The 57,671-nt window shown below is 48.7% G+C and carries 50 protein-coding genes; 26 read left to right on the top strand and 24 right to left on the bottom strand.

Annotation, left to right across the window (positions count from 1 at the left end):
• Positions 1 to 463, top strand: a 463-nt coding sequence (locus tag ACE3K2_RS19230) for a hypothetical protein (RefSeq protein ID WP_421893713.1), incomplete at its 5' end; no start/stop codon positions are given.
• A gap of 335 nt (positions 464 to 798) precedes the next feature.
• On the opposite strand, the gene ACE3K2_RS19235 is transcribed toward ACE3K2_RS19230, so the two are convergent.
• The 4 genes from ACE3K2_RS19235 to ACE3K2_RS19250 are packed head-to-tail and all read right to left on the bottom strand — an operon-like array spanning position 799 to position 5,243.
• Entirely contained in the window at positions 799 to 1,470 is a 672-nt protein-coding gene (locus tag ACE3K2_RS19235) for a class I SAM-dependent methyltransferase (protein WP_421893716.1), read from the bottom strand.
• Positions 1,467 to 2,957 (bottom strand): glycosyltransferase, encoded by a 1,491-nt coding sequence (locus tag ACE3K2_RS19240; RefSeq protein ID WP_421893719.1) that lies wholly within the window; start codon positions 2,955 to 2,957, stop codon positions 1,467 to 1,469. The genes ACE3K2_RS19235 and ACE3K2_RS19240 overlap by 4 nt, the downstream gene beginning before the upstream one ends.
• A gap of 1 nt (position 2,958) precedes the next feature.
• Positions 2,959 to 3,954 carry a glycosyltransferase gene (locus tag ACE3K2_RS19245; RefSeq protein WP_421893722.1) on the bottom strand — a complete coding sequence of 332 codons (996 nt, stop codon included), beginning with the start codon at positions 3,952 to 3,954 and terminating at the stop codon, positions 2,959 to 2,961.
• Positions 3,951 to 5,243 (bottom strand): tetratricopeptide repeat protein, encoded by a 1,293-nt coding sequence (locus ACE3K2_RS19250; RefSeq protein WP_421893725.1) that lies wholly within the window; start codon positions 5,241 to 5,243, stop codon positions 3,951 to 3,953. The genes ACE3K2_RS19245 and ACE3K2_RS19250 overlap by 4 nt, the downstream gene beginning before the upstream one ends.
• Positions 5,244 to 5,710: 467 nt before the next feature.
• On the opposite strand from ACE3K2_RS19250, the gene ACE3K2_RS19255 reads away from it, so the two are divergent.
• The 4 genes from ACE3K2_RS19255 to cydC are packed head-to-tail and all read left to right on the top strand — an operon-like array spanning position 5,711 to position 11,983.
• Complete coding sequence (locus ACE3K2_RS19255) at positions 5,711 to 7,126, top strand: cytochrome ubiquinol oxidase subunit I (RefSeq protein WP_421893728.1); 1,416 nt, start codon at positions 5,711 to 5,713, stop codon at positions 7,124 to 7,126.
• Positions 7,071 to 8,126 carry a cytochrome d ubiquinol oxidase subunit II gene (cydB, locus tag ACE3K2_RS19260; protein WP_421893731.1) on the top strand — a complete coding sequence of 352 codons (1,056 nt, stop codon included), beginning with the start codon at positions 7,071 to 7,073 and terminating at the stop codon, positions 8,124 to 8,126. Before ACE3K2_RS19255 ends, cydB begins: the two co-directional genes overlap by 56 nt.
• A gap of 1 nt (position 8,127) precedes the next feature.
• A complete protein-coding gene (cydD, locus tag ACE3K2_RS19265; RefSeq protein ID WP_421893735.1) occupies positions 8,128 to 10,044 on the top strand; it encodes a thiol reductant ABC exporter subunit CydD in 1,917 nt (638 codons plus the stop codon).
• A 1-nt stretch (position 10,045) separates the two neighbouring features.
• A complete protein-coding gene (gene cydC, locus ACE3K2_RS19270; RefSeq protein ID WP_421893738.1) occupies positions 10,046 to 11,983 on the top strand; it encodes a thiol reductant ABC exporter subunit CydC in 1,938 nt (645 codons plus the stop codon).
• Positions 11,984 to 12,093: 110 nt separating this feature from the next.
• Here cydC and ACE3K2_RS19275 read toward each other — a convergent pair whose 3' ends face one another.
• The 3 genes from ACE3K2_RS19275 to ACE3K2_RS19285 all read right to left on the bottom strand — a co-directional run bounded on the left by ACE3K2_RS19275 (position 12,094) and on the right by ACE3K2_RS19285 (position 14,378).
• On the bottom strand, positions 12,094 to 13,053 hold the full coding sequence (locus tag ACE3K2_RS19275; protein WP_253442900.1) for an MraY family glycosyltransferase: 960 nt from the start codon (positions 13,051 to 13,053) through the stop codon (positions 12,094 to 12,096).
• A gap of 118 nt (positions 13,054 to 13,171) precedes the next feature.
• Positions 13,172 to 13,987, bottom strand: a complete 816-nt coding sequence (locus tag ACE3K2_RS19280; RefSeq protein ID WP_421893741.1) for a hypothetical protein — start codon at positions 13,985 to 13,987, stop codon at positions 13,172 to 13,174.
• A 73-nt stretch (positions 13,988 to 14,060) separates the two neighbouring features.
• Complete coding sequence (locus ACE3K2_RS19285) at positions 14,061 to 14,378, bottom strand: metalloregulator ArsR/SmtB family transcription factor (RefSeq protein WP_338707260.1); 318 nt, start codon at positions 14,376 to 14,378, stop codon at positions 14,061 to 14,063.
• 163 nt (positions 14,379 to 14,541) lie between these two features.
• Here ACE3K2_RS19285 and ACE3K2_RS19290 point away from each other — a divergent pair, with 163 nt between their 5' ends.
• On the top strand, positions 14,542 to 14,931 hold the full coding sequence (locus ACE3K2_RS19290; protein WP_421893744.1) for a nuclear transport factor 2 family protein: 390 nt from the start codon (positions 14,542 to 14,544) through the stop codon (positions 14,929 to 14,931).
• A 478-nt stretch (positions 14,932 to 15,409) separates the two neighbouring features.
• On the opposite strand, the gene gntK is transcribed toward ACE3K2_RS19290, so the two are convergent.
• From gntK to ACE3K2_RS19310, 4 genes are all read right to left on the bottom strand, one after another.
• The gene (gene gntK / locus ACE3K2_RS19295) at positions 15,410 to 16,960 is read right to left on the bottom strand and encodes a gluconokinase (protein WP_421893747.1); all 1,551 of its coding nucleotides are present in this window, start codon (positions 16,958 to 16,960) and stop codon (positions 15,410 to 15,412) included.
• A gap of 145 nt (positions 16,961 to 17,105) precedes the next feature.
• Complete coding sequence (locus ACE3K2_RS19300) at positions 17,106 to 17,933, bottom strand: carbohydrate ABC transporter permease (protein ID WP_421893750.1); 828 nt, start codon at positions 17,931 to 17,933, stop codon at positions 17,106 to 17,108.
• Between the two features lie 20 nt (positions 17,934 to 17,953).
• A complete protein-coding gene (locus tag ACE3K2_RS19305; protein ID WP_091013252.1) occupies positions 17,954 to 18,820 on the bottom strand; it encodes a carbohydrate ABC transporter permease in 867 nt (288 codons plus the stop codon).
• Positions 18,821 to 18,948: 128 nt separating this feature from the next.
• On the bottom strand, positions 18,949 to 20,223 hold the full coding sequence (locus tag ACE3K2_RS19310) for an ABC transporter substrate-binding protein (RefSeq protein WP_421893753.1): 1,275 nt from the start codon (positions 20,221 to 20,223) through the stop codon (positions 18,949 to 18,951).
• A gap of 323 nt (positions 20,224 to 20,546) precedes the next feature.
• On the opposite strand from ACE3K2_RS19310, the gene ACE3K2_RS19315 reads away from it, so the two are divergent.
• The 5 genes from ACE3K2_RS19315 (at position 20,547) to ACE3K2_RS19335 (ending at position 26,789) form a co-directional block, all read left to right on the top strand.
• Complete coding sequence (locus ACE3K2_RS19315; RefSeq protein ID WP_124116670.1) at positions 20,547 to 21,314, top strand: GTP cyclohydrolase II; 768 nt, start codon at positions 20,547 to 20,549, stop codon at positions 21,312 to 21,314.
• A 198-nt stretch (positions 21,315 to 21,512) separates the two neighbouring features.
• Positions 21,513 to 22,082, top strand: a complete 570-nt coding sequence (locus tag ACE3K2_RS19320) for a glycerol-3-phosphate responsive antiterminator (protein ID WP_421893756.1) — start codon at positions 21,513 to 21,515, stop codon at positions 22,080 to 22,082.
• A 27-nt stretch (positions 22,083 to 22,109) separates the two neighbouring features.
• A complete protein-coding gene (glpK, locus tag ACE3K2_RS19325; protein WP_421893759.1) occupies positions 22,110 to 23,597 on the top strand; it encodes a glycerol kinase GlpK in 1,488 nt (495 codons plus the stop codon).
• A 460-nt stretch (positions 23,598 to 24,057) separates the two neighbouring features.
• Entirely contained in the window at positions 24,058 to 25,716 is a 1,659-nt protein-coding gene (locus tag ACE3K2_RS19330) for a glycerol-3-phosphate dehydrogenase/oxidase (protein ID WP_421893762.1), read from the top strand.
• A gap of 68 nt (positions 25,717 to 25,784) precedes the next feature.
• Positions 25,785 to 26,789, top strand: a complete 1,005-nt coding sequence (locus ACE3K2_RS19335; protein WP_421893764.1) for a Gfo/Idh/MocA family protein — start codon at positions 25,785 to 25,787, stop codon at positions 26,787 to 26,789.
• Between the two features lie 122 nt (positions 26,790 to 26,911).
• Here ACE3K2_RS19335 and ACE3K2_RS19340 read toward each other — a convergent pair whose 3' ends face one another.
• A complete protein-coding gene (locus ACE3K2_RS19340; protein ID WP_026081419.1) occupies positions 26,912 to 27,211 on the bottom strand; it encodes a winged helix-turn-helix transcriptional regulator in 300 nt (99 codons plus the stop codon).
• A 424-nt stretch (positions 27,212 to 27,635) separates the two neighbouring features.
• On the opposite strand from ACE3K2_RS19340, the gene ACE3K2_RS19345 reads away from it, so the two are divergent.
• Positions 27,636 to 28,016: a DoxX family protein gene (locus ACE3K2_RS19345; RefSeq protein WP_421893767.1), complete on the top strand. Its 381-nt coding sequence runs from the start codon at positions 27,636 to 27,638 to the stop codon at positions 28,014 to 28,016.
• Between the two features lie 60 nt (positions 28,017 to 28,076).
• On the opposite strand, the gene ACE3K2_RS19350 is transcribed toward ACE3K2_RS19345, so the two are convergent.
• From ACE3K2_RS19350 to ACE3K2_RS19370, 5 genes are all read right to left on the bottom strand, one after another.
• Positions 28,077 to 28,916 carry a DNA alkylation repair protein gene (locus tag ACE3K2_RS19350; protein WP_421893770.1) on the bottom strand — a complete coding sequence of 280 codons (840 nt, stop codon included), beginning with the start codon at positions 28,914 to 28,916 and terminating at the stop codon, positions 28,077 to 28,079.
• A gap of 78 nt (positions 28,917 to 28,994) precedes the next feature.
• Entirely contained in the window at positions 28,995 to 29,690 is a 696-nt protein-coding gene (locus ACE3K2_RS19355) for a Crp/Fnr family transcriptional regulator (protein WP_421893773.1), read from the bottom strand.
• 140 nt (positions 29,691 to 29,830) lie between these two features.
• A complete protein-coding gene (locus ACE3K2_RS19360) occupies positions 29,831 to 30,349 on the bottom strand; it encodes an AbrB/MazE/SpoVT family DNA-binding domain-containing protein (RefSeq protein WP_076209663.1) in 519 nt (172 codons plus the stop codon).
• Between the two features lie 105 nt (positions 30,350 to 30,454).
• Positions 30,455 to 31,135, bottom strand: a complete 681-nt coding sequence (locus tag ACE3K2_RS19365) for an LrgB family protein (RefSeq protein ID WP_421893777.1) — start codon at positions 31,133 to 31,135, stop codon at positions 30,455 to 30,457.
• The gene (locus ACE3K2_RS19370; RefSeq protein WP_017691758.1) at positions 31,132 to 31,503 is read right to left on the bottom strand and encodes a CidA/LrgA family protein; all 372 of its coding nucleotides are present in this window, start codon (positions 31,501 to 31,503) and stop codon (positions 31,132 to 31,134) included. Before ACE3K2_RS19370 ends, ACE3K2_RS19365 begins: the two co-directional genes overlap by 4 nt.
• 157 nt (positions 31,504 to 31,660) lie before the next feature.
• On the opposite strand from ACE3K2_RS19370, the gene cidR reads away from it, so the two are divergent.
• From cidR to ACE3K2_RS19395, 5 genes are all read left to right on the top strand, one after another.
• Positions 31,661 to 32,545 (top strand): cidABC operon transcriptional activator CidR, encoded by an 885-nt coding sequence (gene cidR / locus ACE3K2_RS19375; protein WP_074092657.1) that lies wholly within the window; start codon positions 31,661 to 31,663, stop codon positions 32,543 to 32,545.
• A gap of 111 nt (positions 32,546 to 32,656) precedes the next feature.
• Complete coding sequence (locus ACE3K2_RS19380) at positions 32,657 to 33,514, top strand: carbon-nitrogen hydrolase family protein (RefSeq protein WP_421893783.1); 858 nt, start codon at positions 32,657 to 32,659, stop codon at positions 33,512 to 33,514.
• Positions 33,515 to 33,595: 81 nt separating this feature from the next.
• Entirely contained in the window at positions 33,596 to 34,270 is a 675-nt protein-coding gene (locus ACE3K2_RS19385; protein WP_421893785.1) for a GNAT family N-acetyltransferase, read from the top strand.
• A 128-nt stretch (positions 34,271 to 34,398) separates the two neighbouring features.
• Positions 34,399 to 35,070, top strand: a complete 672-nt coding sequence (locus ACE3K2_RS19390; RefSeq protein WP_421893788.1) for a GNAT family N-acetyltransferase — start codon at positions 34,399 to 34,401, stop codon at positions 35,068 to 35,070.
• Between the two features lie 151 nt (positions 35,071 to 35,221).
• Positions 35,222 to 35,731 carry a hypothetical protein gene (locus ACE3K2_RS19395; protein WP_421893791.1) on the top strand — a complete coding sequence of 170 codons (510 nt, stop codon included), beginning with the start codon at positions 35,222 to 35,224 and terminating at the stop codon, positions 35,729 to 35,731.
• Positions 35,732 to 35,825: 94 nt separating this feature from the next.
• Here ACE3K2_RS19395 and ACE3K2_RS19400 read toward each other — a convergent pair whose 3' ends face one another.
• Positions 35,826 to 37,808 carry an LTA synthase family protein gene (locus tag ACE3K2_RS19400; protein ID WP_421893795.1) on the bottom strand — a complete coding sequence of 661 codons (1,983 nt, stop codon included), beginning with the start codon at positions 37,806 to 37,808 and terminating at the stop codon, positions 35,826 to 35,828.
• Between the two features lie 169 nt (positions 37,809 to 37,977).
• Positions 37,978 to 38,475 (bottom strand): antibiotic biosynthesis monooxygenase family protein, encoded by a 498-nt coding sequence (locus ACE3K2_RS19405; RefSeq protein ID WP_421893798.1) that lies wholly within the window; start codon positions 38,473 to 38,475, stop codon positions 37,978 to 37,980.
• A 137-nt stretch (positions 38,476 to 38,612) separates the two neighbouring features.
• On the opposite strand from ACE3K2_RS19405, the gene ACE3K2_RS19410 reads away from it, so the two are divergent.
• Both ACE3K2_RS19410 and ACE3K2_RS19415 read left to right on the top strand, forming a co-directional pair.
• Positions 38,613 to 40,925, top strand: a complete 2,313-nt coding sequence (locus tag ACE3K2_RS19410) for a helicase C-terminal domain-containing protein (protein WP_421893801.1) — start codon at positions 38,613 to 38,615, stop codon at positions 40,923 to 40,925.
• A gap of 199 nt (positions 40,926 to 41,124) precedes the next feature.
• Positions 41,125 to 42,606 (top strand): alpha-amylase, encoded by a 1,482-nt coding sequence (locus ACE3K2_RS19415; protein ID WP_421893804.1) that lies wholly within the window; start codon positions 41,125 to 41,127, stop codon positions 42,604 to 42,606.
• A gap of 374 nt (positions 42,607 to 42,980) precedes the next feature.
• Here the strand turns inward: ACE3K2_RS19415 and ACE3K2_RS19420 are convergent, their stop codons facing one another.
• Positions 42,981 to 43,271 carry a hypothetical protein gene (locus tag ACE3K2_RS19420; protein WP_421893807.1) on the bottom strand — a complete coding sequence of 97 codons (291 nt, stop codon included), beginning with the start codon at positions 43,269 to 43,271 and terminating at the stop codon, positions 42,981 to 42,983.
• 61 nt (positions 43,272 to 43,332) lie between these two features.
• Positions 43,333 to 44,076, bottom strand: coding sequence for an MBL fold metallo-hydrolase (locus tag ACE3K2_RS19425; RefSeq protein WP_421893810.1), 744 nt, complete (start codon positions 44,074 to 44,076; stop codon positions 43,333 to 43,335).
• Between the two features lie 203 nt (positions 44,077 to 44,279).
• Here ACE3K2_RS19425 and uxaC point away from each other — a divergent pair, with 203 nt between their 5' ends.
• The 4 genes from uxaC to ACE3K2_RS19445 all read left to right on the top strand — a co-directional run bounded on the left by uxaC (position 44,280) and on the right by ACE3K2_RS19445 (position 50,264).
• On the top strand, positions 44,280 to 45,722 hold the full coding sequence (gene uxaC / locus ACE3K2_RS19430; RefSeq protein WP_421893813.1) for a glucuronate isomerase: 1,443 nt from the start codon (positions 44,280 to 44,282) through the stop codon (positions 45,720 to 45,722).
• A 401-nt stretch (positions 45,723 to 46,123) separates the two neighbouring features.
• A complete protein-coding gene (locus tag ACE3K2_RS19435; protein ID WP_421893816.1) occupies positions 46,124 to 46,666 on the top strand; it encodes a MarR family winged helix-turn-helix transcriptional regulator in 543 nt (180 codons plus the stop codon).
• A complete protein-coding gene (locus ACE3K2_RS19440) occupies positions 46,663 to 48,390 on the top strand; it encodes an ABC transporter ATP-binding protein (RefSeq protein ID WP_421893819.1) in 1,728 nt (575 codons plus the stop codon). Before ACE3K2_RS19435 ends, ACE3K2_RS19440 begins: the two co-directional genes overlap by 4 nt.
• Entirely contained in the window at positions 48,387 to 50,264 is a 1,878-nt protein-coding gene (locus tag ACE3K2_RS19445; RefSeq protein ID WP_421893822.1) for an ABC transporter ATP-binding protein, read from the top strand. Before ACE3K2_RS19440 ends, ACE3K2_RS19445 begins: the two co-directional genes overlap by 4 nt.
• A 98-nt stretch (positions 50,265 to 50,362) precedes the next feature.
• Here ACE3K2_RS19445 and ACE3K2_RS19450 read toward each other — a convergent pair whose 3' ends face one another.
• On the bottom strand, positions 50,363 to 50,953 hold the full coding sequence (locus ACE3K2_RS19450) for a hypothetical protein (protein WP_421893825.1): 591 nt from the start codon (positions 50,951 to 50,953) through the stop codon (positions 50,363 to 50,365).
• A 317-nt stretch (positions 50,954 to 51,270) separates the two neighbouring features.
• Here ACE3K2_RS19450 and ACE3K2_RS19455 point away from each other — a divergent pair, with 317 nt between their 5' ends.
• Positions 51,271 to 52,167 carry a diacylglycerol/lipid kinase family protein gene (locus ACE3K2_RS19455; RefSeq protein ID WP_421893828.1) on the top strand — a complete coding sequence of 299 codons (897 nt, stop codon included), beginning with the start codon at positions 51,271 to 51,273 and terminating at the stop codon, positions 52,165 to 52,167.
• A 39-nt stretch (positions 52,168 to 52,206) separates the two neighbouring features.
• Here the strand turns inward: ACE3K2_RS19455 and ACE3K2_RS19460 are convergent, their stop codons facing one another.
• Positions 52,207 to 52,797 carry a GNAT family N-acetyltransferase gene (locus ACE3K2_RS19460; RefSeq protein ID WP_421893831.1) on the bottom strand — a complete coding sequence of 197 codons (591 nt, stop codon included), beginning with the start codon at positions 52,795 to 52,797 and terminating at the stop codon, positions 52,207 to 52,209.
• A gap of 165 nt (positions 52,798 to 52,962) precedes the next feature.
• On the opposite strand from ACE3K2_RS19460, the gene ACE3K2_RS19465 reads away from it, so the two are divergent.
• Complete coding sequence (locus ACE3K2_RS19465; protein WP_421893834.1) at positions 52,963 to 54,432, top strand: PLP-dependent aminotransferase family protein; 1,470 nt, start codon at positions 52,963 to 52,965, stop codon at positions 54,430 to 54,432.
• On the opposite strand, the gene ACE3K2_RS19470 is transcribed toward ACE3K2_RS19465, so the two are convergent.
• On the bottom strand, positions 54,429 to 55,055 hold the full coding sequence (locus ACE3K2_RS19470) for a TetR/AcrR family transcriptional regulator (RefSeq protein WP_421893837.1): 627 nt from the start codon (positions 55,053 to 55,055) through the stop codon (positions 54,429 to 54,431). The two genes, ACE3K2_RS19465 and ACE3K2_RS19470, sit on opposite strands and share 4 nt — an antisense overlap.
• A gap of 177 nt (positions 55,056 to 55,232) precedes the next feature.
• On the opposite strand from ACE3K2_RS19470, the gene ACE3K2_RS19475 reads away from it, so the two are divergent.
• A complete protein-coding gene (locus tag ACE3K2_RS19475) occupies positions 55,233 to 57,479 on the top strand; it encodes an MMPL family transporter (RefSeq protein ID WP_421893840.1) in 2,247 nt (748 codons plus the stop codon).
• Positions 57,480 to 57,671: the final 192 nt, after the last annotated feature.

Genomic DNA, 57,671 nt, shown 5'->3' on the forward strand with positions numbered 1-57,671 from the left:
GCTCGCAGCTGCGCAAGCGCTCGCCGGCGTAGGCGCATGGGCCGCATGGCTGCGCCTGCTGCAAGCCCTGCCGCCCCGAGGCGCGCTGGCGCTGCTCGCAGCGCTTCCGCCTGCGGCACGCGGCGGGCTGCTGCGCGCACCCGCAAGCGTCCGCGAAGGGCTGCTTGCGCTATGCGGCACGCCTGACGGCGCGCAGCAGCCCCACGCGGACGAAGTGCCCGCCCCGGAGCGCATCGCTCACGCGCTCCTCGCGGGCACGCTCGCGCTGCTCGCCGGGCGGCAGAACCTGGCACGTGAATGGGCCGAATCGGCCCAACTCACGGCGCGGCAAGCTGCCGCCACAGGTCGCCCGGCGACGACAATTCCGCCGGGCCTGCGTACACTGCAGCGCCTGACTGCACCCGGCGCAGCCTCTGGGGATGAATACACCAACCAGTGCAACATGTTACTGGTACACCTATAATTTATTTATCTTTTATCTTTTATCTTTTATCTTTTATCTTTTATCTTTTATCTTTTATCTTTTATCTCTTATTTCATATCTGTTATCGCTAACCTCTAAGCATCTAACTTCTAATTTCTAATTTCTAATCCACAACCTCTAGTCTCTAAATCCCAGTCCCTACCCCTCAATCCTTTTAATCCCGATCAGTTCCTCCATAGCCCATCCAATTAAAATTGCAAAAGCAACGGAGCTACCGGTCCTCGGAGTATCCCTCCGAATCGTGCATGGTTCCGTTGCCAGTAGCCTGATCCCTCATTCCTTCGTTCCTGACTCTGTACTCAACCCATTCATTCTCAACTCTTGCATATCACCGCTCGAAAACAGCGGATCGGCGTGCCGTACATGTCAGACCAGATGGCGTCGTCCGGCTCTTCCACATTCAGCTTATCTTTAATGGTTAATCCGGTGACCGCCATGATTGTCTCCAGCAGATCAGGGCGCATCTCGGGTACATCGAAGGTAGCAATCAACTGTCCGTTTGGCTTCAGCACCCGGGCGAATTCGCGAAACGCCCGCAACATTGTGCCTGTATCCAGATGCTCCAGTACGGAGATACAGAACACCCGATCAAACTTACCCGACTCGTACGGAAGCTGGGCCAGATTGGCTTTTGCACGGTGCAATCGGACAAGAGTTGATTCTGGCAGATCCTGAGCGGCCTGCTCGCCAAAATCAGAAGCAATATCCAGTCTTATCGCCTCCTCAGACAAAATGCGTTCATCCCAGTCGCAGGCGTGAACCACGCGGCAGTGTTCGGCAAGCCAGAATTTGAATGGATGAGAGATGCCGCAGGCTGCATCAAGGACAACATCATCTGGACGTGCGAACTGCCGGGCCCATTCATATTCGTAGGGACGGCTCCACCATGCCGGATGCAGGGGGAAGATCAATGTGTCCGTTTTAGGGTCACTTTGCCTAATGTATCTTGATTCCATGAATCCCGTTGCCTTGGGCGTATCCCTCATCCCCGAATTCCCTCCTTTAATCCTGTCTCTGCCAAAAAAGATTCCAACACTGTGCTCCACCGGCTCCGCCACCTGGCAAGATCATAGGACAGTGCGGTCTCGCGCGCATAGATTCCCAGTCGTTCCCGCTCGGCCCGATCCTGTACGAGACGTACCAGTGCGGCAGTTAGTTCCTGCTCGCCAGGAGGTACCAATATCCCGTTAAACCCATCCTGAATCAGATCATTTAACCCGCCAACATTGGAGGCGATCACTGGAAGTCCACAGCTCATCGCTTCCAGACAGGCATAGGAGGTACCTTCCGAGAACACGGTTGGAATAACGGCGATATCTGCCTGATGGTAGGCCTCCCGAACGTCCCGAAAATCATACGTGCGCTGGTTAATTCGCTCCGCATGTGGATGAGTACGATGCCAGTATCGAAAGGCTCTCCCGACCGTACTGCCTTCCACCAGTTCCCCGGCAAATTCAATCTCCAGATCCGGAAAAGCCCCCAGTAGCTTATCTGCCGCCAGCATCATGGGAATAATGCCCCGTTCCATGCTGATTCGGCGCGGATAGATAATGCGAATTGGACGAGGAGAGGTCACGCGGGCATCCGCCGTTTCCTTTTCAACATGACCCTGAATCAGACTATTAACCTGATACTCAGCATCTGCTACTACAACATCCGTAGTCCAATCCGTTGTATTCCGGTGATTACGAGTAACCGTGTACGATTCGCCTTCTACCGTTTCCTTCCCCTCTCGTTCTTCATCTCCGTCCCCACCTCTATCTCCATTAGCCTTCCCACTGTTCGCTCCATCACCACTCGTTCCAGCCTTACCTTTTACAACTTTCACGCCTGATATAACCGCTCCAGCATTCTCCTCATGACTCGCCAGATCCGTCTTCCATGCGGCAAGCCATTCGTCTTCCTGTTCCTGCTCGAAGGTTCGTGTTGGCGGGGCAGGTGTGAAATAGGTCGTATCCACTGCATTGGGAATCAGGACGACCTGCCTTGGATCGGGATAGGTGCATGCAGCCCGGCAAAAGGTCTGGAAATGGGAATCCACAGATACAATGCGTACGAGTCCATCCAGAGCCAGTTGAATATGTTCCGCCACTTGTTGTTTGGTCTCCAAAGGCAGTCCGGGACGATCCCAGTTAATGCCGTGACAGATGCCAAGACTGCCCGGTTTGTAGGTGATGGGTTGCCACAGACAGCTGGCATAGATCACGGGGCCGCGCGCCGCGGATGCCATCCGGTCAAAGGCTTCCGGTACATTATCCATATCGTACGAATAACCAAATACGTCAATCTGCTCCGTCCGAGTCTGGAATGCTTCAAAATAGGAAAGTTGATGAACCTCGGGAATATGTCCGAGTCCACGGATGACACTGCACAGATCCAGAATATATCGTTCCAGCCCACCACCAAATACCCGGCCGAATTCCCGGTTATACCCGTCGGTGAAGCTATGCGTCAGGATACTCACCACGCCCATCTCACGGACCCTCCTTCCAGGGAATCAGCCGAGGTTCCGGATCTAGAATCGACTCGTAGTGTGCAAGATTGCCCCACTCACCGCCAGGATCAATGCGCTTGTAACGCAAATATTTACGCACCCGGTCCTCCAGACTGCCTGCCCAGCCGAGATGCTGAACCTTCAGTTCGGTGCTCACCCCAGGCAATACGGTGCAGGACAAGGGAAGACGGGGAACATGATGATTCTGTTGCGGATAAAAATAAGGATATCCAGGCATATACCGTACAAGTGAAGCGGTGTGCCGCTTGTGCAGACACCAGAGATCATCTTCCCGGTAATGGGTCCGGCCGCCCCACATATCGTAGAAACGGAATGCAAACCAGTCTGCATACTCCTGATTAATCAGAGTACGTATGGCTTTCTTGGCCTCTGCGCTATACAGCTCATCCGCATCAACCGAGAGCAACCAGTCGGGACATGTTCCCACCGCCGCTTGCCATAAAGTGTTACGAAGTCGCCATTCCTCGGCGAACAGCGGTTTCTCCAATACCTCCAGACGGACCACCTTCGGGTAGGTTTTGCATAGATCCGGGGTTCCGTCTGTGCTGGCATCGTCCACAATGACGATCTCATCCACGAACTCACTCAGATCATGCAATACTTCTTCAAGGTATCGGCCGCGTTCATTGCGAACCTGGAGCATGGCGGTCAGCTTGTTGCCTTTGTTTTTGCGAACCCGACGAATGGAGAAGGGCTCTTTGAATACACTCGGTTCCTCCTGTGATACAGCAGCATCCTGTTCACTCGGACCTTGCAAATCACCCCAGTGATGCACTTGGCTTCGCGTGTTCTGCGTTGGTTGTGCATGATTGGGCGTGTGATCGCCATCTCCCGATGTGTCCGTATGTGTCAGATCCACTGTTACCGTTGGCGTGTAAGTGATTTCGGTTCGGATATCCCTGTGCACCATTGGCCCATTCAACTGTTGTCTTCGCTTCTTCGGGTCCAGCATCATGGCACCTCCCCAAGCAATTGCTGTACAGCTTGATCCAACAACTCCAGCTCAACAATCCGGCCAAGCGCATCTTCATCCTCCAGTGCCGTTTCGAGAAAATGTCTGACTGCCCCGTGTCTGTCCCCTCGCAGAGCCATCGCACTTCCGGATAATTGCTGATAATCCCGGCGACTGGCATCATCCTGAATATCGACTGCATGCACCAGTGCCAGTGCCTCTTCCACACGTCCTGTCTCCTGATAAATGCGGAATTGCCAATGTCTCGCGGTTTCTCCGCCAAGTTCGTCCAGGATGCGCAGTGCGGTTCCATAATCATCGTTCATACGCAGTAATTCCGCTCGTACAAGTTGATCTTCTCCTGCCTCAAGCCAGCGACATAGCTGTTCGTAATGATGTCGTTCCTGTTCATCGGATGCACTAATCCCGTACACCAGCAAGGCGTCCTCCAACTGCCCGGCCCGGGCATGGATGGCAGACAGGAATCGATAGTGGGAGATCACACAATCACTGCGACCATTCATGACTGCATGGGTGAAGGCCTCTTGCAACGATTGGATGGCCCGTGGATCTTCAAGCAAGTATTCATAGGCTGCCAGCAAAAAGGATATGGTCTCATGTGCACCTGTTTTGGCTCGAAGCTGGCGGTAGAAGTCGGCACGCACACTGCATTGAAGCAGGGTGACGGTATCCGGCGTCCCTGACAGGATCTGCCGCAGCGCATGCAGGAAGAACAGCTCGTAGTCACGGAGAGGGACTTCGAGATCATCCTTTTGTATCGTACCGGCGGGTGAAGGGTCTTCGCCTCCTAACCAGATGGCGCGTACGCCTTGGAATAACAGCTTCATATAACGTGTTTCGGAGGATGTACCGACCAGATCAGCGATACCGACCAGTTTGGAAATACTGCTCTCCCATAGCGGTGATTCTGCTTCGTTTCCAGCAGGCTCTGGGAGCAATACGATACATAGCTCAGGCTCCATTGAGGCCGCTGTCATCAGCCAATAGGGATGGGTAACGACCGCAACGGTGCGTGGCTCCAGTAACAGCTGCTCGGCTTCAGGTAGGGAGATCACGTTGATCACCGCAGGTACATCCTCTGTTGGCGTCAGGCTGCTGACATAATAGACCTCTCCCTCGATCGACAGCAATGCAGCAATATCGGGATAGGGAAAGGATGACCAGCCCCCTTTGCGAGGGAAGAGAACATATCGGACAGGGGACCGCGTTGTACTGGCCTTATCGGGGCTGACTTCGGAGTCTTCACCTGGTAACGGCGCAGTTTTTTCCATGAATCGTTCACCTCACCTTGACTGTAATATGGAGCGCCATTCTCTCTGCATGTGCTGGATGCTTTCACTTCATATATAAAGCCCTCACGGTACTTCGCATGATACGCCTGAGACTAACATATGGGCATTCCGTCCCAAACATGAGTATCTTCCATCAATACATGAAGTGAACAAGCCATTATAGAGCTTCACTACACTCCAATCCTCCATTTTCGGCTTCATTTCACTTTCCCGGTGCTGAAAAAAGATGTTTGAATCCGCACTACAATAGGCTGATTTTTATCTTTTGTGTGACCAGGATCACTTTTTTTTGCTCTAAACACGGAGATTGTGATAATTCTCACATGTATAAAATAGGGAATCTGGCACAATACGTTCATCAACGTATTTGGCGGACAGACAGCGAAGGTGCAGCTTCAATGCCAAATACGCATACTGCGAAGTGAACAGAAAGAAGGGGTAACGGTATGGATCCGATTATGTTATCGCGTATCCAATATGCGCTTACAACGATTTTCCATTTCTTTTTTGTCCCGCTATCCATCGGTCTTGTACTGTTGGTTGCGATCATGGAGACGTTGTACGTTGTTAAGGGGAAGGAAATCTACAAAACGATGGCCAAGTTCTGGGGCAAGCTGTTCCTGATTAACTTTGCCGTCGGGGTGGTCACAGGTATTCTGCAAGAATTCCAGTTCGGTATGAACTGGTCCGAGTACTCTCGGTTTGTGGGGGACGTGTTCGGTGCGCCACTGGCTGTTGAAGCGTTACTCGCGTTTTTTATGGAATCTACATTTATTGGGTTGTGGATATTCGGATGGGATCGTTTGTCCAAAAAAGTGCATCTGGCCTGCATCTGGCTGGTGTTCGTTGGCACATTCCTGTCCGCGCTGTGGATTCTGGCAGCCAATTCATTCATGCAGCATCCTGTCGGGTTTGAGATCAACAACGGCCGAGCCGAGATGAATGATTTCCTGGCACTGATCACGAATGGTCAGCTTCTCGTCGAGTTCCCGCATACGATTTTTGGGGCATTGATGACAGGGGCTTTTGTCGTCACCGGAATCAGTGCCTACAAATTGATGAAAAAGCAGGATGTGGAGATCTTCCGCAAATCGTTTAATATTGCGATTATCATTGGACTCGTTTCTTCATTTGGTGTAGCTTTCTCCGGGCATTTCCAGGCGCAATATCTGGTGGAGACACAGCCGATGAAGATGGCAGCCAGTGAAGGTACATGGACGACGACAGAAGATCCGGCACCATGGACGGTGGTTGCTTTTATCGATCCGGATAAACAGGAGAATACAGGGGAGATCAAAGTCCCCGGATTGCTCAGCTACTTGTCCTACAGTAAATTCTCCGGCAGTGTCAAAGGCATGAAGGAGCTTCAGGCCGAGTATGAACAGACATATGGACCGGGGGACTACATTCCGCCAGTACGGACCACGTTCTGGAGTTTCCGCATCATGATTGCAGCGGGTGGTCTGATGATTGCCCTGGCGTTATACGGAACGTTCCTGGCCATGCGCAAGAAGCTGGAGGTCGCTGGGAAGTGGTTTATGCGTATGATGGTATTTGCCATATCTTTGCCGTTTATCGCTAATACGTCAGGTTGGATCATGACTGAGGTTGGAAGGCAGCCATGGACAGTATTTGGCTACATGACCACCGAAGCAGGGGTCTCGCCGAACGTATCCGCAGGAATGATTTTGTTCTCAACCATCGCTTTTACCGCCGCGTATACGGTTCTCGGAATCGTGATGGTATACCTGTTCGTACGTGAGATCAAGGCAGGGCCATATGCGGTCGAGAAGCCAGAAGATCACGATGAATCGGCCGATCCGTTCGGCGTGGATGGAGGTTATTCCGTTGTCACTAAGTGAGTTGTGGTTTTTGCTGATTGCCGTATTGTTTGTGGGATTCTTCTTTTTGGAAGGTTTTGATTTTGGTGTGGGGATGTCCACAGGTATTATTGCCAAAACAGACCGTGAACGCCGGACCCTGATCAACTCGATCGGTCCGTTCTGGGATGGTAATGAAGTATGGCTGATTACGGCAGGGGGTGCGATGTTTGCTGCCTTCCCGCATTGGTATGCAACGTTGTTCAGTGGTTTTTACCTGCCACTCGTCGTGGTGTTACTCGCCTTGATTGGACGCGGGGTTGCTTTCGAATTCCGCAGTAAAATGAAACAGCAGCGCTGGCGCAAAACATGGGACATCATCATTGTTATCTCCAGTGCGCTCTTGCCGTTCCTGTTCGGAGTGGTCTTTGCCACGCTGATGAAGGGTCTGCCCATTGATGGGGAGATGCAGTTACGCGCAGGATTCTTGGATATCGTCAATCCGTATACCGTGATTGGTGGCTTGAGCGTAACATTGCTGTGCCTGGTTCATGGCTTGCTGTTTGCCTCACTACGGACAGTGGGGGAACTGAGAGATCGTGCCTTGAAAACAGCGCAAAAATTGATGCTGCCGCTGGCTGCGCTGCTTGCCGTGTATGCAATAATGACGTATTTCATGACCGATGTGTTCGCCGTGCGTGGCTGGGCACTGTGGATCATGGTTGTACTTGGCGCCGTTTCGCTTGCGCTTGCGGCCTACTTCGTTCGTCAGAAGCGTGAAGGTTGGGCTTTTGGTATGACGGGGGCTGTGATTGCAATAGCCTTTGCCTCGGTATTTATCGGTCTGTTCCCAAGGGTCATGGTAAGTTCGTTTGGTTCTGCATTTGACCTGACCGTATACAATGCGGCATCTGGTGCTTATTCATTGAAAGTAATGACGATTGTGGCTTGCACACTGCTGCCGTTTGTTCTTGGTTATCAGATCTGGAGTTATTATATCTTCCGCAAACGTCTGAACGAGCAGCACCACCTGGAGTACTGATATGGGACGGGGGCTAATGAAGCTGCCGGGCATCCGGCCTGTACTCGCGCTGGCATCAGCGCTGGTACTGCTACAGGCGATGACAATCATGATGCAAGCCAAATGGCTGGCACAGGCCATCACGGCATTGTTTGAAGGTTCATCCGTAACAGAGCAGTACCCGGTACTGCTGCTGTTCCTGGCTGCTTTTGCCGCCCGTTACGCCCTATCCTTCTGGTTACAACTGGTGACATCGCGATATGCGGAGAAGACAGGGACCGATCTGCGCAGACAGATGGTGGAGCAGTGGTTCAGGCTTGGACCGCGTTATGCCAAGACGGAGGGAACAGGCCATCTGGTCACACTGGCACGAGAGGGAACAGCCCAATACAAGACGTATCTGGAACTATTCATTCCTCGCATGCTGGGCATAGGGTTCACACCCATCCTCATTTTGCTGTATGTGTTCAAGCTGGATCTGATGTCCGGGGTTATTCTGATGCTGACACTCCCGATCCTGATCGTGTTCATGATTCTGATTGGTCTTGCAGCTCAGCGCAAAATTGACGGACAATTCCGATCCTACAAAGCGCTCGCTAATCATTTTGTGGATACCTTGCGTGGGCTGGAGACGCTAAAGACATTGGGACAAAGCAAAACACACGAAGGGTCCATTCTACGGGTGAGTCAGCGGTATCGGAAAGCGACGATGTCTACCCTGCGCATGGCCTTTCTTTCTTCGTTTGCACTCGATTTCTTCACCATGCTGTCCGTTGCTTCCGTGGCGGTTGGTCTGGGATTACGTCTGACGGAGGGACATATGCTGCTCGGCCCTGCGCTGACGGTACTGATTCTGGCACCCGAATATTTCCTGCCTGTACGTATGCTCGGCGCTGATTATCATGCCACTCTGGATGGGAAGGAAGCCGGGGCGGCCATTAATCAGGTGAATGAACGGGGGAAAGCCGCTGAAGAGAAACAGAAAGAAACCTATGCAAATGTTGTTGCGCATACAGTTACGGCAGAGGACGAAGATGGATCTGTATCATCATTATCTTCGGGTAAAAGGAAAGTTGGCAATTCGACCATACGCGTCGTGTTGAACGATAGATCGGCTGAGGGACATCTTGCTCTTGATCCTGATGCTACTACTCCTGATCTTGTTTCTTCTTCTTCTTCTTCCTCGGTTTTCTCTTGGAATGAGAATAGCAGGTTGGCACTAACGGATGTACAGGTACGGCATGATGATGAAGGTCCTTATTCGTTAAAGGATATTACCTTCCAGATCACAGGTCTTGGAAAAATCGGTATTATCGGCGCCAGCGGAGCAGGCAAGTCCACGTTGATTGATGTATTGGCTGGATATCAGCTGCCTACTTCAGGCCAGGTATTAGCCAATGGTCAGCCTGTGACACCGGATATGCTTGAATCCTGGCGAAGACAGACGGCAGCTATTCCGCAGCATCCGTATATCTTTAGCGGAAGTTTGGCCGATAACGTTCGATTCTACATGCCGGAGGCTTCGGATGCAGAAGTAGCCAAGGCAGTTAGCGCTGCCGGATTAACCAAACTTCTGAACTCATTATCCGGTGGCTTGCATGAGCTCATTGGGGCTGGCGGCCGACAGCTCAGTGGTGGGCAGGAGCAACGGGTGGCACTGGCAAGAGCTTTGCTGAGTAAACGGAACATTCTGCTGCTTGATGAACCGACAGCGCATCTGGATGTGGAAACAGAGTATGAACTGAAACAGACGATGCTGCCGCTGTTTGAAGGCAAACTTGTATTTTTGGCTACCCATCGTCTGCACTGGATGCCACATATGGATCGGATTATTGTTATGGATGGCGGCACGGTGGCAGAGACAGGAACACATCAGGAACTGCTCGCAAGGCAAGGTGTATATTATCAGATGATTCAGGCCCAGATGGAGGCGATATAAAATGAAGTCCGGATATGAACATGTGGAGACCGTCCGTAATGGAAAAGAAAAAAATAGCTGGATTGCTCCGTATGTGGCACAGTACCGCTGGAGATTCATTGCAGTCATTGCGCTAGGCACTTGTGCTGCACTGTGTGCGGTACTGCTGCTGTTTACCTCCGGATTTCTGATCTCGAAGTCTGCACTGCGTCCTGAAAACATTCTGATGGTGTATGTACCTATTGTAGGGGTACGTGCATTTGGGATATTCCGCGCTGTGTTTCGATATATCGAACGACTGGCAGGACATGATGCCGTACTGCGTGTGTTGGCCGATCAACGGGTGAAGTTATATCGCATTCTGGAGCCACAGGCCCTGTTCCTACGCTCTCGTATGCAGACCGGAGATGTGCTTGGAGCACTCGCCGATGATGTGGAGCGGCTGCAGGATATCTATCTGCGTACCGTTTTCCCCGCTGTTACAGCGCTTGTGATGTACGGTGGGGCTGTGATTGCTTTTGGCAGTGTGGATCTGGGATTTGCGCTGTGGATGGGCTTGTATATGTTATTTCTTGTTGCCGCGCTACCTGCGATCTCCCTGAAAGTGACGTGGAAATGGCGTGTGCGGTTGAAAAAGGAAAACAGCAGGTTGTATACCCGTCTGACTGATGGTGTGCTTGGACTGGGAGATTGGCTTGCAAGTGGACGAGCAGCGGAATTTGTTCAGCGGCAGGAAGAGGCGGAAGAACAGGTCGATGCGGTTCGCCGCAAGTTACGGCGCTGGACTCGCTGGCGTGATCTGATGGCCCAGTGTGTCATTGGCCTGATGGTTGTATCGGTTACATTATGGGCCGGAAATGCCGCTTCTGTTGGGCAATTGCCTGCCGTGATGATCGCTGCTTTTGTGCTGGTGTTATTTCCGCTTACGGAATCACTTCTGCCAGTAGGGGATGCTGTGGAGCATCTTCCACAGTACCGGGAATCACTGGACCGCTTGAAACAGCTGGAAGGGAAAGGGTATCTTCCGGGGCAGAATGGAGTGGATGATGTTGGCGAAACGGGTGACTCGATCTCTGTAGTAAAAAACGGCAACATGGCGGCTAGACAGATATCAGACTCTTTGCCGGTTGTGAATGATATCCCGGACAGACGAATTCGTCTTCGCATCCCGCCCAAACTCAGAGCAGACATCGAGATCAATCGCGTAAGTTACCGTTATACAGCGGATGATACTTATGCCGTACAGGATGTATCCCTTCATCTGCCACAAGGCAAACGATTAGCGATACTTGGACGAAGCGGCGGCGGCAAATCGACCTTGTTGAAGCTGGTTCAGGGAGCATTACTTCCGTCTGCGGGGAAAGTACTGATCAATGATTTGCCTGTGCAGACCCTGGGTGAAAGTGTGCCTGATGTCATCGCGGTGCTGAATCAGAGCCCACATCTGTTCGACACCACGGTAGCCAATAATTTGCGGATTGGTCGTCCACATGCAACGGATGAGGAGATTCGTCAGGTGGCCGCCCAAGTCGGTTTATCCGGTCTGATCGAATCCTTGCCGCAGGGATATGATACGCCGATGCTGGAGACGGGTATGCGTTTCTCTGGTGGGGAAAGACAACGAATTGCACTGGCGCGGGTCCTGCTCCGGGAGACACCTGTTGTGATATTTGATGAACCGACTGTGGGACTTGATCCCATGACGGAACGTGAACTGATGCGCACCATTCTGGACAGCTTGCAAGGCAAAACGATGATCTGGGTCACCCATCACCTGATTGGTGCGGAACAGATGGACGAACTTGTTTTTATGGAAAATGGAAAGATTGCCATGCAGGGTTCTCACGAACAACTGCTGGCCGGGGAAGAGCGGTACCGCCGTCTCATTGAACTTGATCGGCCGGGATGGACAGGGCGGCAGCAACACGAACAACCGTTGCCACCGGCAGCTTCGAGATAAGTGTGAGCCTGTGAGCGCCGAATTAGATAGAACATAACAAAGAGACGAGCCAAGAAATCTTGGACTCGTCTCTTTTTCGATTCGGATATGACCGCTTTCGTTGCGGATACTTACATCTCTACCAACATCAATATGATGGAGGAAAGGCACAGACAAGTGCTGACCAGATAGAGCACAGCAACCACCTGTTTGTGATTCAATCCGGCACGCAGCAGTCGATAATGAGCTTGACTCGCGTCGGCCTGGTAGATTGCTTTACCTTGAATAAAGCGTTTGATCACGACAAAGATATTATCGAAGATCGGTACACCGAGCGCCAGAATCGGAATGAAGATGGACAACATGGTTGCTTGTTTGAATGCACCATCCAGAGCAATAACCGCCAGAATGAAGCCGAGGAACGTAGCACCCGCATCACCCATGAACACTTTGGCAGGAGCTTTGTTGTACTTCAGATAACCAATCGTCACCCCGACCAAAATAATCGACATGAGTGCGGAATCCGTTTGACCTTTGGTAATGGCCACGATGAACAGGGTGATTGCCGAGATGGCCGATAATCCGCCAGCCAGTCCGTCCATGCCGTCCGAGAAGTTGATGACGGTGGTCACCCCGAAGATCCAGAGGATCGTGAGAATGAATTGCAGCCAGATTGGAAGCATGACATATTCCGCATTAAAGGGATTCACGAATCCGGTGAACGCAATGCCAGAAGCAAATACGAGCACTGCTGCAGAGACCTGTACGAGCATCTTGGGCAGGGCAGGAAAATCTTTGCCTTTTGTTTTGTACCAGTCGTCGACGGTACCAATCGTTAGGAGAAGCATGCCACCAGCGACCAGTGCCGCCGTTTCCCATGTGATTTCTTTGGTCAGAGCAATGTATGTCAGGAAAAATCCAGTAAATATCGCGTAACTCGCCGTGAGCGGGATTGGTTGCCTGTGCAGCTTACGCTCCACATCCTCCCGGGGCTTGTCCACAAAATCGAGCCGGTGAGCCAGTCGACCAAGCGGAGGAATAAGCAGAACAACGACAGCAAAAGACACTATAAAAGCCAGTATGTATACCATAAACTCGCTTGTTTCACTCCCATCTACCCATTTCCCCTTATTATACGAGTTAAACAGGAAATCTGTCGATGTCATTATTGTAACCAGACGCACGCAAAGGTGAGCAAAAGTTCAGATTTTATTGCATGTGAGGAAGATAGGAGCCGAAATAATGTTTTACGGCTTCTGCATGATATCCATCATCACCTTGCCAGGTTGCTGCAAAGATGAAATCGCCAGAACCGCCTTTGCCTTTCCTCGGTTTATCCCCAGGAACCAGTATACCGGCTGCTGCCCAGATTTCCAGCAGGGCATCCCGTTCCTGTTTGCTGGAAGGCAAGATATCCTTCCACTTTTTCTCAAGTGAACGAGCACTATCTTTGGGGTCTTCCGTCTGCGCTGCTTCAAGCAGGTTGACCAGAATAGCTTGGTCTTCCGGGGTTACTTCATAGTTTGCATCGTTGTCCTGAAGCAGTAATTCCAGATCCATCAGGCAGTAGAGCAACCAGCCATGACGAACCCCGCCCCACTTGATTCGTTCAAAGTTCAGGACGTTTAAGTCGACATTGGTATATTCTTTGTCTGATTGTAAGCGCAGGAAATTGCAATCCCCGCAGGCACTGGTGTTGGCATGAAGTGCGGGACGTTCTCCGTAAGTATGCAAAGGCATGTTCGATGTTAAAGCAAAGCTGGATAATGCGCTGCGCAGATGGACTTTTTTGGTGGACAGACTATGTAAAAAGGCCGTAATTACCCGCTCTTTGAGCGAGCCATCCTGATGCATGTCGTATAGACGTTGAACCATCTCGTCATGCGTGATCGTGAGTGGGTCAAACATCACGCCTTTGCTTTTGGCATACTCAAATTCATCCCCGGAGAAGGGTGCGGAAGTTGTTTTCCAACCGCCACCTCCCCAGAACGTGCTCAGCAGTATCTTTGCTGCTTTCTTGTCCATATGTTGTGCCTCCTTTATGGGAATTACAATCCTGATGAAAGTGGTTCTTCTATCGATCCCAGACCTGCTTACTTTAATTTACGTATTCCTCGGTTGTATTCAGAATCATCTCGACGAGGCCTGGAAAACGTGTGTTCAGTTCTTCCTTTCGCAGGGAATAAAAGTGCTGTTTACCTTCAATACGCGGCTGGATCACTCCAGCTTCACGTAAAATTTTGATGTGATGGGACAACGTGGATTTGGAAATATGGTCTACTTCGAAGGCGGAACAGTTTTTCTCGCCAGAGCTGGCCAGACAGTGTGCAATTTTCATGCGGATCGGATCACCGAGTGCGTTGCAGACTGTGGTTAGCTTCAGTTCCGAAGCCATAGGTATCGTTGGAGTTCTCATATCTATGACGTTAGCATATTCAGGTTTTTCTTTCAATGTTTGAAAAAAGTCGAACTATACCTTGCGGGCAGTATAAGAAGTGTGATACATTTCTTTTCAATTAGTTCGAAAATATTCGAACTATAAATTTGGAAATCGGTTTTTTATTCTAGGAGGAATATAAATGAGTACTACAAATACCACTACACTGTTGAACAACTATTTCCGTTTATTTGATGCTTCACGTACAGACGAGCGCGCCATGCAGGATTTATTGTCCCTGTTTACACCGGACGCAGAGATTGTGCTTAATGGCACCAGCCGAACAGGGTTCGATGGTTTCATGAAGGCGTTCTATGAGTACAATAAGGACGTAAAACATATGTGGGACGGGTGGGTGCAACAGCCTGACGGCAGCTACCAAACCAACTGGGCGGTATGCGGACAAGCGACAGACGGAACGGTATATGCCAAAGCAGGCATTGATATCGCACGTGTGAATGAGGCAGGGCAGATTGTATATCTGGAAAACGTACAAGCCGACCAGAATGCATTCAGCAAGTATAATCAGTAATTGAAATCCAGGATTTCAGTTTGATGAATGAGAAACCAGAAATCTGAATCACGAAAAAGATAGCCGAACTTTAGCTCCACAGTTTTCCATGCTGTGGGCTTTTTTTTGTAGCCATTTTTAGTAATTAAAAAGGCACTGAGGACAAGGATTTCACCACTCTAATTGCACAGTTTCTAGGGAATCTTTACATAGAAACCGTACAATAAAGATATGTACATAAAAAATGCACATAAAAACTGTACATGAAAAAGACCATCCTGCATGTTCTACACATGGCGAGACGGTCCTCATGAACGTGCATAAAACGTAATCGTTAGAGTCGAATGTTAATCTGAGCCGGATATAGCTAAGGAGAAAGTGATTCGCTGCGTGGTAGCGAGGGATGCTCAAACGCTCCAAATCCCCAACCCCCAAAACCCCAAAAACTCAAAGCTCAAAGGTTAAACCGCCTCATTCTCCGGTCATCTTGACGCCTTCCCTATCCTTGCATCGTCTTATTTTGAAAAGCAGCAATATCCGCATACTCATCTTCGAATTTGCGGGAGATGCGGATGAAGATCGGCAGCAATTCACGGTAGACGCGAACACTGTCCGGATCTGGTTGGTGCCGATGCGTCGATCCGATCATGCCGGAGACGGCACTTAGTGAATCGATGCGGCCCAGGGCGTACAAGCCCAGTACGGCTGCGCCGAGGCAGGAGCTTTCGATACTTTCGGGGATGATGACATCCTGATCGAAAATATCGGCCATCATCTGTCGCCACAACTCGGAGCGGGCGAAGCCGCCTGTCGCCTGGATTTTTTTCGGACGACCGATCTTTTCTTCAATCGCTAACATAACCGTATACAGGTTGAACAATACACCTTCGAGCGCGGCGCGAATCATATGTTCTTTCTTATGATGCAGGGTCAGGCCGAAGAAAGAGCCGCGTGCGTTCGGATTCCAGAGCGGAGCCCGCTCACCTGTCATATACGGATGGAACAAGAGACCTTCCGAACCGGGAGGTACATTTTCCGCAACACGCGTGAGCACTTCATACGGATCAATGCCAAGTCGTTTCGCGGTCTCGACCTCGGAAGCTGCAAACTCGTCCCGAATCCAGCGGAAAATAACACCGCCATTGTTCACGGGTCCACCAATGACCCATGCATCCTCCGTGAGTGCATAACAGAAGAAACGTCCTTTCGGATCGGTCACCGGTTTATCCACGACCGTACGAATCGCTCCGCTCGTGCCAATAGTCACGGCCACGACCCCTGGATCAATGGCGTTAACGCCCAGATTGGAGAGCACGCCATCACTGGCCCCGATGACAAACGGTGTGGTGAACGCAATGCCCATCTCCTTGGCGTACTCCGGGTGCAATCCATGTTTGAGCACATGTGTGGTCGGTACCAATCGAGACAGGTGCTCCGGCGTAATGCCCGCCACATGCAGCGCTTCTGCATCCCAGTCGAGTTTTTCCAGATTCATGAGTCCGGTGGCGGAGGCCATGGAGTGGTCGATGACGTATTCAGAAAATAATTTATAGAAAACATACTCTTTCATCGATATGAATTTGTGCGTCTGCTGGAACAGTTCCGGTTGATCCCGAGTGAGCCACATGATTTTGGTGAGTGGGGACATCGGATGAATCGGTGTACCTGTTCTCAGATAGATTTCGTGACCATTCATCTCCGATTTGAGTACTTCGGTCCATTCAGCACTGCGATTATCTGCCCATGTCATGGCCCGCATCAGCGGTGTACCGTGTTGATCGACAGGCAGAATGCTGTGCATGGCCGAACTGAAGGATACAAACAGGATATCTTCTGGCTTCACTCCAGCTTTGGAGGTAGCCTGTTTAACCGATGTAATGACTGCTTTGAAAATATCATCCGCATCCTGCTCCGCAATCGCAGGTGTGGGGGTGTGCAGCGGATAATCGGCACTGCCTTGAGCCACAATGGTTCCGTTCTGTTCGAACAAGACGGCCTTGGTGGAGGTCGTGCCGATATCTACGCCAATCATATAGGGTGAAGAAGCCATTTTGTCATCCCTCTTTCTTGAATATATAAGGTGGCGCTATTCGTCCAACTTATATGGCATCTGTTATTTCATCTATAGATAAGAATATCAGACTTGAGGGATGGATCAAAATGGATCAGACCATGCTCATCGTTTTTACACATCTTCAATCCTTCACGGCTCCAGCGGCAATATCCGAAATAAACTGGCGGCTGATGAACAGGAACATCACGATGAGCGGAATGACGGCAAGCAACGTACCTGCGATGACCATCGCATAGTCTGTGTTATACAGTCCGTTTAATTGAGACAATGCAATCTGCAACGTATATTTTCGTTCATCCGTCAGGACAATCAGAGGCCACAGATAATCATTCCATACGCCGATAAAGGTGAACGCGCCGAGGAAAGCAAAGGCAGGTCGCAGAATCGGAAGCGCCACGTTCCAATACAGTCGGAAGAAATTACAACCGTCAATCCGGCCTGCATCCAGCAGATCATTCGGGATGGACTCTGTCGCGTACTGACGAATCCAGAAGATGCCGAAGGCGTTAACCATGCCCGGAATAATGAGGGCTTTGAAGGAACCGACCCAGCCGAACGTAGCCATGAGCACGAAAGAAGGCACCAGCGACAGTTGAGAAGGTACCATCATTGTCGCAAGCAGCAGGATGAAGAGCCACTTTTTGCCAGGGAATTCAAACTTCGCAAACGCAAACCCCGCCAGTGAGTCAAAAAACAGTACAAGAATGGTCACGAGGCCCGACACAAACAATGTATTCAGAAAGGCGCCCCAGAAATCAATCTGCTGCAATACCCGCGTAATATTATTCCACAGTTCACCCCCGAACCAGAGCTGAGGCGGGAACTTGTAGATATCGGACGTTGTCCGGGTAGACATTACAATCAGCCAATAGAACGGGAACATAGATATGAGCATGCCCGCGATAAGACCGGTATACAACACCAGCGATTTGAGGTGTTTGGACGCCATAAGCGCTCCCCCTTGTCACATCAGGATGATTTGCCTTGAACAAGCTTCCAGTTCACAATCGAGAACAGGGCGATAATGAGGAACATGCCCCAACCAACGGCGGCACCATATCCGAAGTAATTGTTAATGAAGGATTCACGGTAGAGGTAGAGTACAATCGTCATGCCTGCTGCACCAGCGCCGCCATCATTACCTACCAATACTTGCGGCTCAGTGAACAGCTGCATACCCCCGATCGTTGATGTAATGACCGTAAACAGGATGACAGGGCGCAACATCGGAATTGTAATTCTGAAAAAGGATTGTATCGCTGATGCGCCGTCAATCTTGGCCGCTTCGTATAATGTCTGTGGAATACTCTGAAGTCCAGCCAGATAAATGACGGCGTTATATCCGGTCCAGCGCCAGACGACCATGGAGGAGATCGCAACTTTGATGCCCCATGGTGCATTCAGCCACTCGACAACCGGTAGCCCGACCGATTGTAACAGATAATTGAGAAAACCATAATTGTTAGCAAATAAAGCACCAAAGATAATGGCTACCGCTACGATGGACGTGACGTTTGGCAGGAAATAACCGACTCGAAATAAGGTACGGAACTTCACAAATGGTGCATGTAATAGAAAGGCAATAATCAGGGCGAAGAAGAGCATCGGAATTGTCGAATAGATCCAGATCATGAACGTGTTACCCACGGCTTGCCAGAACTCGGCATCGGTCAGCATGTATTTGAAGTTGTTGAACCCGTTGTACGTCATGACACCGATGCCATCCCATTTATGAAAAGCCAGATAGAGTGAGAACCCGATGGGGAACAGCCCAAATACCGCAAACAGAATATAAAACGGCGATATCGCAACATAGAGTGCGCGATGCTCCCACATTCTCGCCCACAGTGATTTCTGCCGATCCAGATCAGGTCTTGCATGTTCGGGATCGGGCGTAAGACGAGGTTCAGTTACAGCCATATGAATTCCTCCTTTGCGGATAACGAAACCACACGTTCTTCAGGTTAACGCTGTAATTCCCGCTCGACGCGGTGTACCGTATCCGTCCAGACCTGCTGTGGATCGGCATTTTGCTTTGCGACATCATTCAGCCGCCGGGTGATAATATTGTGTACGGATGGGTATCGTTCGCCAAAGAAAGCATCCGGTACATCCTGTGCCGATTCGGCAAATACAGGCCCTGTCGCCTGTCCACCGAAGAAAGGTTCTTTTTCTTTCATAGCAGGATCATCAAACACACCCGGTGCAGAGGGGAAAAGGTTCAATGTCTGATATTGCTCCAGTTGATTTTCGGGACTTTGCAGCCAGCGAATCAGTTCAAAGGCTTCCTGAGGATGTTCACTCGACTTCAGGATGGACAGGAATGATCCCCCGTTATTGCCATCTCCCCCTGGTGCCCGAGCGACCCGCCATTTTCCGGATGTATCCGGAGCGGCTTCCTGAAGAACTTGTTTCATCCAGACAGCACCGACGAAAGAGGCAATTTCGCCATTATTCATCGCGGCGTTCCAGCCTGGAGTCCAGCCATCTGCATTGGCAAGCAGTCCCTTCTCTTTAAAAGCAACGGCCGTATCCCAGCTCTTACGCACAGTAGCGGAATCCATGCCGATAAAGGACCCGTCCGGCCGGAAATAACGCTCCGCGGACTGCGAGATCACTTGATTGTAAACGGTTGCAATATTGTCGGTTAGAAAAACCTTGCCTCCGAATTTCTCCTTGAGCTGTTCTCCGGCAGCAGCATATGCATCCCAGCTGTTGATCTGACGTGTAACGTCTTCGGGATCAGATGGCAATCCGGCTTCCTTGAACAGATCTTCTCGGTAAAAGAGAGCTGTTGGCCCCGTATCCATCGGGAAACCAATCATCTGTCCGCTTGGCGTAACACCTTGCTTCCATTTCCACGGCAGATATTGGTCTTCAATATCTCCTGCGCCAAGATCATACAGATTATAGAAACGGTCCTCACTGGGGAATAGCTCCATGATCCAGTCGTTCAATGCTACAATGTCTGGTTCACCTGAGCGTGCAGCGAGTGTTGTTTTGAGTTTTGCCTTGAAATCACCGCCGATTTTCTGAGCTGTCAGTTCAATATTGGGGAACTTTTCTTTAGCCCTGGCAATCAACTTATCATCGATGGAACGATTCCAGTACCATAATGTAAGCGCTACCTTTTTGTTGTTCGCTGAATCGTCCTGTCCGGGCCAGATGGAGCATCCGCTTATGAGCAGGACGCAGACCATCAGTATGGCTGTCCAGCATGTTCTTTTCCGGCGGATCATGTGTATTACCCCCTCATCGTTAAGTTCGAGGCATGAAGTGCTTTGGACTACAACATTAGTGTATGAGCAGTTTATAAACTCATACCCATTATTCCTGAGATGAAACACATATTTGTGACGATTGCGTAACATAAATTGGGTAGTTACTTTAAAAATAAAAGTTACTTGACACAATATAATTTTTATTCTAAACTAACTTACATAAAGTAACTAATGATAATGAGAATAATATAGATACGTACTATATAACATCCAAGTGATCCAAATTCACTCTCGATGCGAATCAATCAACATACAAGTTGGCCTAAACAGGAGGAACGACAATGATCAATTCACATATTATTCAACTGCTTGCCCCCAAAATTCAGACTTTTCCGAGTGGAAAAGAGTTCATATACCTGGTGGGACCAATCAAGCTCCCGGTTAACCTCGATGGGGAGACCAAGACATTCCAGTGGTACAGCTGGATGAAATCGGACAAAGCGATGGAGAGCGGCGAGTTAATTGAATCCCTTGCTGCGGCTGAACTGGCAGAGCGTCAACAATCCAGTGTTCTGGTGTATGGTGACTTTGCCGAAGCACAAGAAGCGCTAATCCGGATGCATAGCATCTGTCATACAGGCGACATCTTTGGCAGCAAACGCTGTGATTGCGGCTTCCAATTGGAGCAATCCATGAAAATGATCGCCGCTCACGGAGCGGGTGCACTGTTCTATCTTGCGAACCATGAGGGACGTGGCATCGGTCTGTTCAGCAAAGCCATGGCGTACATTTTGCAAGAAGAAGGTCTGGATACGGTAGATGCGAACTTGCAGCTCGGATTCACGGACGATGCTCGCAATTATGACGATGCAATTGCTGTGTTACGTGCGCTTCGTTCCGCACCCGTTACATTGATCACCAACAATCCACGGAAGCTGGCTGCCTTGCAGGAAGCGGGATTGAATGTGGGCGGACGTGTCCCACTGTGGGGGGATCGCTCTGCATTCAACGAGAAATATCTGCAAACGAAAGTGAACCGTTCCGGTCACTTGGCAGAAAGTGATGGATGGGCTGGGGCAGAGACGCTGCTTCCGCATGCGCAGGCTTAACCCTTATTAATAGACGTATTCGATTAGCTGATTAGTCGTTGTTGTACTTTCCGTTATGTTATGGAGAAGTGCAGCAGCGGCTTTTTTTGTATGGATGATAGGTTAGCGATCAGGTTTTCCTGATTCACGGAATGGCTTGCCGTTCTCACAGTACGGAATATACAATATAGTCATCTGATGAATGCGGGAGGAACGAAGGTGCCATTTGAGGGACAACGTATGTTGCCGGCTGCTAAGAGCATGAAGCAGTTCGAAGCGATGATTGAAGGCCCTTATACCTATGGGGTGATGCTGGAAACCCATATTGCACAGCTTCAGAGTGTAATGGACGAGGCGCGGAGGCATGACAAAAAAATACTTTTGCATGCAGATTTGGTTCAGGGATTGAAAAATGATGAGTATGCGGCAGAGTACCTGTGTCAGCACATTCGCCCGGCAGGACTAATCTCTACGCGAGCGAGTGTCATTCAGAAGGCAAAGCAGAAAGGCATTACAGCAATTCAACGTATTTTCCTGCTGGACACCCATGCTCTGGAGAAAAGTTATCTGTTGCTGGCCAAAACGCAACCTGATTATATTGAAGTACTACCTGGCGTCATTCCGCATATTATTGCGGAAGTATCTGTGCGTACCGGTATCCCTATTATTGCAGGAGGATTGATTCGATCACCGGAAGAGGTTGAACTTGCGCTTGGCGTCGGGGCTACGGCAGTGACCACATCCAATGCAGATTTGATCCGACACTTTGAGAAATCGCTTACACCTTAAAAGAACCCACAACAGGAGGTTATCTGTATGGAAAAATATATATTGGCTCTGGATCAGGGAACGACAAGTTCCCGAGCTATTCTGTTTAACCGGGGCGGAGAGATCGTGCACATTGCACAGCAGGAATTCCCACAATATTTCCCCAAGCCGGGCTGGGTAGAGCAGAATGCCAACGAAATCTGGAGTTCCATTCTTGCCGTGATGGCTTCATGTCTGGCCGAGAGCGGAATTAAACCAGTCCAGATTGCTGGAATTGGAATTACGAATCAGCGGGAGACGGTTGTGGTATGGGACAAAGAAACAGGCAGACCCATCTACAATGCAGTAGTGTGGCAGTCCAGACAGACTGCAGACATCTGTGAAGAATTGAAGACAAAGGGACTTGGGGACCTTTTCCGCGGTAAAACTGGATTACTGATCGATCCTTACTTCTCGGGAACGAAGGTGAAATGGATTCTGGATCATGTCCCTGGTGCCCGGGAGCGGGCAGAGAAGGGTGAAGTGTTGTTTGGCACGATTGATAGCTGGCTGATCTGGAAACTTAGCGGGGGGACACATGTCACGGATATATCCAATGCCTCACGTACCCTGATCTATAACATCTATGATCTGCAATGGGATGACGAATTGTTGGATATCCTCGACATCCCTAAGGCGATGCTGCCAGAGGTACGAGGTTCATCCGAGGTGTATGCACACACGACAGACTATCATTTCTTCGGGCATCGGATTCCGATTGCGGGAGCGGCAGGAGATCAACAGGCAGCGATGTTTGGTCAGGGCTGTTACACCAAAGGTAGCATGAAAAATACATATGGTACCGGTTGTTTCATGCTTATGAATACCGGAGAGAACCCGGTACAATCCAATCACGGACTGATTACGACCATTGCCTGGGGGATGAATGGCAAGGTTGAGTATGCGCTCGAAGGCAGCATTTTTGTTGCAGGTTCAGCGGTCCAATGGTTGCGTGACGGATTAAGAATGCTTCGCTCTTCCAAAGATAGTGAGGATTACGCCTCACGTGTACCTTCAACAGACGGCGTTTATATGGTCCCTGCATTTGTGGGACTGGGCAGTCCGTATTGGGATAGTGAGGTTAAGGGTGCGGTGTTTGGCTTGACCCGAGGCACGACAAAGGAACACTTTATCCGTGCTACACTTGAGGCGTTGGCGTATCAGACCAAAGATGTACTGGAGGCAATGGAATCCGACTCGGGTATTCCCGTGCATGCTCTGCGTGTGGATGGAGGAGCGGCGGCTAATGATTTTCTCATGCAGTTCCAGAGTGATATTCTGGGCATTCCTGTCGAACGCCCAACGGTGAATGAAACAACTGCATTGGGGGCTGCTTATCTGGCAGGATTGGCAGTTGGATATTGGACGAGTGCGGATGAATTGACCGATCATGAAAATACAGAGCGTGTCTTCCATCCTGTGATGGGTGAGCAACAACGGACAGAACTGTATGCAGGCTGGAAGCGTGCAGTGAATGCAGCGATGGCTTTTAAATAAGCATTTTTCATAAATCCCCTGAGCGTCTTCCAATCAGCAAAAAATAGATCGAAATGTAAAAAAATAAAATGAATATTCCTTGGTGTGGGTATTTGTACTTTTTAACTAAACATATGTTATAAATGATATTTACTGGTGGAAAATGATGCATGATTTACAGGGTTATTCTTCCTGGAGAAGCCCAAACATATAACCACTATAAGGAAAAAAACAAGATTAGTGGATTCATTTGAAATTCCATCCTTTGGCAGAACAACTTTTTGAATTTTTTTTGAATAATGTGTCATTTCAGGACTTCACGCCGTCAAAAATCTGTGATAGGATAAAGGCACAAGTTAAAAAATGATGTCTGGAGATCGGGAGGGACCACGTGCCGCTCAGCAATTGCTGAGCGAATGACGTGGTCCTTTTTTTTGTTTTTTATACGGAAACATGAAGGAAATCAATGGGAGGTTCAAGAATGACAGAAACGTTCTCGTCAGCACACCGGACCGAATATTTGCGAAGCATGGCGAATGCACATTTTGACGTATTAATTATTGGCGGTGGGATTACAGGCGCAGGGATTGCATTGGATGCGGCTTCCCGTGGATTGAAGACAGCGCTTGTAGAAATGCAGGACTTTGCAGCAGGTACATCCAGTCGATCGACCAAACTTGTCCATGGCGGATTGCGATATTTGAAGCAATACGAAGTGAAGATGGTTGCTGAGGTAGGACGGGAGCGGGCTGTAGTGTACGAGAATGGACCACATGTGACCACACCGGAACCGATGTTGTTACCGATCTATACGGGCGGTACGTTCGGCCGATTCAGCACATCCATTGGACTGATGGTGTATGATCGGCTCGCCGGGGTGAAGCGTAGTGAACGACGCCAAATGTTGAATGCCGGAGCGGTGTCGGATCGTGAACCTTTATTACGCAAGCAGGGGTTGTTGGGTGGTGGACTCTATGTGGAGTACCGGACTGATGATGCCAGGCTCACCATTGAAGTGATGAAAGAAGCTGTTAAACGTGGGGCACAGTCAGTGAACTACGTCAAGGCAAAAGGTTTCCTGAAGGAGAATGGCAAAATTACAGGTATTCAGGCCGTGGATCAGATCGATGGGCAGACCTATACGTTGAAAGCAAGCAAGGTGATCAACGCTTCCGGCCCATGGGTGGACGGTCTGCGGGAATTGGATGGTTCGCGTCAGGGGAAAACGCTACAGATGACCAAAGGCATTCATTTGGTCTTTGATGGTGAACGATTCCCATTAAGGCAGGCAGTTTATTTTGATACACCAGATGGTCGAATGGTGTTTGCTGTCCCGCGTGATGGCAAAACCTATGTAGGCACAACTGACACCGTATATCAGGACGATCCTGCACACCCGCAAATATCCGACTCGGATCGCGATTATGTGATTGATGCAGTCAATGGCATGTTTCCAGATGTACATATTGGCAGCGAGGATGTGGAATCCGGATGGGCGGGTGTGCGTCCACTTATTCATGAGGAAGGCAAGAATCCTTCCGAAATTTCACGTAAAGATGAAGTCTGGGTCTCTGATTCCAATCTGATTACGGTTGCCGGGGGCAAGTTAACCGGATACCGTAAAATGGCCGAGATGGTTGTTGATCTGGTCGCACGTCAGATGGAGCAGGAAAGTGGACATTCCATAGGCCCTTGCGTAACAAAGAAGTTGCTCATCTCCGGCGGTGACGTAGGGGGTTCGGCTGGATTTGTATCGTACGCGGAGCGCAAGATCAAGGACGGTGTCGCGTTGGGGCTTACCAGGCCTGCTGCAGAGCGGCTGGTTCGCACGTATGGTTCCAATGTGAAGGCACTGTATGAGCGAATGCCTGATCCCCGGACCAAGGCTGAGCTTCATGGCATGCCACAGGAGCTACTGTTGATGTTAAGTTACGCGATTGATGAAGAGATGGCTGTAACCCCGTCTGACTTTTTGGTACGAAGAACAGGTGATTTATTCTTCCGCATTGACGAAGTTCGTCGCTATAAAGCAGCGGTTATCTCGTATATGGCGGGGCGTTTGGACTGGTCGGAAGAGCAATTGATCAAGCATACACAGGAACTGGATCAGCTGTTGCTGGAAGCATCCGGCAAAATCTGAGGCAGGATTTCAAGGTCGAGAGTCGAATGGAACATGTAAGCGTGTAACATAGAGAGGGGATTACATCCATGACATTACAGATCGGAATCATTGGAACAGGCTGGTTCAGTAAGGTGCACGCGGATATTCTCGCACGGATGGAAGGTGTTCGTGTCGCGGGTGTCTGTGGAACAACGTTGGAAAAGGCAGAGGCTATGGCTTCCGTTTATGATGCTGTTGGTTACGGGGAACTTGAACATATGCTGGATGGTGAGAAGCTGGATGCGGTGTACATCTGTGTGCCTCCGATGTCTCACGGATCGATTGAGTCAGAATTAATTCGACGCGGTATTCCATTCCTGGTGGAGAAACCTTTGAGCACCGGGATGGACGTTCCGCGTCAGGTGTTGGATCAGGTGCAGAAGAGCGGATTGTTAACCTCTGTCGGATACCATTTCCGTTATCAGGAGGCTGCGCAGGTACTGCAGCAAGCGATGCAAGAACAGACGATTGGCATGGCTCTTGGCCGCTGGATGGGCGGAATGCCAGGGGTTGCCTGGTGGCGGCGTCAGGACGGTTCGGGAGGACAATTCGTCGAGCAGACTACACATATTGTAGACTTGCTTCGATATTGTGCAGGAGAAGTTACGGAGGTATATGCTGTAGCAGCTCAGCGAAGCATGCATGAGAAGCATGAGCATGTCAGTGTTGCCGATGTGGCAAATGTGACACTTAAACTGGAAAGTGGAGCGATTGCAAGTATCGCCAATACATGTCTGTTGCCAGACGGAGAGGGCGGCGCAGGACTCCAGTTCTACACGGATGCAGGTGTGTGGGATTGGACGCCGGAACGTTTGCTCCTGCCAAGTGCCGCAACACATGCGATGGCAGGACAGGAGATCTCGGCAGGACATAATCCATACGAGCGTGAGAATGAAGCGTTCATTCACGCCCTGCGTACGGGAGACCGTTCACGAATTCTGTCCGATTATGCCGATGCCTGCCGTACACAGGAGATTACGACGGCGGCGTTGGCATCGGCAGACTCCGGTCTGCCTGTTAAGCTTCAACCTTCGAAACATCTCTCTCATTAATTAGAAGTTGAACGTCATAGTTGGACGTAATATAAATACGCCTGAATCGGGAACTGATCGGAAGATCAGCCTGATTCGGGCGTATTTGTGTTGAGTGGAGATGAATGGAGCGGCAATTCAAGTTACTCGGATTTCTGCTGTTTCAACCAGTCGGAAGACCAGCTGTATATCTGATCAATGACAGGTTCAATGGCTCTGCCTTTGGGCGTTAACTCATACTCTACACGAGGAGGAATCTCCGGAAACATGTGCCGGGTTACGATACCTTCCGTCTCCATTTCCTTCAATCGCTCCGATAAAAGTCGTCCACTGATCGCCATCTCTGCTTCAAGCTCCGTAAACCGTTTGGGTCCGGACAACAGTTGGTACATGATTAACAGTACCCATTTCTTGCCTATAATGTCTATGGCCTGAGTGATCATACAGGGACTTGGTGCTTTTACTTTTCTCAGCTTCAACGTATTCACCTCGATTCATGATCATTTTCTTAACAGTTGTATATGAAAGGACATGGTTTCTGCCGCTCTTGAAATGGTAGGTCATTCACGTTGATGAGGGTTACTACTAAATATACTGTAACATACCTTTTGTATGTATTATACATCATCCAGAGAAAAATTACTTGAAGAAATTATATTATTATTATATACTAACTTCACAAAAGTAAGTTGGTGATAAATAATACGTATAATATGAACGCGTACTATTTTGAATATTGAACTGGGCTGAATGGTTGAAAACAGAGTGACCTTTGGGAACTTTTACATAGATTCTTTTTTTAAAATGTATAGCAAAAATAATCATTACATAGTAGGAACATATCATTGGTTATAGGAGGAACTACATATGAACAAAATTTTGGGTTATATTTTTCTGGTTATTCTTGCAGGTGTGTTTGTCATGACGGGGTTTAATAAGATTAGTGGAGCAGACATGATGATTCAGACCTTCGAGAGTTTCTCTTATCCAACTTGGACCATGTATCTGCTCGGGGCTGCGGAGTTGCTCAGTGCCGTAGGATTGCTGATTCCACGTACTCGCATCCTGGCTTCTGGTGTACTGACCTTCATTCTGATTGGGGCCGTGGGGAGTCATCTGATCTATGCACAATATGCGGCTGTTCCGTTCCCGGCTGTTTTGTTGGTGGCTAACATTATTGTTTTGGTTGTGGGCATGCGCAGATTGGAAGCGGAAGAAGAAGGACAGATGGATACAATTCAGGCCTAATTGAGATAAGAGGCCTATACAGAAGATGACCACTGCCAGTGAGCGGTGGTCATCTTTTTTTTATGTAAGACTTCGCGTGGCACGTGTAACGATTCGCCGCGTATGTTGGGTATCCGACTGCTGGGTCCAAGTGGTACAGACCTGCCGCACCCACTCTGGGTTGGTCTTGCTGGCGTCGTTCAGCCAGTTACTTACCGAATCCTGCACATACTTATGGGCATCAGATTTCACCGCATCAAGCAAGGGAAGGGCCATGGCGGGGTTCTCTTTTAACTCCTGAATATGCTTGGCCCAGACGCCGCGGGGTCTGATTGATTCTATGGCAAAGCGACGGATCAGTGGATCAGGATCAACGCTCCATGGGATCAAATCGTGCATAGCTGAGGATAATTCGGCAGAGATGGACTCCCGCACAGCCATCCAGGCAATTTCTCTTACACCAAAGTGATGATCTGCTGCGAAGGGCCGAATATGCTCCAACTTTTCAGTCAGGTTCAGACCGGAATCCAGCCCAATGATATAAGCCGCCCAGCAGCGAACACTGTCTGAACGATGCTCTGCAATGGAACGAAAGAGATTTGCTCGTTCATTGATGGTTAGACCTTTCAACAGATTAAGCCATTGCATGGCTATGGCCGGGATGATTTTCATGATCCGCCGCTCATCCATCTGTGTTAACTGCTCTGTAATTGCGCTGATTTTGGCATCCATTCCCCATTCATGGGTAACCTTCTGGAAAAGAGAAACATGATCTACAGCCAGCCATTCGGTCAGATTAACCGATTCGATATGTCCTGCTTGTAGCCAATTGCGGATATGCTCAGGGATTTCCGTTGCTTTACGGGCACCTTTGCGAAGAAGAATGTTCTCAGGGATAAATAGATCTGGCTTGGCATCCAACAGTATATTCCTCCTTGGTTGTATAACATCATCATGGTATACGTTACAACTTGCTGGAGAACAGGGATGTAAGGCAGCTTACAAGTGGGCAGTGATTTTCCGAAGGGTAGCGATTTCGTCACGATGAAGGGAGACTGATTTGAATCCGGTACGAATACGGCCTGCTTTTGCTAACTCTTGCATGGCAACGGTGACCGATTCCCGTGTGGCTCCCGCCATCCAGGCAATCTCCTGATGGGTAAGTGCGAGTTGAATTTTGCAGAACTCATCTTCTTCAATCCATCCCATCTGTTCAGCCAGCCGGAAGAGATTATGTATCACCTTTTCATGCAGGTTTCCGAGTGCGAGCGTCTGTGTCAACTCGCTCATTCGTTTGATCCGCTCGCTTAGCACGTTCATCAGTCTCATCATAAATTCCGGATGTTCAATCAGAAACTTCTTAAAACGTTGTTTGTTCATCAGGCAAATATCACTCTCCTCCATCGTTGCAATATAAACGGCACGTGTTCCGAGTGAGATTCCGTTCATTTCTCCAAACACGTTACCTTCCGTCAACATATCAAGAGTGAACTGTTTGCCCTCCGGGTTTAATGTATATAAACGAACCTTGCCCCGTTTTACAAAATAGAAACCTTCTGTAAACGTATCCGGTGTCTGGATCAGTCTGTTTTTGGGTATGGTCGTAATAGAAGTCATCCCATCCATTTCAATCAGGTCTGCCTCGGACAAGGAGGACATGAGGTCGAATTGTGATAAATACAGAATTTTATCCATAGAACTCCTTTCCTTTACGATTTGCGATAATGATATGAATATAAAAAAAGAAGAACCCACGAAAAACAACGGGTTCTCTTGCAGCGGGACTTCCTGGTTTGGAAGGTCTTCTGACTATAAATGATCGAATGCCATTTTGATTATAGTAACTTTTTTAATTGAGAGACGCGTCCTTGGCTGATGCCAAGCTTTTCCGCAATTTGCTGTTGAGCCAAACCAGGATTCTGTTCAACAATTTCTTTCATCTGTTGCAGCATGCGTGCCGTCTTCGGCCGCAGATCCGGATATTCTTGGTTGTCAGCTGTGGTCCCTTCTTCCCTAGCAGGAGATGAGACTGAGGCGGATTTGGAAGCAGGACGCTCCACGGGTGCAGGAGCCTGTTTGTTCTGAGGTACGAACCAGTCGGGAGAGTCATCCGGGTGTTTTAATTGAATTGCACAAGTCCGGCAGATGAATTGTTCTTTGAAATACATTTCCGTATCTACATCACCGCAAAAAATACATAATGTTGATTTGTACTTTCTTAAAATCAACTCTTTCCCTTCAATGAAAAACTCAAGCGGATCGCCGATATGGATTTCCATCGTATCCCGCATTTCTTTGGGAAGGACAATTCGTCCAAGACGGTCCAGAGATCTCTTCATTCCGGTTCTTTTCATCGCATCTCCCCCGCAATATTCACAATTAAAACCTGTCCTTATTGTAAGGAAGAAAGGGCTTTAATACAACAATAATATTTCAAAAAAGTGGGATAATTCCATCTATTATGGGAAAATAAGTTTGGAAAGGATGGGTGCAACAGCTAAAGTGAATAATGCAGCGAGCACCATGGAGATGCTGGAGATGGTTCCTGTCAGGGAACTCAGTTCAAATGCCTTGGATGTCCCTGTGCCATGGGCACCGGTTCCAAACAGTGTGCCTCGTGCAATCTCCCCATCAATACGCAGCATCTTGACGATCGAAGGTCCCATAATTACCCCGAGCAGACCTGTCATAATAACAAAAACAGCCGTCACTGCGGGAATGCCACCGATTGTAGCGGATACGTTCATGGCAATTGGGGTGGTAATCGATCTTGGGATCAGACTATGAATGAGACCGGAATCCAGACGCAACCATTTGGCGAGCAGGGCAGAAGAGAGTACTGCAACAACCGAGCCGGTCATGACACTGAAGACAATCTCGGAGATATGTTTTTTGAGTACATGGAAAAAGGTGTAGAGCGGTACGGCAAAAGCTACGGTGGCCGGTTGAAGCAACAGGCTCAGCCATTTGCCACCACTGCTATACGTGGTATAATCCGTTCCGGTTGCGAGCAATACGCCAACGACAAGAAGCGGCGTAATGAGCAACGGAGACAGGTATACTTTTGGCAGATTGCGATACATGCGTTTGGCGACCGCATAGATCCCGACGGTTAACAACAGACAGAGAAATCCAATCATCCGGTGTGACGCTCCTTTCGTTTTGCAATTCGTGTAGCAACGAGTCCTGTGCAGGACATGACCAGAAATGTGCTAAGCAGGACAATGAATAAAATCTGTAGTCCGTCATGCTCCAGCATGGGCATATAATTCATGATGCCAACGGCCGACGGGATAAAAAATAACAATAGTTCACCAAGCAGCCAGGCAGCTCCAACTTCAATCCAGCGCAGCTTCACGACACGGGTCTGAAGCAGAATGAATAACACGACCATACCGAGGATCGAACCGGGTACAGGAAGATGGAGAGTACGGGCCAGCAGGTCCATAAGCAGTGAAAAAACCATTAAGAGCGCAACCTGTGCAATACCAAGGCCCCACTTTTTCACTTCAATCCCTCCTTATATAATTAACACGTAAGCCTTTGAGTTATTATGAAAATGATTCATTTGATATCATAAATTTTACATGGCATTCTTTCATGAGTAAAATGCATATTAAGAATGTTTGCTATTCCATTTGTCTATGAGAGGTGGGGATCAACCGATGGATATCCGCCATTTGCAATATTTTCTGGAAGTCGCCCGGCAGCAGAGCTTCACAAAAGCCGCTGAAGTCCTGTATATTACCCAGCCCACCATCAGCAAGACGGTCAAGAGTCTTGAAGAGGAATTGGGTATCACCTTGTTGGATCGTTATGGTAAGAAGGTTGAACTGACGGATGCAGGTCATGTGTTTTTTCGGCAGGCACTGGAGATTGAAAAATCATTCCGCAGTCTGTCATCCGAATTGGACGATCTGATGAACTTGAAGAAAGGCCATCTGCGGATTGGCTTGCCACCGATGGTAGGGTCCAGCTTTTTCCCCATGATTATTGGTGAATTTCATAAAGCCTACCCTCAGGTGACCATTCAGCTATTTGAGGATGGTGCCAAAAAAGTGGAGGCCGATGTGATCAGCGGTGCATTGGATATTGGTGTTGCCGTACTGCCAACCGTGGATGAGCTGTTGGATCATTTTGTGTTTGTCAAAGAGAAGCTGAACCTGCTTGTACACCCTTCACATCCACTTGCGGGGAAAGAAGCGGTTGCGCTGCATGAATTGGAAAACGACGCCTTTGTGCTGTTTCGAGAAGATTTTGCATTGCATGACCGGATTATTGTGGCCTGTCAACATGCCGGGTTCCAGCCCCGTGTGGTATATGAAAGCTCCCAGTGGGATCTGCTCAGTGCGATGGTTGCCGCCAACCTGGGTGTAGCTTTACTGCCGGAGACGATCTGTCGTGAGGTGGACCATATGCGCGTGCGCATTATACCCGTGGTGGAACCGGTGATTCCATGGCAGCTCGGTATGATCTGGCGGAAGGATCGTTATTTGTCTTTTGCCACGAGAGAGTGGATTGGATTCACACAGTCGATGTTGGGTGAGTAAGAAAGCGATCGGAAGGTTATCCTGTCATTGAATTGCCCAGTGTAAATACTCTTTTGTTGACCCCGGATCGTTGTTACAATGGAAGCATAATAATGGTGGAGGTGTACGAACATGAAACTGCGGGTATCCGCTGTACAATACCAATTACAAACAATCAGCTCGTTTGAGCAGTTCGCCGCTCAGGCTGAGCATTACATACGGACAGCGAGTGAATACGGAACCGAATTTGTGCTGTTCCCGGAATTTTTCACAACGCAATTAATGTCCATTGGGGACGAACAAGGCCATGCACTGACCATTGAGGATCTGCCAAACTTTACGGAGCAATATGAAAAACTGTTCACATCACTTGCTGCCCAATATGGTATGCACGTTATCGGGGGAACCCATGTCATTCGACGTGAAGGGAAACTGTATAATACAGCCCATCTGTTCTACCCGGATGGTCGCATCGCGCGCCAGGACAAGATTCACATTACACCAACCGAAGTACAGGAATGGAATATGGCTCCCGGAGATGGACTTGAGGTGTTCGACACCGATAAAGGCCGTATTGCCATGCTGACCTGTTACGATATTGAGTTCCCGGAAATTGTGCGGATGGCCAAAGCCAAAGGCGCTGATGTGATTTTCTGTCCTTCCTGCACGGACGATCGTCACGGATTCTACCGTGTGCGTTATACAAGTCATGCCCGCGCGGTGGAGAATCAGGTGTATGTTGTGTTAACCGGAACAGTGGGTAACTTGCCAACCGTTGATTTCATGCGTGCCAACTACGGACAGGCTGCAATGATTACGCCGAATGATATCCCATTCCCGCCACGTGGCATTCTGGCCGAGGGTGAGATTAACAACGATATGATCGTGACCGCCGATCTGGATCTGGATTTGCTGTATGAGGTCCGCGAACGTGGATCGGTAACAACCTGGCGTGACCGCCGTACCGATCTGTATACCGATTGGGAGTAGACAACTCCGTTTTATAAACGAACAGGATACGGGAACATTTATCAGAATTCATTTGATAGTGGAGAGGGGTGACCCGGCAATATGTATACCAAAGAAATGCTGATCACCGACCCGGAGCGAAGTGGCAAAAGGGTAAAGGCGGTTGTTCGCAATTATGTTGCAGCCGACTATGAGGAACTCATTCGCATTCAGGCGGAGAGTTTCCCTCCTCCGTATCCGGAAGAGCTGCTCTGGAGTCACGAGCAGCTCACCAGTCATGTGCAGCATTACCCGGAGGGTGCCATCTGTATTGAAGTGGATGGAGAGTTGGCCGGATCAATGACCTCGCTGCGGATGCAGTGGGACCCTGTACATCCAGCAAGTCATACCTGGGCCGAAGTAACGGATGACGGCTATATTCGTAACCACCAGCCGGATGGCAACACGTTGTATATTGTTGATCTCTGTGTTCGTCCGAAGTACCGCAAGTGGGGACTGGCTCAGTTGATGATGCAGGCGATGTACCATCTGGTCATTGCACAGGGGATGGATCGGTTACTGGGTGCGGGCAGAATGCCAGGTTATCATCTGGTTGCAGACCAACTGTCTGCGCAGGAATATCTGGATCAGGTAGCCGCGGGAGAGAAGCGTGACCCGGTGATATCATTCCTGCTTCGTTGTGGCCGCATGCCAGTAGGCGTAACCGCAGACTATCTGGATGATGAGGAGTCCTGCAATTATGCTGCGCTGATGGAATGGCGAAATCCATTTCGATAAGGGTTGCTCCCCTGAGCTTTCAAGCCGCTGAAATTATAGCGATCACAATTGCAGCTCAAACCCAATTTCGAACGAGTTATATACATCCATGATTAAGATACACATCCAAAACAAGGAGGCATATATGCATGGAATTCACACGCATTACATCCATTAAAGATCCATTGTTTGCCCAAATGCACAAGCTGATGCAGGAGATCTTCCCGCGGGAAGAAGTGCTGGACTTTCCCCTGTGGGAAGAACCGCTGGAAGATCCGGGTATTCGGGTGTTCGTGGCTGTCCATGAAGGACAGGTCGTTGGAGCGACAGAGTACCGTTATTACGAGGACTGGAACGTGGCCATGACGGACTTTACGATTATTGGGCGCGAAGGACTGGGAATCGGCAGTTTCCTGGCGAATCACCGCAAGCGTGATCTGCAGAAGCTGGCTTCGGCAAACGGGAAAGAATTGTTCGGCATGTTTGCCGAAATCTATAACCCTTATCTGAGTCAGGATCATGAGTTTGGCGGGATCAAGCCGATGGATCCATATGTACGTCGCGAAGTATTGTCCCATCTGGGATACCAACGTCTGGACTTCCCTTATGTTCATCCATCCTGGCAAGGGGACGGGGAAGCGGTTGGCGGCTTGGACCTGTGCTTTATGCCAGGTGATGAGTCGCTTGGTGAATTGCCAGCCAGTCTGGTGGCTGATTTCTTGATTCGATATTATGCAGTGCTACCAGACAAACCGCAAGAATGGCTTGCCATGGTAGAGCAATTGACTGCTCGTAAGACGGTTGCGTTGCGCCCATTGTAATCATATGAAAGACCCGAGCCTGGACTAACAGGTTCGGGTCTTATTTTGTTTATTTTTCAGAACAAACCAGATCCTCTTTTTTTGTATGGGATATGTTACCACAAATATGGAAGATATGTGTTTGTGTTCATTTTATTAAGGAGGGGATTAGATGAGAAAAAGCAGAATCTTGTTGATGTGGATACTCGCTTTATTTTTAACAGCCTGCAGTTCAAGTGACGATGCTTCCCTACTAGACGTACAGGAGAGGGAGCGCAAGGATGCCATAGATACCGAACAAATTCAGAAGGAAAAAGATGCAAAAGAGCAAGAAGAAGTAGAAAGTTTAAGAGAAACGTTGAACATAACGTTTAAACTGATGGCGGCGATGCAATCCAATAACTATACATATCTTGAATCGGTGTCTTCACCGAACATAGAAATATCGCAGCAGAACAATACCATTATTTCGAAACTGGAACAGGGGGATTACGAAGTCCCTTTTCTGCAAAACGTTAGCCTTAATAATTTGGAGTACCGTGGGTTTAATCCGCTGGATTCAGATCGTGTCATTTTACATATGGCTATAGTATGGTCTGATGGAAACGGTGCATTGGATATCTATTTCAATCGTTCCGAGGAAGGCAACTGGCTCTTTGATGGTCTGCTCACGAATGGATAGGCTTCTAGTCTGGTTCTGTAAAATAAATAGCGACCGTCTCTCTATGGTATAGAGGAAGGTCGCCGCATGGATGAGTTCGAGTGAAAAGATTCAATTATTGTGTAGCCTTTCGATCCGGTAGCTGGCTCAAATAACTGTTGGACAAGTGTGCAAGATCCAATGCCCGATCATACTGTTCCTTTGTTATAAACCGTGAAGAAGATACATCACTGTTATTGGGTGTGGTGAATGCTGAAGGGACTTTGTCCGCCGAAATCTGCGTCGTCTCTTCTAAAGGAACATTCATCTGCTGTTGTCCGGCATCCTGTCTGCCCGCATCAGCTAGCGAATAATGCGTCCCATCCCCGTATCCTTTCGCGGGAATGAAGAGAGAAGCATCGTTTAGCACCGACCCGGAAGGAAGGTAATATCGTTCGGGTAGTAGATTTCCGCCCTCACGCAGCAAATCCTGTCCGAAATGTAATTGGTCCTCAAGTGATACTCCGGTGAGACCGGCAATCGTTGGCAAAATGTCCACCTGACCTCCAATCTGTGCCAGTTGTACACCCGGGGTAACGCCCGGGGCCGAGATCATGAGTGGAATATTAATCATATCTGCTGATGTATATTCCCGACCATACAACTCTTTCATGACAACTTTGTCTTCCCGATCCAGTGAATAGATGGGAAGCCCCAGATGATCCCCATACACGACGAACAGACTATTTTCCCATAATCCCCGTTCTTTCAATCCCGCAATCAACTGTCCAACCGCCTGATCTGCATAATGTTGCGATATCAGATAATCACCGGGCAACGTATCCTTGTAACGCTCAGGCAGCGTCAGCTTCACCTTATTTTCAGGCAAAGTGTACGGGTGGTGTGCTGACATGGAGATGATATGGGCATAGAAGGGATTGCCCGAAGACTGCATGGATTCCAGCTTATCCAGTGTTTTGAAATACAGTACTTCATCCGAGGCCGAGAAGGCGATAGAATCCTGTGTGCCGAAATAATCAATATCATAATACTGGTCGAATCCAAGTGCCTTGTATAACTGATCCCGATTCCAGAATCGAACATCATTTGTATGGAATGTGGCTGTCTGATACCCGTTTGCTGACATCAACTTGGGTAGACTTGGCAGAGCCTTGTCCGCATATACAGTTGTTGCTGCCCCGTTCGGCGGGGTGTAGAACGATGTATTCACAACAAATTCTGCATCCGATGTATTTCCCTGTCCGACTTGCTGATAAAAATTCGGAAAATACAAGCTCTGTCTAGCCAATTGATTCAGGTTGGGCGTGATCTCCTGTCCATCTACCTCTAATCCAATCAGAAAGTTCTGAAACGATTCCAACTGGAGCATGATCACATTGCGTCCGGTCGCGGCACCCTGCTCCACAATCGCAGGCAGTTCGGTGGTTTGTTTCAATTGGTCGATGTCAGCCTGATCAATGTGAGCAATGGGCACAAGTTCATCAGGTCGATCCAGGATGGTATACGCCTCGTAACCGAGGATGCCCATCTGTTCTGCTTGTGTAAGCTCACTCATGCTGGCCCGATTGGGATAGATGTTAAGCATGCACAGGATCATGGACAGGGTCAGAATGACCGAAGCAACCCGTCTTCTGGCACGTCGTTCAAGCGGAATACGATTCGGGCGTTCTGTACTCCCGAGTTTGATCCAACGACGAATGAGTATCCCTCCAATGATCAACACGTCTGCAAAAATAAACAAATAATAGGGATCAAGCAAAGAGAACATGCTGCTCTTGACCGAAGTCACCTGATTCACCTGTGCGAGCGCGTGATAGTTAACGATTACACCATAATATTTGTAGTACATGATGGCTGCAAAGAAAATCCCGGAGAGCAGCAAATTCATGGCAAGGTACATCCACATCCGCCGCTTGGCAGCAAACCATTCAATCAGACAGAAACCGATCCAGATGAGCGGCAATTCGGTCAGCAATGGTTTCCAGACGGGGATATCATCGAAAATAACGATCCAGGCGAGTGAGCTTTTGATCATCATGATGATGGTAAAAAATATAAACGGTCCGCTTAGAAATCGGGTAAGTGAACTGCGTGCCAAGGTACCGCCTTCCCTTCCGAAGTTTCATTTAACAAGTATTATCCTATCTCAGCATGGCTGTGTCAAAAATGAAAGGTTTCAACAATTGACGGCAAAAACCCTCTTCCACGCAGGAAGAGGGTTGAAAAACATGGGTTAATGCGATAAAAGCCTGATGCGACCCAATCCGTTATTCGATAGTGTACGTTGTGACGTAAGAAGGTCTGGGGAACATGGTAGGCTTCTGTGCAGTCAAGCCTTCGCTTGTACTGCGGTTACGGTGAGCGTGACTATAGGCTTGGGATTCCTGCCAGCCTTTGAAGTGTTCCTCGGACTGCCAGAGTGTAAGTACGACATACGTGTCATCCTTGAGAGGACGAAGCACACGAATACCGACAAAGCCAGGCTCGTCTTCTACCTTGCGGGCACGGTTCTTAAACCGTTCTTCAAAATCGTTACGACCATCCTCTGTGACAGGGATATTATTCAAGACAGCGTAACCACCGCCAGCCCAGGAGCCTGCGGCATCAAAAGCTTCATATGCGGCTACTTTATCATCAGACTCGATATTCATCAGGCGTTCTGCGGATTCAATAGCCAGACGCACGTGCTCTTCGCTTCGCAAAGTCAGATGCGGGTATGCAGCAAGTGCATCCGGAATCGGTGAAGGAACCAAATAGATATACATAGAAGCTGCCTCCTCATTAAGTACATTCTATTTCAAGATAGCATATGGAAATCAGTGAGTCCAATCGGCGGATCAACTGGTTTGAGCACGTCTTTTCATGATAAAGTATAGTCACTACAAACAGAACGGGTGATCGTATGACAACAACAATTCGGATATCGGTAAGACCTTTGGTGGAGTATGTGTACCGCAGTGGCAGCATACGTCCAGGGTTCCGGACCAATGCCTCGATGCAGGAGGGGACTCGAATCCATCAGCGGGTACAGAAGGAGTACACCGAAGAGGATCTCAAAGAGATAGTGCTCGAAGCTGAGATCCAACATGGGGATCTGACCTATGTGGTGGAGGGGCGATGTGACGGATTAATTCGTCTGGACGGTCAGTTGACGGTGGATGAGATCAAATCAACTGCGGGCAATCTGGATGATCTGGGAGAGGGTCTTCCCGTGCACTGGGCGCAGGCGATGATGTATGCCTATATGTACGCCGTTCAGCAAGACGAACCACGTATGCAAGTGCAGTTGACGTATGTGCATTCGGTTACCCATGAAGAAAGACGGTTACGCCGAATGGCAGAACGAGATGAACTGGAGCAGTTTGCGGCAGAAGTAATTGCCGGTTATGCGCCGTATGCAGAGATGATCGCTGCGTATGAAGAAAAGCGTGATATCAGTGTGAAAGAGCTGCCGTTTCCTTTTCGCAAATACAGGGAGGGGCAGCGAAAGCTGGCAGGAGCCGTATACAAGACGATCCGTGAGGGTCAGGGGTTGATGGCTAAAGCACCAACAGGCATTGGTAAAACAATGTCCGTGCTGTTCCCCACGGTCAAAGCGATTGGTGAAGGCGAAGCGAGCCGATTGTTCTATCTGACCGCGAGGACAACGACACGGGTGGCGGCAGAAGAAGCTTTTGCCCGGATGCAGTCGGAAGGATTAAAGATGCATGTGATTAGTCTGACCGCGAAGGACAAGATTTGTTTTAAGGAAGAGGAAGCTTGTGATACGGGGCAATGTGGCATGTGTGAAGGATATTATGACCGTATTAACGGGGCCGTGCTGGACATGCTGGAACATGAGACGTTGATGACACGTCCGGTCATCGAGAAGTATGCGCGCAAACATCGGGTGTGTCCGTTTGAGTTTTCACTGGATGCGGCGTATGCAGCCGATGCGGTGATCTGCGATTATAACTATATTTTCGATCCGCGGATCTCTTTGAAAAGAATGTTGGAGGAGCAGAAACGCAAGACGGTGTTATTGGTGGACGAGGCACATAATCTGGTCGATCGTGGCCGAATGATGTTTTCCGCCGAGCTGGAGAAGGCAGTGTTCCTGGATGTGAAAAGGGAGTTCCAGTCGCTGAACAGCAGTGTGCCTGCTGCCAAAGCCATTGTTGACTACACTGGAGCCATTGATAAATATCTGATTACCCTTCGGAAAAACGGTGGAGATGAGGGGAAGATCATTCAGCAGGAGGCACCGGAGGAACTGATTGAACGGCTGGAGCCTTTTGTCATGGTCGCGGAGCAATGTCTTGTTGAAGGTGGTTCGGGGAATGCCGAGACGGATCAGTTGCTGTTGGATGCCTACTTCACGGCACAGAATTTCCTGCGCATTGCCAAGCTGTATGATGAACGTTTTATTACGTATGCAGAGTGTGTTCGAAGTGAAGTGAGAGTCAAGTTATTTTGTCTCGACCCTTCGGTACTGCTTCGTCAGACGGCCAAAGGATTCCGCTCCCTCATTCATTTCTCGGCCACATTGTCACCCCTTCGTTATTATCGGGATATGCTGGGTGCAGAGGAAGAGGATTATACATTGCAGATTCCATCCCCATTTCAGCGCGACCAACTGGATGTGAGACTCCTGCCCTTATCTGTGCGATATAAAGACCGGGAGCAATCCCGGCGACCCATTGCGGAGATGCTGCAACAGCTGGTAAGCGAGTGGCCGCGCAGCAATCTCATGGTGTTCTTCCCTTCCTATCCTTATATGCGCGAGATCTATGAAACCTATGCACAGCTTCCAAGTGAAGCGGATACGGTCATACAGAAGCAGGGCATGAACGAACTGGAACGGGAGCAATTTCTGGATGGATTCCAACCCAATCCTGAACGAACACGATTGGTATTTGCCGTCATGGGTGGTGTATTCTCGGAGGGTGTCGATCTGCCGGGAGATCGCTTGAATGGTGTCGTGGTGGTAGGTGCGGGGCTGCCGCAGATTGGTTTGGAGAACAACGTATTACGTGATTATTATGATCAGACAGGACGCAACGGATTCAATTACGCCTATATTTTCCCGGGCATGAACAAGGTACTCCAGGCGGGTGGACGGTTAATTCGAACGGAAGAAGACAGGGGTGTGCTGGTGCTGGTTGATGATCGTTTTACGCAGGAACCGTACCGTTCCCTGCTGCCCGAAGAGTGGCGGGACTATAAGCGAATTTGATATTTCATATTCTAAGCATTCCCAATGGAATCAGGCAAATGCTGAACCAAGAGTTTAACATTTTTTTTCAGTTTTTTTCCTTTACATGATTGAAGGGTAGGGTGAAAGGGTTATAACTTGGTTAGCAACGAACGAACAACGGCGATTACCCTATCCGTTCCGCGGTCCGCTTCGAAAGCAATCAAGGAGGTCGGTTATAATGAAGAGAAATCATACCATGATGCAGTTTTTTGAATGGCACCTGGCTGCAGACGGAGATCATTGGAAGCGACTGGCTGAAATGGCCCCGGAACTGAAAGCCAAAGGCATTGACTCGGTATGGGTCCCACCCGTAACCAAGGCAGTGTCCGCAGAAGATACAGGTTATGGTGTATATGATCTGTACGATCTGGGCGAATTTGATCAAAAGGGTACCGTGCGGACCAAATATGGCACCAAGCAGGAACTGGTCGAGGCCATTGCTGAGTGTCAGAAGAACGGAATTGCCGTTTATGTGGATCTGGTCATGAATCACAAGGCTGGAGCAGATGAGACGGAAGTGTTCAAAGTGATCGAGGTTGATCCCAATGATCGAACGAAGGAAATTTCTGAGCCGTTCGAAATTGAGGGCTGGACCAAATTCACATTCCCGGGTCGCGGCGATCAATACTCCTCCTTTAAGTGGAGCTCCGAACATTTCAACGGTACGGACTTTGATGCCAAGGAAGAACGGAGTGGTGTATTCCGCATTGCAGGTGAGAACAAAAACTGGAATCAGAATGTCGATGATGAGTTTGGCAACTACGATTATCTGATGTTCGCGAATATAGATTATAACCACCCGGATGTACGGCGCGAGATGATCGATTGGGGGAAATGGCTGATTGACACCCTCCAGTGCGGTGGGTTCCGGCTGGATGCCATCAAGCATATCAACCATGAATTCATTAAGGAATTCGCAGCAGAGATGATCCGCAAACGCGGTCAGGACTTCTACATCGTAGGTGAATTCTGGAACTCGAACCTGGATGCATGTCGTGAATTCCTTGATACGGTAGACTATCAGATCGATCTGTTCGATGTGTCTCTTCACTACAAGTTGCATGAGGCTTCGCTTGCAGGCAGAGACTTTGATCTCTCCAAAATTTTCGATGACACCTTGGTACAGACCCATCCTACCCATGCAGTAACCTTTGTAGATAATCACGACTCCCAACCCCATGAAGCATTGGAATCATGGATTGGAGATTGGTTTAAGCCGAGCGCTTATGCGTTGACGTTATTACGTCGTGATGGTTACCCGGTTGTGTTCTACGGCGATTATTATGGCATTGGTGGACCTGAACCTGTGGATGGCAAAAAAGAAATTCTGGACATTCTGCTGTCTGCCCGCTGCAACAAGGCATATGGTGAGCAGGAAGATTACTTCGATCACGCCAATACGATTGGCTGGGTGCGTCGCGGAGTAGAGGAAATCGAAGGCTCCGGTTGTGCAGTAGTTATCTCCAACGGGGATGACGGTGAGAAAAGAATGTTCATCGGAGAGCATCGTGCTGGTGAAGTCTGGGTGGATCTGACACATAGCTGTGAGGATCAGATTACCATCGAGGAAGACGGCTGGGCCACCTTCCATGTATGTGGTGGAGGAGTCTCGGTATGGGCTCTGTCCGAACAGAATGAGGACTGCGCTGACGCAGAGTAACGGCATAATCCAGGCAGTATGAGAAAAGAGATAGCGTTTTGATATGAAAATGGTGTATAGATCGATAATCAACCTGAACAGGAGTGATAGCACTCCTATGTTCAGGTTTTTTTGCATTTTTCTATGTATGACCAAAACTCCATCCTAAAGAACCTAGCGCGCCTAACGAACTCAGCCCGCCTTATTTGCACCGAATTAGCCTTATTGGAATTCTAACGAATCTCAGTAACCTTATTGCTGCCAAAATTAATTGAAATAGCACCAATTGGAGCAATATCATCAGATTAACGTGTCTGAGATTCGTTAGCCAAACGGATCAGCTGCAAGCAAACAGGAAATGAAATAAATCAGCTTAGATTTTCGGCATGTTAAGGCTATTTCTCTTCAAAATACTGATTTATCGTATCCCACATGCGATTGAACTCACTTCGTTCCATTGAAAATGCTCCAGGCTTTTCGGGTTTATGATGAGCAGTCGGCTCGAAATTTAAGTATTCATGGTGTGTAGTGCACGCATAGCTTTTGCTGTTAACAAGGAATTCAATCCTATCTTTGAAGGGTCTGTCCAATAAATTAACAACCATGATGTCTCCACTAATGGTGCTTCTTGCAGGAGAATATATCAAAAAGTAACCTTGTTCAAATCGATATTCAATAGCAATCACAATTACCTCCATTAGAATACAGGTCGAATACGAAATTACCCAATACAATCTCCCCGTTTACCTACTCCAACTCAAATGATTCCAGCGTACCAACCATCCGCAGATCATGCTCGCGGTTGAACTGTTTCCTTTTGTCCGCATCCGCGTACTCATCATGATAATGCATTAGGACGGTTTTCTGTCTCACTTCGGCAGGCAGTTGCTCTAGGTCTTTCAGGGAGGTGTGAGATTTGATCACCAGATCATGCATGTGACATTCATGGAAAATCAGCTGCACATCAGCGGCAACTTGCTCCACCCGTTCCTGATCGAGTGTACTGTCTGCACTGTAATAGAAGTAAGGTTTGGCGAGTAGCCCATTGCTGACCATACCAGGAACATGCTGTGTTCGAAACGTCTCAAACGTCACGCCGCCCAGCTCGAATGTGCCTCCATCTGGCAGGGGAACGACATCGTAGTAATCACTCATGGTCCGTTCACCATCTGTTGTGTAGCGCATGCCGGGGGATAGAATGTTCCAGAGCGGCTCTACCAATTGTTCGTGGATGAACAGACGAGGTTTACGGTCACCCACAATTTGGGCGTAATAACCCAACATCTGTACACCGTTAATATGATCCTCATGCAGGTGGGTAATAAAGACGTTGTGAATATCGGTCATGGGGAATCCATACTCTTTGAGAGCTTTGGCATTTGATTCCGGAAAATCAATGACCAGATTCGTGTCGTCGAATTCAGCCAACATACTATTATGGTGCTGCTCCACGCTGAACATATCTCCTGTGCCGAGAAAAGTAATTTTCATTCCATTTCATCTCCTTGTGTGGTCTTCAGATCAGCATCCTTGCGTTAAATCCAGTATACCTTGTTCCCGAATATATGCCTAAATCAACCTTTTTTGATAACGCTATCATTTTATATTGAACTTTGATGGCAAACAGTGTAGCGTAAAGATGGGAAGTGAACCCATATGAACGTAAACTCACCTAAAGGGAGCGTGCGAGGCGAATGAAATCTTTTCTGGATGAACAATTTCTACTGCACAATGAAACGGCAATCAAGTTATATGAGGATTATGCCAAAGACATGCCGATTATTGACTATCATTGCCACCTCAGTCCTCAGGAGATCTACGAGAACAAAACCTTCGGCAATCTTACAGAAGCCTGGTTATACGGTGATCACTATAAGTGGCGCCTCATGCGCGCAAACGGAATTGAAGAGCAATATGTGACCGGAGGCGAAGGAGTGACCGATTACGATCGCTTCCTGGCATACGCCAAAACAGTCCCCATGATGATTGGTAATCCGCTGTACGCCTGGTCTCATCTGGAATTACAACGATATTTCGGTGTCTACGAAGTATTAAATGAGACAAGTGCGCCTGCCATCTGGGAAAAGGTAAATGCCAAACTGAACAGTGACGGATTCGGTGCACGTGATCTGATTACCAAATCCAATGTCACTGTTGTATGCACAACCGATGATCCAACCGATTCTCTGGAGTATCATCTGAAGATTCAGGAGATTGAAGGTTTCGATACAGCGGTGTTGCCTTCTTTCCGTCCAGATAAAGGACTCGAATTGAACCGTGATACCTTTACCGAATGGGTGGGCAAGCTGTCGCAGGCATCGGGCAACGCGATTTCCGATTATGAATCCTTCCTTGCTGCATTGGAGTCCCGTGTGGAATTCTTCCATTCCGTCGGTGGCAGAGTCTCTGACCATGCACTGGATTATGTTCCTTACGGAGTGGCTACACGCGAAGAAGCGTCTGCAATTTTTGCAAAGGCCCTTGCAGGTCAGAAGGTAACGCGTGAGGAAGAGGACAAGTATAAGACCGTGACGCTGACGTTCCTCGGCAAACTGTATGCAGAGCGCGGCTGGGTCATGCAGTTCCACATTAATGCAGCCCGTAACAACAATACACGGATGTTTGCCAAGCTTGGGCCGGATACCGGTTATGATGCCGTCAATGATACACCACTATCCTCAGCAATGATCGGATTACTGGATGCGTTGGAGCAGCAACAGGCGTTGCCCAAAACGATTCTGTATTCTTTGAATCCAAGGGATAATGAAGTGCTCGCGGCGATCATCGGCAGCTTCCAGGGCGGAGGCATTCCAGGCAAAATCCAGCTTGGTGCAGCATGGTGGTTCAATGATACGAAGGATGGCATGATCGCTCAGATGAAGGCACTGGCGAATGTGGGTCTGCTCAGCCGATTTGTCGGTATGCTAACTGATTCACGCAGCTTCCTGTCGTACACCCGGCATGAGTATTTCCGCCGTCTGGTCTGCAACCTCATTGGTGAATGGGCTGAACAGGGCGAAGCACCGCAGGATATGGAGTTGCTCGGTCAGATCGTACAGGGCATCGCCTACAACAATGCAAAAGAATATTTCCCGTTTGCCTCCGTGCTTAAAACGGTCTCTGCTTCAAAGTCTTGATAGGTGATAGGTGATGCGTGATGCTCAACAAGTTCATCTAATTATGCAATAACAGAGGCTATCTTGTTTCTTTCATTCCATTGGTATAACAATGCTCCCATTTCGTACCCCGGGTCTCCATATACCGGCGTATCAGATGAGAGCTTTTTTGTGGGTTTCATTCCTGATAATGCACATATTAACTATAGCCAGCTAATGATAAACCCCATAATCAAGCGCGAATGGGCTCTTGATTATGGGGTTTATATTGGTTATCTATAGATGTTTGACATTGGCTTCTCACGATAATATACTTAGTACACCTAATTAATTGTATATCTATTTAATTGCAATGCTATTTAATAGATATCCTATGATGTTGGATCTCTATGGAATGATAAAGAAAGAAGGAGGAATCCATTATGACGGATATAGATCCGGTCGCTCAGAAGCTTTTGTACTCCATCATGCAGTTTAATAAAGGCAAGTGGAGGCAACATAAACCTCATGGTCGCAATCACAATGAAATTATGGTACTGGCTTGTTTGCTGCATGGTACGCATCCGGGAGAACGTATGGATTGGCGGGATAATCCGCCAGATTTTGAGAGAGAGCTGAATGAGAGTCGCCCAGGACTAAAAGTATCGGAAATCAGTGCGTTACTGCGGGTGAAATCACCAACGATAACCCCGGTTATTCGTGGGCTTGAGGACGAAGGGCTGGTGGAACGAACGATGGACCCGAAGGATCGCCGTGCTGTACGTATCACGATTACGGAGGCTGGGCGAAACATTATTCGGGCGGCACATGAGGAGCGCATGCAAACGTTCAACCAGCTCGTCGAGCATTTGGGTGAGGAAGAAAGCATTCAATTGACGGAGTTGTTGACCAAGGTATATACCTTTTTTGATACAGTGGTTTTCCAACAGACGGAGACGTCCACACAAGGAGATGATACGCCATGATGAAACTGTTTCGCATGCTGAAGCCTTACCGAATACCAATTATCTTCATTCTGGTTCTGGTACTGTTTCAGTCGCTTGCTGAATTGTACTTGCCTACGCTAATGGCAGATATCGTGAATTACGGCATCATTAAAGGAGATATCCCGTATATTTGGCAGATTGGTGGATGGATGTTGGTCATCGCGATTGGTGGAACAGCGTGTTCCGTGATCGCCAGTTACCTCTCATCCCGCACAGCGGGTGGATTTGCCAAACAACTTCGTAGCAGAGTATTCCGTCATGTGGAGAACTTCTCGCTTCAAGAGTTTGATAAGATGGGTACTGCCTCACTGATTACGCGTACGACGAATGATATCACGCAGGTGCAGAACGTACTTACGATGATGCTGCGCATGATGATTATGGCTCCGCTCATGTGTATCGGGGGTATCTTCATGGCGGTATCACAGGACGCCAAATTATCTACAATCTTCCTGGTCGTGCTTCCTGTACTGGGTGGAGCCATTGCGCTGATTGGTTCCAAGGGTCTGCCTTTGTTCAAAACCATTCAGAAAAAGCTGGACCGACTCAACCTGGTGCTGCGTGAGCAGTTAACAGGGATTCGCGTCGTGCGTTCCTTTAACCGCGGAGAGCATGAGCGCGTGCGCTTTAACGGGGCCAACACGGAACTGAGAGATTCTTCGATCAAAGTTAATGTGCTCATGGCAACCATCATGCCTGTGATGATGCTGGTTATGAACTTTTCGATGATTGCCATCCTTTATTTTGGTGGAATGCGGATCGACAGCGGCAATATGAACATCGGTGCACTGATTGCCTTCATTCAATATGCCATGCAAATCATGTTCTCACTGATTATGGTTTCCATGATCTTTGTCATGATTCCAAGAGCTTCAGCATCGGCAGAACGGATCAACGAAGTGCTTGATATGCAGCCGGATCTTAGCAATCCCGAGCAGCCTCTTGGCATGAGATCTATGCAGGGTATGATCGAGTTTGAACATGTAACCTTCCGTTATCCGGGCGCAGAAAATCCAGCGTTGTCCGATATCTCCTTCACAGCTCGCTCAGGTGAAACAACAGCCATCATTGGCGGTACGGGTTCTGGGAAATCGACATTGCTGAGTCTTATCCCACGATTCTATGATGTGACCGAAGGCAGTGTTCGGGTCAATGGTACGGATGTGCGTGAACTTCGGCAGGAAGATTTGCGTGCCAAAATTGGCTTTGTACCACAAAAGGCGGTCCTCTTCACGGGTACAATCACGGAGAATATCCGTCAAGGGAAAGAGGATGCCACAATGGATGAAGTGGTTCATGCGGCTCGTACGGCTCAAGCAGAGAACTTCATTACCGAGATGAAAGATGGATATGACAGCCTGATCGCGCAAGGTGGTAACAACGTGTCTGGTGGACAAAAGCAACGTCTGTCTATCGCTCGCGCACTTGTTCGCCGTCCGGAAGTTTATATCTTTGATGACAGTTTCTCTGCCCTCGATTTCAAAACGGATGCTAAACTTCGTGCTGCGCTGAAGACCGAAACGACAGAAGCGGCTGTGCTGATTGTTGCCCAACGCGTAAGTACAGTAATGGATGCCGATCGTATTCTGGTCATGGATGAGGGCCGAATTGTCGGTTCAGGAACACATAAAGAGCTGCTGGAGCACAATGAAGTGTATCGCGAGATTGTATCCTCCCAGCTGACAGAGGAGGAGATCGCATGAGTGAACGTACAGAACGCAAGTCGCCTCGTCCCCATGGTGGGCCGGGTCCAGGTCCCGGAATGGGCATGCGACCTCCCGCTGAGAAAGCCAAAGATTTCAAAGGCACACTGCGGCGTTTGATTCGTTATCTCCAGCCCCATAGTTCTCGTCTGTTAGGTGTGCTGGTCGCAGCCATTTTGAGTACCGTATTCAGCATCATCAGTCCAAAAGTTATGGCAGAAGGAACAGATATCCTCAGTAAAGGCGCCATCGCCATCCTTCAGGGTGTGCAGGGAGCGGCGATTGATTTTCCTGCATTGATGAAAGTATTATACCTGCTTGGTGGACTCTATCTGTTCAGTGCTGCATTTATGTATGTTCAGCAATATCTGATGGCTGGCGTGGCCCAACGTGTTGTCTATGACATGCGTGAGCAGATTAGTGCGAAGGTCGGACGCCTGCCTTTGAAATATTTTGACTCCCGCACAACTGGGGAGACACTTAGCCGTGCCACGAATGACGTGGATAATATCAGTAATACACTTCAGCAAAGTTTGGCACAGTTCATTACGTCGATCGTCACAATCGTTGGCGTAATTATCATGATGCTGACGATTAGTCCATGGATGACCTTGATCACGATTTTGACGCTGCCACTCAGTGTGGTTGTTGTCATGCTGGTCGCTTCCCGTTCACAAAAACACTTTGCGGGTCAACAGAAATCCCTCGGGGAACTGAACGGTCATGTCGAAGAGATGTACACGGGACACAAGGTTGTCAAAGCATTTGGACGTGAAGAACAATCGGTACAGCAATTCGAGAAGGTCAATGAAGAGTTGTATGAATCCGGCTGGAAAGCGCAGTTTATCTCCGGTATTATTATGCCGCTCATGAGTTTTGTTGGTAACCTGGGTTATGTACTGATCTGTGTGGTTGGGGGGATCTTCGTTACACGCGGATCTATCTCTATCGGGGATATTCTGGCCTTCACACAGTACTCCCGTCAATTTACACAACCGATTAACCAGATTGCAAATATCTCCAATATCATTCAATCAACGATTGCTTCGGCAGAACGGGTATTCGAATTGTTGGATGAAGAGGAAGAAGTTCCAGAGTCGAAACAACCTGTTCAATTGCTGCAGCCTAAAGGTGCAGTTGCATTCCAAGGTGTTAATTTTGGATATAAAGAAAATGAACTGCTCATTCATAACATGAATATTGATGTAAAACCGGGACAGACGGTAGCTATTGTTGGACCAACGGGAGCCGGTAAAACAACCCTGATCAACCTGTTAATGCGTTTCTACGAAATTCAGGATGGTCAGATTACGATTGACGGTGCCGACATTAAGGACATGGAGCGTGGCAAGTTGCGCAGTCTGTTCGGCATGGTGCTTCAGGATACCTGGTTGTTCAACGGAACGATTCGGGACAACATTGCCTATGGTCGAGAAGGTTCTACGGAAGAGGATGTCATCAAGGCAGCGGTTGCGGCACATGCGGATCACTTTATCCGTACACTGCCTGATGGTTATGACACGGTGCTGAATGAAGAGGCGTCGAACATCTCTCAAGGGCAGAAACAGTTGCTGACCATTGCAAGAGCGATTCTGGCGAATCCGGCCATCCTCATTCTGGATGAAGCGACGAGTAGCGTGGATACACGGACCGAAGTATTTATCCAGAAAGCAATGAATGATCTGATGAAGGATCGCACAAGCTTTGTCATTGCACATCGTTTGTCTACCATTCGCGGTGCCGATCTGATCCTGGTTATGGATCATGGTAACGTGATTGAACAGGGCAATCATGAGGAATTGATGGCGAGTCAAGGTTTCTACGCGGATCTGTACAATAGTCAGTTTGCGGAGCAGCAACCGCAGGCGATCTGATTACAAATGTAATTAACAAGAATAGCCGGGAGCACCCTATTAGGGATTCCCGGCTGTTTGTCGTGTATCCAGAGGAGTGAACCTAGAATATGGATTAGTTATTGATCCTTAGACTCCTTCGCAGGCTCATCTGCGCCGTTGTTAGAGATCGACTTCACTTCTACCTGTGCATCATCGGTAGCTTCCTCCAGTGCAGACGGAGCGGGTTCACCCGGAATCAATTCGCGCTGCTCAATCATGCGTTTGACGACTTCGTAGCAGTCATCCACATGTTTGTTACCCACATATCGCATGGCTGTGAAGCTGAGTGCGGCAGCCAGTCCCTGTCCTGCAAAGGGGACAAATTTGGCGACGGATTTGGTAGCTACGCGAACGCCTACTCTTTTCAGAACCTGTACAACCAGCTCTTTTGTCACCATACGTCCGATGACTTTGCTTCCGATGGACATGACGAATCCATAGATCATGGATTTGGTCTCGGGGTCCATGCCATCCAGCTGTTTTTGGGATAATCCAAATTTATTGTTAATGGCAGGCAACAACTGCATCAGCATCCCTACATCAGCCAGTACGTCTGTACCGGGCAGCGGAACGAGTGTTGTACCGGCAGATGCGGTAGCTCTTTTGCGAACCATGGTACGGCATTCCTTGCGAACTTGCTCCAATTGTTCCAACGTTGCCGGAATCATAGGGAATCCCTCCATTCGTATATGGTATAGATATAACCGTTTTGACTTGATTTGAATGGGTTCTCACCAGCAAAATTTGCAGCCTTATGACATAAGGTGTGGAGAAACCCTTTTTCTCATGCATACATCTGGTTAAACAAGGAAATGGTTTATGAGTTAAACGGGCCATCTAGCTATTACGAATGAATGAGGATTAGGATGCATATCCGGTTGGGGAACCTATCTGAAATCAAGATGAGTGCTTAGCGCAGGGCTTGTTTACGGCTTCACCCTTTGTGGGTAAAGGTTAACAAGTATTGGAATGGAGGAAGAGAAGGATGGAGTTTAACAAAGCGTTGTTAATTCATCATCATCATTCGGGCAAGGCCAATCGTGAGAATACAGTGGGACTTGTGACGGGTGTGCTGGCTCCCGCTGTCCATGAACTCGTCATTGTGCGAACGGATGAACCGGGTGAAGGGGAGAAGCTGTGTCGTGAGCGCGGGGAACAATTCGATGTGGTGTTTATTCTGGGTGGGGATGGCACGGTGCATGAATGCGTGAATGGACTTGCTGATCTGGAGCATCCTCCATTGATTGGCATATTGCCTGGAGGCACCTGTAATGACTTTGCACGTTCGCTCGGTCTTTCACCGGATGCAGAGACTGCGGCACAAGAAATGCTCGCAGGTCGGGTGGTATCCATTGATGTTGGACGAGCGAATGATCGGGTGTTCACGAACTTTTTTGGTATTGGCTTAATTAGTGATACATCGCAGAATATTAACGAGAATCTGAAAGGTGCGCTGGGTAAGCTCAGTTATTTCATCAGCACGTTGCAGACGATTAGTCATACGGAGCCGTTTCGTTATCAATTGGAGGCGGATGGGAAAGAGATGGAAGGTGAAGCGGTGATGATCTACGCAGCCAACGGCCGTTTTCTGGGAACGAATGCCCTGCCCTTTGCACCGGATGCATTGCAGGATGGCGAACTGGACGTGCTCATTATTCATGAGACAGGCATCCCGCTACTGAGAGAGATTCTGTCACACAAGCCGGAGGGAGAATGGCAACCTCAGAGTGAGAGCATTTCATACTTCAAGGCATCTACGATAAAAGTGAACACAGATGCGCCGATGTCAGCCGACATGGATGGCGAATTGTATATGAAGACACCCGCCGAGCTGTCGGTACTGGCGGGTCATCTGAAATTTCTAACCGGGGAGGTGTACTGAATCCCCGGTTTTTTGGTTTGATTTTGGCTGATCGAAATCTCAATCATTCTCTGCTTGATCTTTCATATGACGTTGCCTGAACTCATCCTCCAGCATGCTCATCTGAACGGCATCATGATATTGATGATTGTAGAACAAGACATCCCGTTTTACACCCTCGCGCTGGAATCCAAGCTTCTCATACGTGCGAATCGCGCGCTCGTTGAAGGCGTACACTTCTAACTCGATTCGATGCAAGTTACAGATGCCGAAGCCATAGTCCAGCATAAGTAGCAAAGCTTCGCTACCGTATCCCTTTCCTTGATGCTCCGCCTGATCGATGGCAACACGAATATGTGCACTGCGATTCTTGGCATGCAAGTCCATCAGGACAACATCTCCGATGATTTGGTCATTTTCCTGCAAAGCAATCAGCAGCATCAGTCTGGAGTCATCCTGTGCTGCATTTTCAACATAACGTTCAACCTGAGCACGGGTAAAACTGTTCTGTGTTCCCGTCAGCCTACGCATCTCGGCATCAAACAGCCCAGGGAAGTACGTATCCACATCTGTAATCTCGAAAGGACGCAGATATATGCGCGACGTTTCTAGCAGGCGGGGGATTCGTGGGGATAGTTTTGGTTGTGACATCGTTGTTCCTCCTATGGGTTCAAGCGTGGGACAGATTGTGAGTGCCCTGCTTCTAAAAATTGGTGTTACATATTGATGATGACATGAGTATATCCCAATACTGTATACTTCCAAATATACAGATTTAATAAATTTCACAGGACAGATGAGGTGTAGTGCATCATTATGAATAAATTACCGAAGCTGGACGATAACGATAACATACCAATCTATGTAAAGCTCTCGAATCATATCAAAAGGGAAATCAGTCACGGGGAATGGGCTGAACATAGTCGATTGCCTTCGGTGCGAAAGTTTGCGGAGATGCTTGGGATAAGCACCACTCCGGTGGAGTGGGCCTATCAACAATTGATCGCTGAAGGTTATATATACAGTCAGCCACGTCGTGGTTATTGTGTTCGTGCCATGGTTGACAGCTATCATGCCATGCAAATTGAGAAATTAGATCCACAGATAGCTGGACAATCTCCCGAGGCTCGAACGACGTGGTCAGATCATCAGGCCATACGTCCTGTCCGTGCAGTTCAATATGATTTTCATATGTCACGCAACGATTTCAGTCTGTTTCCTATGGCCAAGTGGCAACAAACTGTTAATCGGGTCTGGCGGGAAGAAGCAAAGGAGCTATTATTCTATGGAGACCCTCAGGGAGAATGGGGACTACGATGTGAAATTGCTATCTATCTGGCGCAGTTCAGGGGAGTCAGCAGTTCTCCCGAGCAGATTGTTGTAGGTGCTGAACAGCATCTGTTGATGTCGCTATTGGCACAGACCCTGCTTCACAAGGGAGAAGCACAACATTCCATCGGTGTAGAGAATCCTGGGTACCGACTGCTACCGGGCACATTCAGGAATTATGGTTATCAGGTTGTCCCAATCTCTCTGGATCATGATGGCTTAAACTTGACGGAGCTGGAACAGACTGGAGTGAAATTGGCAGCTGTGTCACCCTCTCACCAATTTCCACTAGGTTTGACGATGCCGATAACTCGCAGATTGGCGTTGCTGGATTGGGCGGAACGCACAAAAGCATACCTTATCGAGGATGATTACGATGGGGAGTTCAGGTATTATGGCAGGCCCATTCCTTCCATGCAGGGTCTGCGTGATGGAAGTCGCGTGATCTATATGGGTGGTTTCTCGCAAGCGCTTGCACCTGCTCTTTGTATACATTACATGGTACTTCCCAAAGAATTAATGGATCATTTTCGCGAAATGTATAAGACTGTCCTATTCGAGCAATCAGCTTCCCGGCTCCATCAGCGAACATTGGAGATGTTCATGCGTGAAGGGGAACTGGGCAAGCATATACGTAAAATGCGTAATGTCTACAAACGAAATCATGACCTGATTGTTCAGGCGATTCAACTGCATTTCGGAGATCGAGTTGAAATAAAGGGTCAACATTCAGGCTTCCATCTGGTATTGCGAATGGCAACCAAACAGTCAGCTAAAGAATTGGTAACCGCAGCGATAGAGGCAGGGATACAGATCAGTTCAACGGAATATTTGTGGGCGAACGGGAGCGAACCAGCAGACGGCAAAAGAGAGTTCATTATCGGTTTTGCCGGAATAGAGCCAGAACGCATCGAACCGGGAATTGCCGCACTGGCTAGGATCTGGGGCGATTATTAGTTCCGCTTAACCGCTCCATCGAGAAACAGGGCCACCAGTTCCCGTGCAAGTTCCTCAATGCTGCCGCCATTCATGTTGCGTACATCTTCGCGGTTCGCGAGCATGAGAAGTGACGTAAACGCATGGGCAAGCAGCAGGGGGTTCCCAACACGCAAATAACCGTTGTCCATCTCCTGCTGGAAGTGGGTTGCTAGCACTTCAAAGATGCGGACCTCGGCTTTCCGAATCTGGGCGAGCTGTTCCGCGTCCAGATGTTTCTCGGCTTCTCGCATCATGGTCTCCGTTTCAATATGGGAGTGTTGCATCTTTGCTTCCGCAACCTTGATCAGCCGATCTTGCAGCGTACCTGGTTCATCCAGACGGAGTGAAGTCTGCTGCATGCTCATTGCCATCATGCGTGTAATGGCAACGGTGAACAGATCAGCTTTGCTGGTGAAGTGATAATAGATCGATGCTTTGGTCACATTGCATAACGAAGCGATCTGTTGGAGAGAGACGGGTTCATACCCGTATTCCATAAACAGACGTGACGCGGTCATCAATATGTTGGTTTGCACAGATGCCTGATCGGCACCCGTTTTGGGTCTGCCCGGTGACCGGGGAATGTTTGTTTTTTTGCTCATAGGTACATACCTCTTTACGTATTTAATCGCTTGTTAGACGTGTTCACAAAATTAGGCATTGCAAAATTAACCTTCCGGTATATATAATTAACTCGATTATACTATGACCCGTGGTTCATTACTACACCATCACATAAATAGGGCTTCATAGAAACAGAATAGGGAGATGAAGAGACAATGCAGGAAGGTTCGGGTTACGGTCGCTGGGTTGCCGGCAAACGAAGCAAATGGATTACGCTGTTGGTATGGATCATTATCGCCGTTGTGCTTGGCATGGTATGGCCTGCTGTAGGTGATCGCGAAACCAATAACGCACAGGATCTGAGTGAATCGAAACCATCGGTTCAGGCAGCTGCACTTGCCGAGAAGGAATTCCCGGGCGGTGAAGGATTGCCCGCGCTGATCGTATGGCGTCAAGCCGGCGGTCTGACGGATGAGCAGATTCAGAACATTCAGGCATTAACGGAGCGACTGGATCAAGATCCGGTAGAACAACAGCAGTCTGTTGTACCACTCTATCAATTGCCACCACAGGCTTTGAAAGGTCAGCTTTCGGAAGATGGAAGCACCCTGGTTATGCCACTGTTTTTCAATGAAGGTGCTGATTCGGAACAATTGAAGGAAGGTATTGAAGCACTTGAGCAAAAAACAAAAGACATCTTCGGGGCTAACCCGTTTGATGTAGCTATAGATGATGCCAATACACTGATTGCCCGTGTAACAGGGCCAGTAGGCATATCCATTGACGCGAGCGGACTATTCTCTTCCGCCGATGTATCCTTGCTAATCGCTACGGTTGTACTGGTATTAGTGCTGTTGCTGTTGATTTATCGCTCACCAGTGCTGGCGATTATCCCAATCATTGCAGTTGGATTCGCGTATATGGTGACCAGTCCGATTCTCGGATTCATGGCGGATCAAGGCTGGATCACAGTGGATGCACAGTCCATCTCAATCATGACGGTATTGTTATTTGGAGCAGGAACGGATTACTGCCTGTTTATGATCTCCAGATACCGCCAAATTCTCTATCATGAGTCGGACAAAAAGAAAGCCATTCTCCAGGCAATCACCGGATCTTCCGGCGCCATTGCCATGAGTGGATTCACCGTCGTTGCAGCACTACTGGTACTGTTGCTGGCTGAATACGGTGCGTATCAACGTTTTGCTGTACCATTCAGTCTGTCCATCTTTATTATGTTTATTGCAAGTCTGACACTGGTTCCGGCACTCCTCGCGATCTTCGGTCGGGGTTCATTCTATCCATTTGTACCACGTACACATGAGATGGAAGTGGAACGTGCCAAGAAAAAAGGTAAACCAGCTCCTGCTCCGCGCAAAATTAAGGAAAGCTGGATTGGTCGTATTGTAGTAACGAAGCCGTGGACCGTCCTCGCGATTACCGTGGTATTGCTGGGTGGACTGGCGGCATTCTCTACCCAAGTTAAATTCACATATGATCTGTTGTCTTCCTTCCCCGAAGATGTTCCTTCCCGTGAAGGATTTACAGTCATTGGCGAACAGTTCTCCCAAGGGGAGCTCGCTCCAGTCAAAGTGATCGTTGATGCTGAAGGCAAAGAAACCGATCTGAAGCAACGTCTCGAATCGCTGGATTATATTAGCAAAGTAGGCGATGCCCAGCAGGGCGCCGAGAATGCCAACATTACTGCTTATGATGTGGAATTCAATCTGAATCCATATTCCATGGAGGCGATGCAGCATATTCCGGATCTGCGGGCTACTGCGGAACAGGCGCTTCAAGATGCTGGTGTAGCGAATGTGGGCAGTCAGGTCTGGATCAATGGTCAGACCGCTGAACAGTACGATATTGAAGTGACCGGAGAACGGGATGCCAAGATTATTATTCCGGTGGTTATCGGCATGATTACATTGTTGCTGCTATTATACTTGCGTTCCGTTGTAGCCACGGCGTATCTCATCGCAACGGTTGTTCTGTCGTATTTCTCTGCACTGGGTCTGGGCTGGATCATTATTCACTACGGACTTGGCGCAGATGCCATTCAGGGAGCGATTCCGCTGTACTCCTTCGTATTCCTCGTGGCATTGGGTGAAGACTATAACATCTTCATGATCTCTAGCATCTGGCAGAAACGCAAAACGATGCCGCTTCGTCAAGCTATAAGAGAAGGTGTTGGTGAGACAAGTTCGGTTATTACGTCTGCAGGTCTGATCCTGGCAGGAACGTTTGCGGTACTTGCTACATTGCCGATCCAGGTGTTGGTGCAATTTGGTATTATTACTGCCGTTGGTGTGATGCTGGATACCTTCCTGGTTCGTCCGTTTATGGTACCGGCTATCACCGCTTTACTGGGCAAATGGGCTTTCTGGCCAGGCAAGTATGTTCCGATTGCTGAGAAAAATGAGAAGAAACAGAAGAACCAGAAACAAAACCAGTCCATTTAATGCATGGATGGGGTGAGATGGACAGTGGTGCTTCAAGCCTGCTGTCCATTTATTTATTTTTATAACCATGAGAGTAGAGCGGTGGGTCCTCCTGAGATGGAATGGTGGAACTGTAAAATATCCGCAGGATGAGGCGTGGCCCTTGTTTTCTTTGCATAGGGAAGGTTTACGTAGCCAAGGGTTTTGGGACAT

This window comes from Paenibacillus sp., assembly GCF_048976745.1.
Classification (GTDB): domain Bacteria; phylum Bacillota; class Bacilli; order Paenibacillales; family Paenibacillaceae; genus Paenibacillus.

What these genes read in the sequence shown, in the direction of transcription:
- ACE3K2_RS19385 (WP_421893785.1), top strand. Translation starts at nt 33,596, where the DNA reads ATGTATACCAAAGAAATGCTGATCACCGACCCGGAGCGAAGTGGCAAA.
- ACE3K2_RS19235 (WP_421893716.1), bottom strand. Translation starts at nt 1,470, where the DNA reads ATGAGGGATACGCCCAAGGCAACGGGATTCATGGAATCAAGATACATT.
- ACE3K2_RS19305 (WP_091013252.1), bottom strand. Translation starts at nt 18,820, where the DNA reads ATGTGGGAGCATCGCGCACTCTATGTTGCGATATCGCCGTTTTATATT.
- ACE3K2_RS19475 (WP_421893840.1), top strand. Translation starts at nt 55,233, where the DNA reads ATGCAGGAAGGTTCGGGTTACGGTCGCTGGGTTGCCGGCAAACGAAGC.
- ACE3K2_RS19340 (WP_026081419.1), bottom strand. Translation starts at nt 27,211, where the DNA reads ATGATCACTCAGGCCATAGACATTATAGGCAAGAAATGGGTACTGTTA.
- ACE3K2_RS19240 (WP_421893719.1), bottom strand. Translation starts at nt 2,957, where the DNA reads ATGGGCGTGGTGAGTATCCTGACGCATAGCTTCACCGACGGGTATAAC.
- ACE3K2_RS19465 (WP_421893834.1), top strand. Translation starts at nt 52,963, where the DNA reads ATGAATAAATTACCGAAGCTGGACGATAACGATAACATACCAATCTAT.
- ACE3K2_RS19255 (WP_421893728.1), top strand. Translation starts at nt 5,711, where the DNA reads ATGGATCCGATTATGTTATCGCGTATCCAATATGCGCTTACAACGATT.
- ACE3K2_RS19380 (WP_421893783.1), top strand. Translation starts at nt 32,657, where the DNA reads ATGAAACTGCGGGTATCCGCTGTACAATACCAATTACAAACAATCAGC.
- ACE3K2_RS19405 (WP_421893798.1), bottom strand. Translation starts at nt 38,475, where the DNA reads ATGTATATCTATTTGGTTCCTTCACCGATTCCGGATGCACTTGCTGCA.
- ACE3K2_RS19470 (WP_421893837.1), bottom strand. Translation starts at nt 55,055, where the DNA reads ATGAGCAAAAAAACAAACATTCCCCGGTCACCGGGCAGACCCAAAACG.
- ACE3K2_RS19300 (WP_421893750.1), bottom strand. Translation starts at nt 17,933, where the DNA reads ATGGCGTCCAAACACCTCAAATCGCTGGTGTTGTATACCGGTCTTATC.
- ACE3K2_RS19395 (WP_421893791.1), top strand. Translation starts at nt 35,222, where the DNA reads ATGAGAAAAAGCAGAATCTTGTTGATGTGGATACTCGCTTTATTTTTA.
- ACE3K2_RS19335 (WP_421893764.1), top strand. Translation starts at nt 25,785, where the DNA reads ATGACATTACAGATCGGAATCATTGGAACAGGCTGGTTCAGTAAGGTG.
- ACE3K2_RS19330 (WP_421893762.1), top strand. Translation starts at nt 24,058, where the DNA reads ATGACAGAAACGTTCTCGTCAGCACACCGGACCGAATATTTGCGAAGC.
- glpK (WP_421893759.1), top strand. Translation starts at nt 22,110, where the DNA reads ATGGAAAAATATATATTGGCTCTGGATCAGGGAACGACAAGTTCCCGA.
- ACE3K2_RS19275 (WP_253442900.1), bottom strand. Translation starts at nt 13,053, where the DNA reads ATGGTATACATACTGGCTTTTATAGTGTCTTTTGCTGTCGTTGTTCTG.
- ACE3K2_RS19440 (WP_421893819.1), top strand. Translation starts at nt 46,663, where the DNA reads ATGATGAAACTGTTTCGCATGCTGAAGCCTTACCGAATACCAATTATC.
- ACE3K2_RS19425 (WP_421893810.1), bottom strand. Translation starts at nt 44,076, where the DNA reads ATGAAAATTACTTTTCTCGGCACAGGAGATATGTTCAGCGTGGAGCAG.
- ACE3K2_RS19345 (WP_421893767.1), top strand. Translation starts at nt 27,636, where the DNA reads ATGAACAAAATTTTGGGTTATATTTTTCTGGTTATTCTTGCAGGTGTG.
- ACE3K2_RS19290 (WP_421893744.1), top strand. Translation starts at nt 14,542, where the DNA reads ATGAGTACTACAAATACCACTACACTGTTGAACAACTATTTCCGTTTA.
- cydD (WP_421893735.1), top strand. Translation starts at nt 8,128, where the DNA reads ATGGGACGGGGGCTAATGAAGCTGCCGGGCATCCGGCCTGTACTCGCG.
- cydB (WP_421893731.1), top strand. Translation starts at nt 7,071, where the DNA reads ATGAATCGGCCGATCCGTTCGGCGTGGATGGAGGTTATTCCGTTGTCA.
- ACE3K2_RS19415 (WP_421893804.1), top strand. Translation starts at nt 41,125, where the DNA reads ATGAAGAGAAATCATACCATGATGCAGTTTTTTGAATGGCACCTGGCT.
- gntK (WP_421893747.1), bottom strand. Translation starts at nt 16,960, where the DNA reads ATGGCTTCTTCACCCTATATGATTGGCGTAGATATCGGCACGACCTCC.
- ACE3K2_RS19445 (WP_421893822.1), top strand. Translation starts at nt 48,387, where the DNA reads ATGAGTGAACGTACAGAACGCAAGTCGCCTCGTCCCCATGGTGGGCCG.
- ACE3K2_RS19310 (WP_421893753.1), bottom strand. Translation starts at nt 20,223, where the DNA reads ATGATCCGCCGGAAAAGAACATGCTGGACAGCCATACTGATGGTCTGC.
- ACE3K2_RS19355 (WP_421893773.1), bottom strand. Translation starts at nt 29,690, where the DNA reads ATGGATAAAATTCTGTATTTATCACAATTCGACCTCATGTCCTCCTTG.
- cydC (WP_421893738.1), top strand. Translation starts at nt 10,046, where the DNA reads ATGAAGTCCGGATATGAACATGTGGAGACCGTCCGTAATGGAAAAGAA.
- ACE3K2_RS19250 (WP_421893725.1), bottom strand. Translation starts at nt 5,243, where the DNA reads ATGGAAAAAACTGCGCCGTTACCAGGTGAAGACTCCGAAGTCAGCCCC.
- ACE3K2_RS19455 (WP_421893828.1), top strand. Translation starts at nt 51,271, where the DNA reads ATGGAGTTTAACAAAGCGTTGTTAATTCATCATCATCATTCGGGCAAG.
- ACE3K2_RS19285 (WP_338707260.1), bottom strand. Translation starts at nt 14,378, where the DNA reads ATGAGAACTCCAACGATACCTATGGCTTCGGAACTGAAGCTAACCACA.
- ACE3K2_RS19410 (WP_421893801.1), top strand. Translation starts at nt 38,613, where the DNA reads ATGACAACAACAATTCGGATATCGGTAAGACCTTTGGTGGAGTATGTG.
- ACE3K2_RS19390 (WP_421893788.1), top strand. Translation starts at nt 34,399, where the DNA reads ATGGAATTCACACGCATTACATCCATTAAAGATCCATTGTTTGCCCAA.
- ACE3K2_RS19365 (WP_421893777.1), bottom strand. Translation starts at nt 31,135, where the DNA reads ATGATTGGATTTCTCTGTCTGTTGTTAACCGTCGGGATCTATGCGGTC.
- ACE3K2_RS19360 (WP_076209663.1), bottom strand. Translation starts at nt 30,349, where the DNA reads ATGAAAAGAACCGGAATGAAGAGATCTCTGGACCGTCTTGGACGAATT.
- ACE3K2_RS19315 (WP_124116670.1), top strand. Translation starts at nt 20,547, where the DNA reads ATGATCAATTCACATATTATTCAACTGCTTGCCCCCAAAATTCAGACT.
- cidR (WP_074092657.1), top strand. Translation starts at nt 31,661, where the DNA reads ATGGATATCCGCCATTTGCAATATTTTCTGGAAGTCGCCCGGCAGCAG.
- ACE3K2_RS19450 (WP_421893825.1), bottom strand. Translation starts at nt 50,953, where the DNA reads ATGATTCCGGCAACGTTGGAACAATTGGAGCAAGTTCGCAAGGAATGC.
- ACE3K2_RS19280 (WP_421893741.1), bottom strand. Translation starts at nt 13,987, where the DNA reads ATGGACAAGAAAGCAGCAAAGATACTGCTGAGCACGTTCTGGGGAGGT.
- ACE3K2_RS19245 (WP_421893722.1), bottom strand. Translation starts at nt 3,954, where the DNA reads ATGATGCTGGACCCGAAGAAGCGAAGACAACAGTTGAATGGGCCAATG.
- ACE3K2_RS19435 (WP_421893816.1), top strand. Translation starts at nt 46,124, where the DNA reads ATGACGGATATAGATCCGGTCGCTCAGAAGCTTTTGTACTCCATCATG.
- uxaC (WP_421893813.1), top strand. Translation starts at nt 44,280, where the DNA reads ATGAAATCTTTTCTGGATGAACAATTTCTACTGCACAATGAAACGGCA.
- ACE3K2_RS19460 (WP_421893831.1), bottom strand. Translation starts at nt 52,797, where the DNA reads ATGTCACAACCAAAACTATCCCCACGAATCCCCCGCCTGCTAGAAACG.